Here is a 45,293-nt window from a genome sequence, read left to right on the forward strand (position 1 = left end):
ACCTTTTTGCTTACCTGTACGCTTTTTCTCCAGGCCATCGGCAGATCCGGATTGTGTTTTTGCTTTTTCTTCCTTCTTGGATGTGGCACCATCCATCTTGCGCACCTCGCCTAGTTCCTGTTTCTTCTGGGGTGCTTCCTTTTCTGCAGCCTTACCTACCAGCGTCAGTTCAGGTTTCTTTACCTCCAGATCATAGCGCTTATCCAAACTATGTTGCGGAATCTGTTTTCCCGACTGATCGAAAACCGCAATGGATTTGAACCGGGGATTGGCGGCAACCAAGAGCTGGTCACTTTGCCTATTCTTTTCAAATGTGACTGTTTGCATATTCCCTTTTTGTAAAGACCTGATCAACCCTTCTTTTAACTCCGGGTCGGCGAGCTGCTTAATGGGCAAGGCCTCCAGTTTTTGCTGCAGGTCGAATCCGTACTTCTCATGGTACTGATTGACCTTGTAGTTGCCCGTCGCATCCTTTTCTTTACTATCTAGTTGAAGCCAGGCCTTATAGGTCTGCCCCTCCTTGTCGGTAAGCTCTTTGTGCACGGCACGGCCTTCCAACAAGTTGAAGCCTTCTTTAAGCGTAATGCCATGTCCTTTATTGATGTAGAAGTTTTGGCTTCGCGCAGCCTCATACTCCCCAACCGTCCCGTTCCACTTGTTGAAAAAGTATATATCGCTGGTATCAGACTTACGAAAGGACAGGCTGGCATCAATACGCCGGTCACCAAAAGTAGCGGAATACCCTAACTGGAATTCTTTAGCTCTTTCCTTCAATTTCTCCTCAAGCGATGCATGCAATCCTTCTCCAAACCCGAGGTACTTAAGCGTATCCTTCAGGTAGCTAAAATTCTTCTCGTTCATATGTTTTGGATTTTGATGACAGGATTCAATGTACAGGCAGCAGGATGGCTTTAGCCAACTTACGTGGTGGCACAACCAACCGGAGGTTCCTTCCGCCATCCTGCTCTATAATCTCGATCTGTAAACGTAGGTTGTGGGGTAAGGCTATTTTGGGCAATACAGCAACCATTACCGCAATTCCCAATCGTGGCACTTGTTTATATGCACCTTCCAATGTTTTAATGTGAAGGAGGCGCTGTTGGCTTGCTGTCCGCTTGCCACCTTTTGCATTTGTTACCATAAAACGCAGTGCCGCGATATCATATGTTAGGGTTGTAGTGTTGGAAATCTTCAGATGAAAGAAAAGCATTGAATCCAAAACATAGATACCCTGCACCTGTGCATAGAGCCCGTCTTTGTTATGTACCATACCAACTGCCCTTTGCCCGTTATCAATAATACCTGCCGCATAATTGGAAGCAGAAGCACCTCGTGCTGGTATATTCATTTTATCATTTGCAGGGCTGGGATGATACTTTACCCGGAAGGAAAACACCACATCATCTACAGTAACCACCGTCAGGTTTGTTTCTGCAAACTCCTGTTCCAGCGCCTTTACCAAAACAACTTTACTACCAGGTCCCACAACCCTTGCGTCTATATGCGTATTGCCTAAGTCAACATAGGATACTGATGCAGGAAAGGAAAGACTAACCGTCCTGGCAGTACTAACTTCAACAGCTTGCTGTGCCCGAATCTTCATACCTATAAAGGCAATCAACAACAATAACATTACAGCTTTCATAAACTCTATTTTGATTGTTTGAGTAATACCTGGTAACCGGAGGGCAATACCACCCTTACCTGTCTTGCCTTTTTACCAGCCAGCGATTTAACTGCTTGGATACCCGCAGCAGCAGCCTGGCCGCGCAGAGACGGATCCATAGACAGCATGGAAAGAGATTGAAAGGAATTTTCCACTGACTCATTGATGGTGTTACGCACAAGGGAGCCAGGAATTCGAAGTCCTTCCATACCATCAAGATCATAAACCTTGAACACAGCAGGATAAAGCTTATCCTGGAGCACGATAGAAGTAACAGCAACCTGAAGGCGATCACCTCTTATGGATGCAGTACCATGAACCATAGTACCGGCAGGAACAGCCACACCATTCAGGTAAAAAGTTTGCAACAGTCGAAATTGAACCACCGACCCATCAAGCACTTCCTGCTGGTTGTGAATGATTGCCACCAGACCTGGCTCTTGCTTTTCTAATCCTTGGGCTACTTTAGGAATGTAAAAGTGATCATCTGGTTTATTGAGCGCCTTATTTACGCCGAAATAGGCGATCCGGATATCAGGTTTAGATGACACTGCCTGGGACTTACTATAGTTTGCCGGAGTGTCCACTTGCTGCTGCCTTGCCTTAGCCCGGTCCGGATGCTGGATATCGAGAATCTTGTCCATCATCTGGTTGAGCTCACTCAATTCTTTGTCCGCTTCCGGCTCTGCTTCCTTTGGCGCAAAACGGACTGAAGTGCCCATGCTTGCCTGCACTGGCAGCTCCTTGGCATCAAGTAATTCTTTACTGCTCCGGTCATGTTCCGCCTCACTTACCTGCCGGTTTATGGCACCTAACCTTTGATAAATGAGTCTTTCGGTTGCTGCATGGTTTTGCTCAGAGATGGGTGGAGCCGGATCATAAGCATTATTATCTCCATTGGTAATGGAAACGGGATCTTCACTTAAACCCATACTGTACCGGTCTTGTGTCAGTTTTCTTCGCCATTCCATCGAATCCTGGTCTGCAGCTTCGTAAAAGCGTAGTTTGTCCAATCCCACCTCCTTTTTACCTGTTGTCTGTGGCAGGGATAGATTCATCCCGGCAGCACTGTTCTCATCGGCCTGACTACTACTGGCACCGCCCAATGCCCAAAATCCCAGCGTTATAAATGGAACAACAAGAACAGGCAGCACCAGCAGCGCCTTTCTACGCCGCTGCTCCCATGCAGATAAACTGTTCATAAAACCTTATTTAAATTGTTGATGATAGAGATCTTCCAAGTACAATAGGGTATCGCGCAGGGTCCATACATCACCATGGGTTGGTCTTTTACCAAACTGGCTGGCTACGCCGTTGATACTATCCAATTGCAAGCGCCACTGATGAATGCGATGGTATTCTTCCTTAGAAATAAGCGCTGCGGAAGGAATAGGCTGCGGAAGGGGAACTATCCTGATAGGTGTTACAGTCATACCAGTTTCCCTGGGTTCAACCAAACTACAATAGGATACACCCGCACTGATACCAATGGCTATCGCACAATAGACCATCAGTAACCTTTTTTGCCAGGCAAGGGAAAGGTGCGACATCCTGGCCTGCAGCAAGGTTGCCAACCACTGAACGCCTTTGTGAATCCAACTACCAAAAGCACCACTCTTGATCACACTCTTATCACTCCTTTCCACCACTACCTGTTTTCAGTTTTTAAATCCTTGTTCTCCAGCGTACGCCAGCGCTCAATTAAAAAGCCATGGGGGTTGTGATCTGACCTGGCTACCAGCCGGAGTGCTCCTTCTGTTACCAGCGAACGGGTGATGATGGCTGTAGGCCTGATGATTTCCTGAACACCCCAACAACGAAACTGGAAAGGCTGCTCCTCAAGGTTTACCCACACACTGTCTATACGCACTTTCTGGCTGACATTGCCGGAAATAATGCCCGTATAGTAGTTGTTCTCTTTTAGGCTTTCATATAAGCTTTTGGCTGACCCATCTGCTAGGTATAGTGCTTTGGTGATGGTAGCCTTGATAGCTTCGTCGTCCGGATCGAGCGTAAAGAAGTATTCATGAAAGGTTCTGATATGATCCTTGGCTTCCACCAAAAGATTGTCTCTTTTGTTACTGGCAAAAGCCTCCATAGCCTTACCAGCCGCTAGTATATAAACCTTCGATTCCGTTTGCGCCGCCAGTTGGTAACTGCGATAGGTTACGAAGGCCGCAAACATCAAACAACCTATTACCGATACCAGTGCAAATAGCCGCACCTGCTGGAAAGCTGTTTCCAGGTTTCTTGATTTTCGAAACATCACGATTTCCCTCCCTCGATTTTATCCTTAAAATATTGACTGCTTCCCGCAGCCGATGCCATTCCAGATGAAACCATACCGGCGCCGCTGCCATACACATCTTTCACCATGCTACTGCCACCCTGCACCATGCTACGCATAGAACTGGCCGTTGAAGAAGAAAACAGGCTGCTAACTTTATACAACAGGGCATTGCTGCCACCGGCATGAACAATATAGTTGGCAACTGAAGGCACCGTGAAGTATCCAACGATACCGATGATCATAAAAATGAGATAGGCAGAGTCGGTATTAGAAAAGAAAGTATCCCCACTTGCCCATATTTGCTCCAGGTCCAGCTGAATCATTTTTTCCTGCACCTTGCCGATCATGGAGCCAAACACATTGGCTACGGGCAGCCATAGGAATACATTGATGTAACGAGCCATCCAAACAGTAAGGGTATGGCTAAAACCATCAAAAACGGAAATCCCGAAAACCAGGGGACCAAGAATGGCTAATACCACCAGGTAAAAAGTACGTAGGGTGTTGATGCAAAGTCCGGCAGCCAGGTACAGCAGATGCAGTACTTCGCTCATCCACTCCTTAATTGAGTTGCGGAAGCTGTAAGAGGCTTTGGCCATGGCAAATCGGATATCATTGCCTATCGAATTAAGCCAAGTATCATTGTTTGCGGATGGATCTTCGGGATGTGTGTACTTATACCATTGTTCCCGGTCACCGCCCCCCGTCTCACCCACATACATCTGCCAGAGGTTCGACTTTTTTACCGCTTCCTCCCTTTGCTTGAGTAACAGAACAATAGACTTGTCGCTTGCTTCCACCATGGCGTGGGTGGCACTCACCGTTGGCTTCATCACGCCATTAATCAGGTCAAGTACCGAGGGAAACATGATGACCGCGAACCCAATGACAAAGGGCCGGAATAGAGGGTAAAAATCGATGGGCTCCGACCTTGCGATATGCCCCCATACCCGTGCAGCGATGTACCAGGTGGCTGCAAAGCCGGCAATGCCGCGCCCTACACCCATCAACTGGCTGCACAAAGGCAGCATTTCGTTGTACAATTGGTCCAACACACCCTGCATGCCTTTCAGCTCCTGCTCTACTACCTGGGCTGCCGAAACCTGAGGCAATAGCATTCCCATCACCACAGCTATTGTGGTTTGCACCATTCTTTTCATCACCTTTCTTTTGAAATTATTTGCCTTGAAGCCTGCGGATGGCTCCATTATCCTGCCACTCCTTATGCCGTTGTACCAACAGTATTTTGGTTTCAGCCGTAAAGCTGCGTAAGAAGATCAGTTGCATATTGGTTTCTTCCCATACCCGGTCAACGGCCTTCAACCGCTCTTCATCAGACATCCGCAAGGCACCTGTGGTAAGCACCAGGGCGAGTGCTTCCAACTGCTTCAGGCTGCCTTTCATCAGGTTACCCATAACCTTTGATTGGTAATCCAGCTCACCGGCTAACAACAAATCACCAGCCCTGACCTGCCTGAGCGTCGCCTTGCAAGATTTAACCAAGTCCACCTGCTTGCGTACAATGTCGGTAACCTTGTAGTAGTTACGAACAGCAGGACTTACTTCCAAGAGGCCATCCATAAACACTTTATGTAAATTGTAATTGCCTGCTGAAATATCCTGCACCGCCAGGTAGCCTTTTGCTACCACCTCATACCCTTTCTTAAGCTGCTCCAGTATCTCCTTCATCTGCGCCAGCTTTTCTACGTTAAGCAGCAACTGCTGCGCTTCCTGCTCCTGTGCAAATACTTTTTGTACCGGCATTACTAACAATAGCACACCCAATATCATCCGCCACATATACACCTCCCTTAGTTTCCGTACAATGACCTGATTAGTTTTCCTGAAGCTGTTTCGAGCTTTATGTTATATTCAATCGATTTACTGGAAGAATAGAGTTCGACTGCAAAAGCTTCGTGTCCCTGCATCTGATCGTACAAACGGTCTATCTGTTGGAGGCGGCTGGCATCCTGCAGTGAAAAGGTATTGGAGCCTGTAGAAAGCTGCACTTCGGAGAGGGTACGTGCAAGCCTTGAAAGCAAGCCACTCCAAGCATTGAATAACTGTTGATAATACTGCCGGCTTGCTACTTTAACCTTGGCAAGGGAACCACCACTTTGCAGGTACATCCCAAGAATCCTGTGAGCAGACAAGGTGATTGCGCCAACCTTCCAATAGCCACGTACCGCAGGTTTAACATTCTGCAAACTGTTGAAATAATCCTTATGTAAGGAGAACTCCCCCGTTTTTACATCGCTGATCAACGCGAGCCCACCCTGAACAACACCGTATCCCCTTTCCAGGTGACCGGCATACATCCTCAGGGCAGCAGCCTGCTCTGCCAGGTAGCGCAACTGCGTTTTACGCTGCCTTAACCATTCATCCGCATTTTGTGCACTTCCCACATGCCATCCCAAGATCAGCACCACCACTATCCACTGCATATCCAACTGTTTACAATCCATAAATCTTACGCACTACTGCTATATCCTGCTCATCTTTCGCTCTTCCGATTGATACCTGAATATTACGAGCATTAAACGCCTTCAGGTCCGCATAATTCCGGTTTATATCATCCGCAACCTTCCCAACCAATTCCATTCTTTGCCCATCGGTCATTACCAGGGCAAAGGACTGAATCAGTTTGTGCACCTGCTCTATATTATGAAGGCTTTGCTTTAGTATACCGGTATATGTATTGCCTATGTACACCAGTTCCTGTGTAGTGAAATGTTTGTCCTTCCGAACGCGCGACCAGGCAGTTTTGTAAGCCTGCACTATTTGCATTTGCCTTTGGGCAAGCTCCCGCACCTGTGCATAAAAGGAAACAGCAGCTTTTACCCTCCACAACTGTTCATAATAGTCCTGGTATAAATCTCTTTGTTTGCTTACCCATCCGGCAATCTCCTCCAAGCGGGTTTTGGAAAGCGTATTCTCCAGCGCCTTTTGTGCATTCTGAAACCATAGGGTTTCATTTTGCATCCGCTGAATTTTAAGATCTACCGCCTTGATCACTTTTACAATGCCCCTGCGAATAATTTCCGTAACTGGATCCTGGGCATTCGTTGTTGAAGTACACAAAAAGAAAAGCCATACAGCACAAACCACCTTCTTCATAAAACCTGTGTTTAATCTTTCAATGCCAAATACATCGTACCATTATAAATCAATTTGCCACCTACATCAGGAAAGCTATACCGGTTGCCATTTCGAGGATTAACAACAACTTTGTCTTCTGATTGAAACCGAGCCCTAAACTCCGTATTACTATACTTAACCGGCCCAAATCCGTGATCCAATTTTCTTTTGTAGGTTATCAGGTGGCGAACATAAATCCAATCGTCATGTTCAGGCTTAAGGATCACAGTATCATTTGCAATACTGAATTCACTTTCAGATTGATTTACATAAATCCCTGCTGGAAGTTTGACTTTAGAATTGCGGGCAATACAACCAATCAAAAAGATGGATACTACGACACATAAAAGCAATGGTTTCATATGGGGTAATTTTAAGGGTTAAGCAGATTTATTTTGAGCCTTACCCAACTCCTCTGCTAAGACACTAATCCCTTTCTTCCTGCTGCCCCATTTCGCTGCATATTGCGCTATTTTAACCTTTTCACCTTCTTCTGTTGTATAGGCCAGGTATTCTTCCAGTGATACCTCTGTACGGTACACTTTTGACAACTGCCCACCAAGGGAAATAAATACTTCCTTGTACTTTTTAGCGGGATCGTTTGCCTTGTTTACCGAAAGCACCATTGCCTTCTCCTTCTCTGTTAATCCAAGCAATTCCTGGATTTGGTCAAACTTATTCTGGTACTTGCTTTGGTCCAGCAGGATCTTACAGTCAGAGTTATTGACAATAGCTTGCTTTACCACCGGCGAGGATATAATATCTTCAATATCCTGTGTCACCACAACCGCCTCGCCAAAAAACTTGCGGACTGTTTTAAACAGGTACTTGATGTATTCAGCCATTCCCTCGCGAGCTATTGCTTTCCAGGCCTCTTCAATCAAAATCATCTTGCGTACGCCCTTTAGCTTCCGCATCTTGGAAATAAACACTTCCATGATAATGATGGTAACTACCGGGAACAGGATGGGATGATCTTTGATATTATCCAGTTCAAAAAGAATAAAGCGTTGGTTAAGCAGGTCCAGGTTCTTTTCGGCATTCAACAGGTAGTCGAACTCGCCGCCCTTGTAATAAGGCCTGAGCACGTACAGAAAATTGGCCATGTCGAAATCCTTTTCCTTTACCCGATCTCTACCCAGTGCATCCGAAAAATCTCCTTGCAAAAACTCATAGAAGCTATTGAAACAGGGAAAAACTTTCGGGTGCTGCCCCAGGTAATTGTAGTATGACTGTACTGCATTGGAAAGCGCCACGTATTCGCTCCGGTTGTACTGTTCGTCATCTTTCTTCCATAAGGCAAGCAGCAGGGTTTTGATGCTTTCCTTCTTTTCCGTATCCAGCACTTCACCTAGGGCTATGTAAAACGGGTTAAAACGGATAGGATCCTTTTCATCATAGGTAAAGTAATAACCACCTACCAGCTCGCAGAGACCTACATAAGAATACCCTACATCTACCAGCACCACGTGGGTTCCCTGTTCGTAATAGGAAGGAACCATGTGGTTGGTGAAAAAAGACTTGCCGCTTCCGCTTGGACCCAAGATGAATTTATTGCGGTTGGTACAGATACCCCGCTGCATGGGTTCATCCGATATATCTACATGTACCGGGTAGCCCGTTAGCCGGTCGCCCAGCCGGATACCCACCGGAGACAGGGAAGAACGATACGCGGTTTCCAGGTTTAAAAAGCAACAAGCCTGCTCAGCAAAGGTGTCAAAACACTCATTCGCAGGGAAATCGCCGGCATTACCCGGCAGGCCCGCCCAATGGATTTGTGGCGCTCCATTCACTTCGTGTTTGGGCACAGCATCCATCTGGGAGAAAGCGCTGCCAAGCAGGTTGCGCATTCCCTTCAACTCCAATCTATCCTCTGTCCAAACCAACACATTGAAATGTGCCTTTACCGGCAGGCGTTGTTGCCCAATCGCTTCATTTAGAAACTCATTCACCGCATCTTTTGCCAGCGCATTCTCCCTTGAATAGGCAGCCAGGGACTGTAACCTTAACCGCTTTTCTTCTAGCTTTTTAATTGTAGTATTCGGATCATCCAAAAAGATGAACTGGTTATAGATATGATTGCACCGCAACAGGTGACCCAACGGGGCCGCAAAACCTATTGAAAATTTGGTGCGGTCTGTAGAGTAGCGCTCATAGTTAATCCGCGGCCCACAAAACGGTGGCAGATTTTCGGTATCGGCAAGGGTGTACAGTTGCATCAATTTGCTGCCGACCTTAAAGCTCTCCTTGAATTGCAGGTCGGCCACCATTTTTTCTGCTGGCACTGTCTGCAAAAAGCAATACCGCTCAATCAAGCCTGCCAACAAATCATTACTGGCCAACTCGTCGTCCCTTAACTGCTTCATCTGCACAAACCCACTGTCTTGCATAATCCGCTGAAACTGGCTGCACTGGCTCTGGAATTCCTGGAAGAATTGCGGCTTGCGCAGTTGTGCAGGAAGCAGGTGCGCACTGAGCAGGTTGGAAGCCAGGGATGTGGCACCCCTGCGGCCTGATGCTTTGCGGGTAAGCAAGACATAGCATTGATGATATAGGAAAGGACGCTCGTTGAAATACCGTTCGCTTGCCGCAGATAAAAACCCCTTATCTAAATGGCTACTTTGCAGTTGGTAAGCCGATTCGGTAAACCAATCCTGCTTATGAAATACCGAGCCATCCGGCAATACTTTCAATGCTTTTACCCATGCCTGGTGAAAGGCTTCATACTCCAGGTCGGAAAGTGTAAACAGTTCCGGAAGCTGCACCTCGAAAGCAATGGTAATATCACCCTGCTTGGAGATGATGGCATTGTCTTCTACCGTCATAATGGGAATGATATTTTCCAAAAGCTTTTCCATATACCACACTGCTTTTCCAGTTATAAATAGAACACCTTCCTGTTGCGTACCTTTACCACTTTGGGCACTTTGCCTGCCGCTATTTTCTTCATCATGCCATGCGCACCATAGCGATGACTCAGCCTGCTGATATACAGGAACCAGCCAGTGCCGCCACCCAACACCAATACGGTGCAGAACAAGGGTGGAACGCCACAGATAAACAGGATAGCAAAGAGGACCAGTAAAACCACAACACCGCCTCCCAGGTACCAGATATATTGTGCTTTCAATCCCTTAAAGGTGATTGGCTTATTGATGCCCTTGTTAATGGTATAAACACTGGCTGGCATACCTGTACTTTTTTAAATACCAAAGAAGCTGCGGATAACGGTAGCTACCACTACCAGGAACACGCAGGAGCCAAACCAGGCCGCAGCAACCTTCCCCGTGTCGTGATCGCCGCTGTTCCACTTCTGGTACACTTTCACTGCGCCAATCAAACCCAATATGGCGCCTACCGCGTACATCAGGTTGATGCCTGAATCGAAATAAGATCGCACTCTGGTATTGGCTTCATTGATACCCGCATTGCCATCCTGCGCCATTAACGCTGCCTGTACCGCCAGCATGGCTACTACTACCATTCCACTTCGCAACGTCCTGCAATAGGCCGTCATTCCCTTACGCACCTTTTTCATAACCTGTATTTGTCTGATGAAACAATTCCTACCTGTTGCTCCCTGATGACCCGGCCATTCCGGCCGGGCCAGAGAGCGTTTACCCATCCTGCCCTGCAGTTCTACAACTCACCCTTGCCAAACCCGCTCCATATCCGCATCCGACAGGTCGATAAAACAGAGATGCGCACATTGTGCAACCATAACATTCGATAGCGATACTTGGTACTCCGACCTATTGATGGAGGGGTATTTCGCAACAATGTGCCTTAATGCTGAAATCAGTCCGTCTTTATCCCCCTTATGCTTCCTGGCTTCCTCGAGGAATGCATTTACCTCGTCTACACAGGCGTAAACCGGGTATTCTGCACTTTCTACCGAAGGATATAAAAAATCATCTTGTGCTATCGCATCCGCGCTGGCACTTGCCTGAACTGTGAAATTTTCAGTTTGCTGCTCCTGTTTACGCCAAACTTGCTTAGCCGTTTTCAGAAGTGCCAGCTTGGTCTTAAGTTTATAGATGGCAAACAAAGTGCAGTAGTATAGTACTAAAGTTGTGGCAATAAAGAGCCAGTAGCTGCTCCAGCTTATTTCTTTAAGCATAACGAAAATTTTTTTTGAACCTATGGTTTGAAACTCAACCTAATCTAAAACCTTCCCATGCCTGATATTGATCCATATGCAAACGTTGAATAGAATGAATGTTGCAGCAACAATCCCAGTAAACCAAAAGGTAATAATTGGAACCGTTTGATTGAATGTACCTGAATAATTATAAGATCCACTTTCCTTGAAGAAGTAATAAACAGAAGCAAACAGCAATACAACACCAGTAATATTTCCTAACACTTTTACTGTTGAATGTTTCCTCCAGTTTACAAAATGATGTAAAAACAACAACAATAAAAGACCAAAACTGCAAGACAACTTAGTGATGCTGAACACCGGGGCTGCAATTAAATAGAGAAAATAAAACCCGCCTACATGCTCCCCGCTAATAATCAGGGTTAGAAAACATACAATGACCAGATATGGCGAAGAAAAAAACATTGAAAGCTGCATAACTATCCATTTACCTTACACTATTCAACACTACCTCCGGTTTTGAGTTAAGATGGTATGAAAAAATAATCCATCAACTCTTTTGCTCCTTAATGCTTGAATAAAATTAGATCACTTAAATGCTAGCAACACTTAAATATGGATAAGTTTTTACATGCGTCCTTTAATCTTACTTAGGGTTACTTCGGTGATACCCAGGTAAGAAGCCAGGTGTTTGGCAGGCACCCGAAGTACCAGTTCCGAATGGTGCTCCATCAGGTAATCGTACCGCTCCTGCGAGCGCATCAAGCGGATGGAATAAAGCCGTTGTTCGCTTTGGATATAATAGCGCTCGGTAAGTACCCTGCCGATAAAGTTGAACTCAGGAAAGTGCCGGTAGATATACTGCAACTCTTCGTAGCTGATATAATGTACCGTAGTATCCTCCAGCGCCTGTATCGACTCATAGCTTTCCTTTTGCAGGAAGAAAGACTCTACCGAAATCATTACATCGCCTTCCTTCATAAACCAGGAAGAGATATCATGCCCATCACGCATGTAATAGCAGCGCAGCAGGCCTTTGCTGATAAAATAAATATTGCGGGAGATATGACCGGCTTTAAGTAGATAAGCCTTGCGTGGGAATGCTTTGGTTTTGAGCGTCTCGCCCAAATACGTTTTCAATCCATCACTTAATGGATGAATGCTTTCCAAATATGACAAGAGTGCTTCCATAGCCTACACATTTACAAACATCACTTGCACCAAGGGAGCTTTCAGGCGGGTAGGATAGGCCAGACTCAGGGAAGCAGTTCTTTGGGATCGACGGATAAGTGCCGGGCAACTAATTCCAAAAAGGAAATGGAAAAATTTCTTTCACCCAGTTCCATCCTATTGATCTGGCTATAATCTACGCCACAATCTATAGCCAAGTCCTCTTGCGTTCGGTTCCGCTCCAACCTGATAGCCCTGATACGCTGGCCGACAGCTTTTATAAAGTCTTCGTTTTTGTAGTTCGTTCTGCGGTCAGCTTTATTCACCTGACAAATTGAACAGTATTATACCTAATTCTATAAGGACTATAATCCTTAATTTTTTTTCTTATTCTTTTTCATTGTTTTTGGATAAGACTTTTTAACAAAGCCAGCTACTTGTCAAATCGTTCCTTGCTCCTGCTTCTTTAGCCACTATTTGCAATTAGGTCCCCAAAAAGTCACAAAGACTATCATTATATGATATTGGCTCTCATGCCAGGAAGTTATTTCAGTAAAAAGACATACCATTTCAAAGCCACTCTTAACTAACTTAATGATCAGCAAGACCGGCCTTTCATAACGCGATATCTGTTTCAAGTTTATACCCACCGCATTACAGGCTGCCGATTGGGACTTAGAAACTTAAATCCTTGAGGAAGTATCCTTTACAGCAGGCAAAATCTATGTGAAAGGAAACTCACCGCGTGGGGTTAAACAAAGAGGCGCAGACTAAATCCTGTACTACAATGCTTGATCCTTTTACAGAAACAGGCACCCCACCAAGATCATCCGAAGCTTTGGCAGCCCGGAAAGATATTGGGCAGCCATCACCGACCTGGAGCAGCAGCTGTATCAAACAGGGTAATGCGCCTTTGAGTGGTATTTGAATAACAATTATCCGTCTAGATATGGATGTACAACAAAGTAGTGCAGTCATACCGAACTTGTTTCGGCATCTCCGGCTACTTTCAAACATTTGACAAAAGTGTTGGGAATGGTGACATGAGCAAATATGACAGAACCCCTGAAGGCTGTACTACCTTTATTTGCAGCACTTCCTTAAATATCTGATGACTTAAAACGGTATCCTAATTAACGATGAACCCCGCAGCAAACAATAGTTTATACCACGACAGCAAAACAATCCTGCAGGAAGCCCGGCAATCGGCTTACTGTTCAGTTAACTTTGCCATGGTAGTGGCTTATTGGGAAATAAGCCAACGCATCGTGAAACACGAGCAGGGTTGAAAAGAGAAAGCAGCCTAGGGCGAAGCGCTGCTGAAGCAATTGGCTGCATCGCTGACTGCTGATTTTGGTAAAAGGTTCTCCTATGCAAACGTTAAGAACTTCCGTCAGTTCTACCTCACATTCCCCAGAATCTAATTCGCTACACACTGCGTAGCGAATTAGATTCCGGGAAAAGCCATGCAGCGGGTGTCCAATCAGCTGCACATTTACTACGTCCGGAATTAAGCTGGACCCACTACCACCTGCTGATGCGGGTGGACAACGAAGCCGCCCGCCAGTACTACATGGCCGAAACCATTGCCCAGAACTGGAGTTCCCGTGGCCACCGGCATGCCTTTAACGATACTTACAAACAGGTGCCCCGCGACCTGCAAATAAAGTAGCAATCCTGAAAAATTAAAACATCGGGGGAAAAATTGGAAAGGATTACAATTGAGTATGAACGATTTTACCGCAACGAAATGAACAGGGCAGATATAGCAGATGACCTCAAGCAAAGCTTGTTATAGCTTACCAGTTTTATGCTTTCATAGCAACAGCCACCATCCGCTACTCCACAAACTATCACCACCATGCCAGTTGACCTTTCCAATTGCTTGGTTGTTGGCGTATCTACCGAGGCATTATCAACCTGAAGAGAACCAAAACTTTATAGAACAGGGGATGGTGAGTTACCGAGTTAGGCCTGCAACGCAAAAGTTTAATACGAGGACACTCACCCTATATCCATCAAAGGCGCGTTCTAAAATTTCAACTCATATCCAATCACTTTGCAGGCGCTTCCTTCTTCTCAAAACGCCAGGTGGGGTTTTGCGACAACCCCGGTTGTGCACCGGCAAACAGTTTTCCGGCTTCCTTATCCCCCTTCAGTTGCCATTTGTACCAGGCTGTAGCCACCTTTGCGAATTCACCTCCGTGTGGTTGGCTGTATGTTCCGCCATGGCCTACATCCATATTAGCCATGTAAACGGGTACATGATCAATGCGCCTGTAATCATCCATGCCATTTTTATAAGCAATATCCTTTTCGCCGCCCAGTAAATACAGCGTAGGTGTATGGAGTTTTTGGAGGTGATCTTTTGTCAGGCCTGGCATTCCTGATAACCTGTTGGTGGTATCTGCCAGGATGCCACTATTACAAACTACCACGGTGCTGATGCGTGGGTCGGCAGCCACTTCCAGTGTTTGCAAGCCGCCACACGACATGCCGCTAACAGCAATTTTGGAAACATCAATCTTATTGAAATACGGGCTCTTATTGTCCTTATTCTGCGCGATGGCCCAATCAATAGCATCCGCCAATTGGGAGGAAGAGGATCTTCCCCGGCCCTTTTCCCCTTCCAGTGGCATTGGGCCAATGGCAATTACTAAAAAGCCATGGGAGGCCACCTCCGACAAAAAGTTGATATGCTCCCAGGGCGAATTGGCACAGGCACCATTACCCCAGGCAATCACCGGCAGCTCCTTCTTTTTACCGAAAGCACTAAGGTCACTAGGACGAAATACAGTGTGGGTTGGCAGGGATGCTTCCGAAAGCATAACTGCATTATGGGGTCCCGTACCGCCGTCTTCCACTACCCGCGAGGTTGGACGTACAGATGTTGCCGGTGTCTGTGCTAACAGATTGTTTGTTGCACTGAGGCTCAGGCCCGCGGTAAAAAGGAGAACGAGCATTTTCCTGGTCATAGCATGTATTTATTAACGTGCGTATTGTAACGTTGAGGGAATTGGTCCTGTTCTGAACAACCCTTCAACCAGGATCAAATTATATAAAGTATTTATAATGATCCATAATGATTTTACAAGGGACTGCATTAGCCACTGGCAAAACCAATAATACAGTAATGAGATCGGGCATACCGGCTGCGCAAACCATATCGGTCTTTAGTTGCGACGCTCCGTTCAAGTTTCTCTGCTCTATGGCGCAAAGGCTGAATAAAGTCGTTTTCTAAAGACACCGGACAAAAGCGGCGCGAAGGTAGCAGCCTGCACCCCTGTAGTACTGCAATGCGCAAAAAGACTACGGCATAAAAAGCCACCGCTCGCCCAATCACCACAGCCTGCACCTGCACTACCGGCAAGGCTCATCGTCTCCCTCCCACCCATTTATTCCGTTTCCTTTTTGCCCCCTGCAGGCTGCCTGCCCTCCTGCTTTCTTTTTTCCCGGTTTTTTCTTTTGAAAGCAAGCCTTCACACCCAAACCAGCAAACATGAAAAGGGCAACCTTATCCCGGCTCATGTGCCTGTCCTGGAAGATTCAGCACAAACAGGAGTGCAGCAGGTCCCGCTCCTTCCTTGCAGCCTGGGCCATCCTGCCGATAGCGTTGACACTACCATTTTCTACCTCGTACGCAGGTTCAGCCATTCGCATTATCCCAATAAAGTACGGCTGGCAGACCTCACCCTTTTTGGCGTAGCATAACCCGCATCTTTTCACCCTTAAATACAAATACCATGAACATCATCGGAAGAACAACCAAAGACGCAGTAGTGAACACCCTGAGCGATGGCCGCAAAGTGGTCCTTTTTTCCGTAGCCGTAAATGACCGCTACCGCCATCGGGTCGGCGATGCAGTAAAGACCTCTACCTATTACGACTGCTCCTATTGGCTCTCGGAAAAACTTGCGGAGCACCTGAAGAAGGGCACCCTGGTGAAGGTTAGTGGCCGGGTATATGTTTCGGCATACACATCGGCCGATGGCAGCCCACGGGCATCGCTCAAATGCACCACCCCGCACCCCAGGGTGCGGGGTATAAACAGCTCTGCCATATGTATTGTCTACCTAGCTACAAGTAACTGCTTGGTATTAACCTTTGAACCATCAACAAAGAGGCTATAGGTATATGTTCCGGCTGCAAGTGCTGCGGTATTTAGTTGTACCTGCCTGCTTCCTTTGCCACTAAGGTTTATCTGCCTGATGGTGCTGCCTTTCATATCAGTTACTATAATGTAGGCTTTTCTACTGCCCTCCGGAAGGCTGTAAGATATGGTTGTTAGGTGACCTGCTGGGTTAGGAGTTGCAGCACCTAATTTTGCTTTACTTTCTTCAATGCCGCTTCCTGCACCAACAGGCAGGCTGTTTATTGCAGCTTCAACCCGCTCCAGCCGCCTCAGGAGTTCCTTATTCTCATCCTGCTGTCTTGCTATTGTCTCTTTCTGGTCCTTTATCTGTGTCTGCTGCTCCTGAACTGCCGCTATAAGGAGCGGAATCAGTTCTGTATAGTTCACGGTTTTAAAGGTGATCTCTTCGGCAGGTTGATCAGTTGTAGATTTATCCCTTTTAGCTTTTGTTGGGTGCGGGGTTCTTGCAGTATTAAAAATTGCAGCTTTCACCAGTGTAGGAAGCGCTTCTTCCACATCCTGCGCTATAAGTCCATACCGCTTTCCTTTAGGTAGGTTCATCAAAGCATAGTTACCGTCTTGCCTATATTCATAGCTTTTTGGCTGTAGCTTACCAATTATGCTTAATGCACCGCTAATCTGGCCGATGCCCTTTTTGAGTTTAGCGTCTGAAGGGCCAAAAGTGCCGCTAACATACACATCACCATCGAAATAGCCTGCAAAGGAGCTGCTGGAACCTGTATATCCGTAAACACCAATACTGTTATCACTATAGCCTTCAACGCCATATCCACCTGCAGTACTTCCTGAAACGCCAGTGAAAAGGCCACCTGCCACTAACCCATAAGTACCACCGGTAGCATATACACCAATCCATCCGCTGTTGCCATGCACCCCATAATACCCCTTGCCATATACACCTGCCAAATCATCCTCTTCGTTTTGGGACAAGCCGTAAACACCATAGCCGGTGCTTTTTGCATAAACACCATTACCGGTATCACTCTGCACTGAAATGGTGCCGTTCGTAACTGTCAACCCTGAAGTGAACATACCTTTTCCAACAACATGTAGCTTTTGTGTAGGCGAGGTTGTGCCGATGCCTATATAGCCATTGCTTTTGATGCGCAGACGTTCCGCACGGGTTGTAGAGCCAATTGGCGTTGTTTCAAACGTCAGGTAAGTCGGCCGCGATGTAGACGACCATGCTTCCCCAGCATAGCCTACCATGCCTGCAGCATTGTAGTTGTACTGTGCTCCGCCACGAGAACCTACCTGAAAGTAGCCCAAACGCTGTCCGGAAGCTGTAGGTAGTGCTTTGACATAGCTTATTTGACCCGAGCCAGAAGTGGGCCCCAGAGCAGATGTATTTACGAAAATGGCTTGATTATTTGAGCCTTCTACATGCAGGCGCTGTTGAGGGGCTGTGGTGCCAATACCTACATTGCCTGAAGCAGGGAAGGTATTTTGCGCAGATAGGGAAAAGCTCATGATAAGAGGAGTCAGAGCAAAGATTAGGTGTTGTTTCATGCTTACAGGTGTTTATGGGTTGAAAAATGGCAACCATAGGGCATGTGAAGACAACGAGCTATGAACGAAGGCCAGTGCGTTGTAAGTCCATCAATGAAGTGTAATCATGGGGAAGGGAGCCTGGGTTCGAATGGTGTTAGGGGAGTGAGCATAAATATACTTCAAGGCGCTGCACATATATGGATAATCCTGGTAATAATTATGGTTTTACCCTCTCATAAAGGTAATCGCGGTGCTGGAGGTGGACTTATAAAGGCAAGTAAGCAAAGAAGGGCAACGAATCATCCCCCTATGCAATGATATATGCTCAATTGGATAGGGCCTGAATTTGCTCCACCCATAGAAAGCTACCACAGCTATTTTAAGGCCTCAAATCCGACCACAATAATCAGATATCAGGAACATCCTTTAAAGGAAATTACGGTCTGTATAGGCCTCTTAGCGCTCTGTACGATATACCTGGTGGTTAGCAAAACAACAATGTATTATAACCACCAATACAAGTTTAAGGGCAATAAAATGTTGTATACGCTACTTCCCATTTGATGCTTCATCTATACTAGCGCTTATCTCAAAAAAGGTTTTGAATAGGTAGAGGCTTTGCGGGATGGATGGGAAAAGTGTGTTATGAAAGGTGGTGTTTTGCTGAGTGATGGTGAATGGGCTGCGGTAAGTGATTTGTTACCCAAACAAAAAAGCGAAAAGATGGCAAAGGCAGACCCCGGCGCAACTCCAGGGAAGTGCTGAACGGCATTATTTAAATTGTATTTTCTGGTGCTCCTTGGCATTTGTTGCACCAAGAGTATTCTCCTGACCTGCCACCGTTACTTCAAGCCTGTATTAAGGCTAGGGTATATTGGAAGATGCTAGCGTGGTTAAGGGCCCTGCAGGAACAGGTAAGCCGCATTATGCAGCTTTTATCCTGCACATTTAGATGGCTTTAACCACTAAAAATCTAAGCCCCTACCCCGTATAACTCCCCCTGTAATCCCGCGATATTTACAGGCAGGTACCCGGGCCGCCATTGTTCTTGTTGAGTGGCAACAATTTCCGCTTCCGGAAGTGCTCTGTTTAGTTCATGCGATACGCTAACCCTCTTTTTCGGATACCCGAATATCCATTTTATGGGTGGAGCGCCCTGGGAGGGGTAACCTCCATCGGGTATAAGCTATTGGTGTACCAAATAGCGTACAAGCTACTACCTCCATATGCCCATCTTAAGACGAATACCCTGAACGGTTGGCCACAAGCGACAACTATTTGGGAGCTTAGGGAGTTTGCCTGTATACAGCGCCTGTTGCACCGTACCCACGTTTGACACCTACAGGCTGGTGAGCCGGTTTTCCTTGCGCAGCTCACGAACAATGCCTTCCTTGATCAGCAGAAAATCGAGGCCAGTTTGCCGGTAATGGGCTTTGAGCAGGGCATAGCCCACCACGTTGGTAATGCCACCGCCACTCAGTTCCATGCGGGAAAGCTCGTCCCAGTCGCCCTCGCTCAAGTTTATGGGGTATCCCGGCAGTTCGGCCAGAAGCTTTTGCCAGATAGCGCGGCGTTCATCGCGGTCGGGCAGGGAAAACTCCACCACCACCTGGAAGCGGCGCAGAAAGGCTGCGTCCACGTTATCACGGAAATTGGTAGAGACGATGATGATGCCCGTGTAGTCTTCCATCCGCTGGAGCAGGTAGGCCACCTCCTGGTTGGCATAGCGGTCGTTGGACGAGTTGACGGCCGTGCGTTTGCCAAAGAGCGCATCACCTTCATCGAAGAAAAGAATCCAGCCCCGGCTTTCAGCCGCGTCAAAAATGCGGGAAAGGTTTTTTTCAGTTTCGCCGATGTATTTCGATACCACTTGTGAGAGATCGATGCGATAGACCCGTTTGTTCAATCGGGAGCCCAAGATGGCCACCGTGCCTGTTTTCCCGGTACCGGGCTTACCAAAAAACATCACCTTGAGCCCCTTGTGGAGCCGGCGGCGAAAGGGCAAGTCGCCGGCCGCCGTTTCGGCAAACCGCTGCCAGTGCAGGATCTCTTCCACCCCTTGCAAGACGGACTCGGAAAGCACCAGGTCGGAAAGCTGGAGAGCCGACTCCATAAAGCTACCTAAGGATAGATGACTCAGCCGCTGCTCGAAAATCAGGGCCTGTAGGCTGTGACGCTTGCGGAAGTAAGGGCTGAATATCAGCCTTCCGGCCAGGAAAGGCTCACCCGCTGGCGCGGGCTCCAAACTCAGCAAGGCATTGGTTTGGGAAAGATAGGCGGGGATGCTTTGCACAAAATCGATGCGCCGGGCCGTGTCGTCGCCGCAACAGGCATAGAGCCAGGTTTCGCCGGTGGGCATCACGCCCCGGTGCTGGGTACCGCGGACGCCGCCCACCAGCGGGAAATCACCTTCTGCACCAAAGCGTTCGCGGATGGCACCGTCCAGCAGGTCGGGACGGAGCACAGGCGCCAGCAACAGTGTCAGGCCGATTGCTTCGTAGTCGTTGGCCTCTTCGTATAAGTCAGGAAAAGCCGCCTGCAGTTCCTGCTGAAAAAGGTTCATAAAACCAGAGTCTGTCATGTTGGTAGTGGTGAGGGTTACGTTCGTTTTCCGACTGCTTTCGCCGCTTGCTTCCCGTTGCTTATTCATTTTTTATTATTGCTCCCGCGGCGGTCCCTTCCTAATTGTTAGCCATAATTTCTTACGCATCCTATCCTATACTCGCTAAGCTCCCATCCATCATCTCTTGCCCTTCCCATATCATTCATTACTCCGCTCTTCCTACTTTTTATCTTCCCTAAAAAAAGTCATCATGCTGAATATGGATTGAGCCGCTCTTCACCAGCCCCTGGGCTTTCCATTTCTGCGGGTTGTTGATGTCTTGCGGCTTGGCGGCCGAGGTGCCAGAAAAAGCTAGCTGCTGGAGGCCGTACGACACGCTTACCGGCAGCTTGGCGCCGGCCGGCAGCTTGCGCTGGAGGAGCGACTTGCCGCTGTATTGCTTGTCGTTCGGTGCGCCGTAGTGCATCGTCACTTCCAGCTTGGTGATCTCGTTGGCATGGACCAGGCTTTTGGCTTCCTTTTCAAAATCGCGGAGCATCTGCCCGTTGGCCCGCTTGGGGATGGGGGCCAGGTTTTTGGTGCCCACGCCGGTGCCAAACAGCTCGTGGTTGATGAGGTGCCCGCGGACGAGGTTGTGGTTGTCCTTTTTGGTGAGCACCGTATCGATCACGGCCTGCGAGAGCGGCGAATTGGCGCCGGCCGGCTGGCTGCCCGCTTCGTCGGAGTCGAGCGAAAGCAGGCTGGCGTTGGCATTGATGCCATCAGCCACCCCCTCGAGGTAGGCGATCCTTGTTTTGGGGATGATCTTTTGCTTGCCCGAAAGCGGAAGGGTGCGCAGGATCTCGGCGATGGCCTGGAGGTGGGCCCGCAACTGTTCGCCTTCCGCGGGGGAAAACCCTTTGTCGCGCCCCACGTACCCGCCGCCGCTTTGCCGCACGGTTTCGCCAATGAGATCCACAATCTTTCGGTGGAGGGCAAAGGCCTTGCTCACCGATGCATTGTGCGTCTTGCGTTCGTCGGCATTGGGCAGAGCCCCGATTTCCTTTTTCACTTCCAGCAGGTAGTTGCCTAAGGTTTTACTCACGCTCTCGCGGTAGAGCTCCGTGCCCTTGAAACGGAGGGTGTGGGTTTCGCCGCCCGCATCGGTATAGCGGTTGAACAGGCTGCCCAAAAAGCCCTTGATCTTATTAAGGGTTTCGGTGGCCTTGGCCTTGACCTGGCTTGCTTTGTCCTGCGCCCATTTTTTGCCGCCCTGGATCTTTTCGTCCACCTTGTCGAGGAATTTGAAGATGCCCAGTTTCGTCATCACGGCCTTGAGCTTTTCCATCATTTTGGCAAGGGCCTTGTTCACCGGGTCCTTGATCTTTTTCTGGATGATCTCGTTCAGCTTCTTGCCCACCTTGCCCAGTCCCAGGATAGCAGCTAAAAAGGTGATGGCCATACCCAGGAACTTTGCCAGCACGTTCTCCACCATGCCCGAGACCTTGCCCACGTTGCCGGCCAGGATCTCGCCAAATGTGTCGATGATGCCGGTGATGATGCTGACGATCTGCCGAGCCTTGGCAAAGAGGGTCCGTAAAAAATCAATCAGGGATTTGACGGCCGAAATAAAGCCTGCGCCGGGGATCAACATCGACACCACTTTCACCACGGCCACTTCCACGATGGTGACCACGATAAAGGACCTGGCTTCTTCCATCAGCTTTTCCTTCATGTCGCTGAACTGCTCCTTGATAAATTCCCAGAGGCCCGCCAGCCCGTCCTTTTTCAGGATGGTAAAAACCTGCAGGATCTTGTCGCCGGCTTTTATCCCGAGGTCCGCGCCCTTCTCGAGCATGTCCACGTACTTGGCACCAATCACCTTGCGGGCGATCTCTTTCAGGTTCTGGATGGAGAGGCCCAGCACCTGGAGGATGAGGCTGAGGATGCCGCGGAAGTCGAACTTCTCCGGCAACTGGATGCCCGCTTCGCCCATCTCCCCGGTTACCCATTCAAGGGCGCCCTGCAGGAGGTGTTTGCCGATGTTTTTGACAAAATTGTTGAAGCCTTCTGTGGCGCCTTTGACCAGGTTGTTGAAAAATTTTAGCGGGGCCCTGATGATGCGCTTGCCGTAGTCGGCGGCCCGCTCAAGGGCTTTTTTGAGGTCGGCAAGTAGGGCCAGGATCTCCTTAATTGCATCAATGATGGCATCGAGGGCTTTCTCCAGCCAGCTTTTACGGGCGTCGAGGATTTTTTTGAACTGGTCTTCCAGCGACAGTACGCCATCTGCGTATTTTTTGGCCAGGCTGTTGGTGAGGGCTTCCTGTTTCTGGTTGACTGATGCTTCCAGCGTACCAAACTTTTCAAGAATGGCCGTGGCGCTCTGCACGCCGATATCCGCCAGGGCGGGATCAAGGCCTTCCACAAAGACCAGCACGGCTTTTTTGGCCGCCTGGATCTCCTCGACAATACTGTTGAGCGTAGTGGCAATTTTGTCCGTGAGGGGGTCGAGGGCATCGGAGAGCTCTTTTTGGTAGCGCTCCGATTCCTGGTTGAAGATGCGGGCCACCCGCTGGTTATAGTCATCGCGGTCGAGCTTTTTCGCCGCCCACTCCCATGTAAACTCGTCGTCCATGGCCTTGTTCACATTGTCCTTGAAGTGATCGTTGGCGGTGGTGATGAGGGTGTCAAACTCCTGGTTGACGGTGGTTTCAAGGGCCGCCAGCTTTTCGGTGACTGATTTTTCTGCATCGCCGTAGATCTTTTCAATCTTGTCCGACACTTCCTTGCGCTTGGCTTCGTCGGCGCCCTTGGTGGCGTCCTTGGCGGTGGCAATGGCGCCAAACTCACCCTGGCGCACCGCGTGGATGCCCCCCACACCGGTCTGGATGGTGGCGTAGGCGGTCTTTTTGTCCTTGTCGAGCTGCTTTCCCTCCACGGTGCGGTAGTCCTCTTTCAGGCGGGCGGCTTCGGCCTGGCTGCCCCGCTTTTCTTCCACCGAGGCCACAAAATGATCTTCATTCGAATCGGCCAGTTGTGCTTCATCCACTTCGGCCTCGGCCATTTTCTGGTCGATCTTATCCGAGTCAGCCTGCAGGGTCAGCCGCTCTTCGGCCAGGGGTTTGGCCACGGCCTTGTCGGTGCCGGGGATTTTTGGGGCTGTGCCCGGGTCTTCCGGCACCGGGGCGGTGCTTTCGCGTGTTTCCACGCCGGCTTCGTTCGGTGGCTCGCTGTGGGTGGCTTCCACCGCCCCCACCGATTCGGTCTTTTTGGCCTGAATATCTTCCGTGTTCTTTTTTTTAAGGTCGGCGACCTCCCTTTCCGCTACTTTGGGAATGTCGCCGGTGCTGGCGGCGTCCTTCTTTTTCTCGTCGATCAGCTTTTTAACTTCCTTCAGGATGGCGGCCTTAAGTTCGGCGCCTTTGAAGGTTTTAGGGGGCGGCAGGGCGCCCAGCTTTTGCACCTTCATGGCCTTGGCTTTGCCCAGGCGTTCGTTGGGGGGCGAAAGGGCGCTGCCCTGCGCTTCGGCGGCTTTTTGCCCCGCCGGGGCGTGGGCTTTTTGCGCTGTTGCGTTGTGGGCCAGCGTCTGGTGCAGGGCGCCAAAGGCCGGATCTTTGGCCAGGATGGCCTTCGGGTCCACTTTTGCTTCTTCGGCGTGCGGCGCTTCCTCCTTTTTTACTTGGCCGGCGGGGAGGGCCAGGTTGCCCACGGGCGAAAGGCTGGTATCGTAGGCCTGGGTGCCGGTGGGTGGTGGGGCCAGGGTCGGTGCCGCCGCTGTGGTGGTGGCGGGTTCACCCAGGCTGCCGCGCAGGCGCTCGTCCACCTGGTAGGTCTTTTCATCCTCCAGGGTCACGCCCTTGAAGAAGGGGTTGACATAAAAATCCCAGTACGAATAGGGATCGGTCTTTTCCTGGATCTGTCCGCCCTGGTGGTTGCTGCCGGCGGTGTTGCCGTTGATGGTGACCACCTTCAGGCGCGCAAGGTCCTTCGTGTCGGTAATCTCCGCAGGCTCGGTGCGTACAACCATGGCAAAATGGTTATAACCGTTTTTGATAACGATATCTCCCGCGCGGGGCAGGTAGTCGCCTTTTTTGTAGGCGTCGGCGGGAGTGATGTTGGACTTGCCCAGTTCCCAACGCGGCGGGTGGATACCGGCCTTGTGCAGAGCCCAGAACACAAAAATCCCGCACCAGCTGGGCAGGAGGTCCACGTTGTTTTCGGTCACCACTTCGTGCTTGCCATTGATGAGCCGCACCTTTTGGGCCTTGCCCTTTTTGACGTATTTCACCACGTCTTCGAGCAGCTTGCCAGGCTGGTAGCCGGCCCCGGAGGGAACAAGATACTCGGCGCCGAGCGCCGTACGGAAGTACGCCACCAGGAAGGACCAGCCCACACGGGTTTTGTCGTCGTTCAGCACCCCCGAGTTCACCTTTCCCTTTTCGCCGAGGGCGATGCGCACGGCGCGTTGGAGGGCGGCTTTTTGCGGGGCTGTTTGTTCAGGCGGAGCCGAGAGGGGCTTCAGCTGGACTTCTACCACGCCAGGGCTGGCCCCCTGCTGCACGGTATGAAACAGCTCATGAGCCAGGAGACGGAGGCCCTCAGCAGTACCTGGACGAAAGACGTTCTGATTGAAAAAGATATGGTTGCCGGTGGTAAAGGCGGCCGCGTTCAGGGCCTTGCTAAAGGCGGTGCTTTCCGCATCAGCATGGAGGCGCACTTCGGAGAAATCGTGGCCCACGGCCTCTTCCAGCACATCCAACAATGGAGTTGGCAGCGGGGTACCGGCGGGTGCTTCCCCCGTGGCGGGTGGCCCGGCGGCTTTAGGGGCCTGCGGGGGCGCCCATCGCTGGAACACGGCCTGTACGCCCGGGTGGGCGGCAATAGCCTCGGCAAAAGCATCGGCTTTGCCTTCTTCGCGGTTCACGGGCCGTACGCCTCCCTTGGCCAGGGGGCGGATAAAGGGCTCGCCCTTTTCCTTTTGCACAAAGGACTTTTTCTTTCCGGCGGTCGTGGGTATGGCAACGGCAGTCTTCATCGGCGTCAATACCATTCGGTGATGAGGGTAGCCTGCATCCAGGGAAGCCGGAAGTGCCGGAAACCCCAGGGCAGGCTGTTGAGTAAAATATCCACGCCCGATTCTTCTACCTGCAGGGTATAGGTTTCGGTACATACCGCCAGTTGACCCCTTCGTTGCAAAAACGCTTCGCGCAGGCCCTGTACAGAGGTTTGTTTGAGTGCCACCCAGTGTTCGATCACCGATTGCAAAAGGGCCTCCCCCTCCATTTGGATGTTTTCGGGCAACGACACTTCGGCCAGCACAAAGTCACCGGGCTGTACGCCGCACAGCAGCTTGGGCAGCAGCAGGGCTTCTTCCCCTTCTTCCGCGGTGCCCGCCGTCAGGTAATGCAGGGCCCGCACCGCCGTTGCCTGCATGGCGGCATCTGCAAAACGCTTGTCTTCCACCAGGCCGCAGTGCTCCAGGTAGTGGGCTAAAAACGGCAGCAATAACACCAGGCCGGCGTGGGCGCAGGCCAGGGTGTGGCGGGGCAGCTCCCCGCCTTCCAACGGCAGGTGCGGCGGAGCCGGTTGCTGCGTATGGCCTGCCTCCAGGGGCTCCGGCAGCCGGTTGGCCCCGCCAGGCAGGAAGGCCACCAGGGAAGCCAGGTGTTGTAGATCGCCGAGGCGGGTGGCGGCGGCCTCGCACCAGGCCAGCGCCTTTGCCGGCGCTGTTTGCACGGCCTGCCGGAGCGCCCCGTACAGCGCCGGGGCAGTGGTGAGGGGAAGGCCGAGCCAGCGGTGGAGCCACCACTCCGCCAGCGGCCGATTTGCCTGGAGGATGAGGCGCTGGAGAAAGGCCACCGACAGCGGTGGATGGGGCACCTGCCAGTCGGCAGCTGTAAAAATTTCTTTGTACCGAAGGAGGTAGGCTTCCAGTTCGCGGGTCGATTTTATAAAAGCCGATGTTTGGAAACAGCCATAAGCCAGGTAAAAGAGCCATTGCGACAACAAGCCTTGCTGGCTGTTGCGGGAGGTCCGTTGTGGCTGTACAGCTGCGGCCAGCTTCTCGCGCCATTCGGCTTCGGTAAGCTCCCAGGGCAAGCCTGCAAGGTTCAGCTCGATCCGCTCGATCAGGATCACTTCATCAGTGCCTGTGAGGCTGTCGAGGTGGTGGCTGAGCAGGGGCACCAGGGTATGCTGCACCCAGTGCTTGCCCTCGGTTTGCCGCTGCACCGCCTCGGTGTAGGTAGCGGCGGGCAGCCGTAATCGGATGGTATGTACCGCGTGGCTCGCCACTATCGGAAAATGAGTTTGATGGCGTCAACTTCACTATCGCCCAGCATAAAGGCAAAATACAGTTCGCCGTCAATGCCGGTAGCCCGCAACATCAGCGAAAGCTCGCTACGGAAGGCCATCAGGCCGCGGGCCTGGATGGCCGTGATAGCACGGGTAAAGGAAAAGAAGGAATTGGGTGTGATCCGGTCGGCTTCCTTGAACAATGTGGCATCCATCAGCACGATGGCGGCCCTGGCATTCTGAAAGTTGGGGATATCAACGCTGCCGCCGTTGCGGAACTGCCCGCCGAGCTGCAGCTGGCCATCAGTGGTGATCTCGGCTTCGCCGATGTTGGTATCGGGGTTCATGTTGATCACCGTGCCGTTGAGCGTAACGGACTTTAGCTTTTCCATGCGTTGGTTGGCGGGATAAAATATGCCCACCAGGGTGCGCAGCTTACGGGTGACCTCCAGCGGGGTGGGGTCCACAAACAAACTGTTGGCCTGTCCGGCTACCACGGTTTCGGTGGTTTGGCGTTCGCCATACGAAATCTTGACGGTGGCCTGCTGGCCGAGGTTGAGCCGTTCCTTGGTAACAAACGTACCCTGTGCCAGCCCCGCTTTGTCGAGGTTCATCGCCGGGTCGGTCACCTGGATGTCGCGGAGCAGGGTGGGTACATAGGCCTGGGTTTTGCCCACCAACTGGATCTGCACGACGCTGCGTTCCACCACGTCTACTTTTTGTTCGTTGTCCCCGTCGGCCAGCACCACGTCAAATTCCTGCTCCGCAAAAGCCTCGTCCTGCACCTTTAGCTTGTATACCGTTTTCGGCACGTCGGTCAGGGCCAGCACGCCGGCCTTCGCCACCAGGGCCTTGTTGTCGGAGGTGGTCACCAGCTTGATATCGCCGGTCACCGGCTTGCCGGTTTGGTTAAAGAACTTCAGGGTGGTAGTGGTCTTTTTCGCCGGTAGCGGCCGGAGTTGCACGTCAAAGGTCACCGGCTTGTTGGTGACAGCCACATCCTGCTCAAAGGCTTCGTAGCCTTCCACGCGGCACACCAGTTTTACCGTGGTGTTTTCGCCCACCAGCGCATTGTAAAAGCCCTGCTTATCGGTGAGCACGGTAGCGCCGCCCACCAGCAGGCTTGTTTCTACCGGCTTGCCGGTTACATCCCGTACGGTTCCGCTGAGGGTGAGGGTTTTGTTTTCCACCAGCGTGTACTGAATGGGCCGCAGGTGCGAGGAAAGCAGGTAAGGCAGGTAGAAGTCGGCGGCCACCAGGTTGGCGGCATCGTACACCATGATGTAGGTACCGCCACGCGGCACCCCGCAGCCATGCGAAAGGCCCGGGTGGAGCCTGACAAAACGCTCCAGCAGGTTTTCCACGCCCAGCCCCCCATTGCGTTTTTTGTTCTCAGCATCCAGCTGAATGATCTTCACCCAGTCGTCGTCGAAGCGGATGCGGTCGGCGGCGGCCATCATCTCGGTCTTGCCTACTTCCAGCAGGTATTCGTCTTCCTTAACCGGATCGGTGGTGACCTTTTTCAGGTAATCGGCCAGCGCTGCAGCGGTGCGGAGCAGCTCGTCGTCGAGGTTGGCCCTGTACTTTTCCACGTCCAGTTCCAAAAAGTTTTCGGCCAGGTATTCATCCTGCAGTTTGAGGGAAGCGTAGAGCTGGAGCACCAGCAGGAACAGCGGGGGCTGGCCTTCACGGCCCTTGAGGCCCTTGGCTACCAGCAGCAGGTGGGTATAAAAGCTGGCATCGGTGGTGTTCTTGAACTTGTCGCTGTTGCGGATACCGGTGACCAGGTTGCCCAGGGTATTGAAAAAGAAAACGGTAAAGTCAAACAGAAAAAGGGGCTGGATAAACTGGAAGGCCTGGGCCGTTGTTTTTTGCCCGGTGATGTTGATGCTTTCCATCTTTGCCATGGAGGCCGAAGCCGTTTTCTGGCTAACCATGGCCATTTCCAGTTCCTGGTATTTGGCCTCGGTGGTCACCGCTGCCGCCTTTACATTATTGGTAATGTTGCTGGCCATGATAGCCGTGGGCAGGGCCAGGTCGAGCTTGGCCACCAGGCCCAGATTAAGTCCTTTGATAAAGGTAAAGTACGATTCTTCCAGCGCCCGGGTGAGCAGCGTCTGGATCTGGTTATACTTCTCGCTTTTGATCTGCAGGGCCGCCAGGTAAGCTACGTTCAGGCCCACCTGCTTGAGCGCTTCGGCCCGCACCACCTGGTACATGCTTTCGATGTCTTCGTTGATGGAGAAGTTGAACGAATGGCTGAAGGGGGCTTTTTCGTTGAGCCGGAGCATCAGCACTTCAAAAGGCAACCCGTGTATTTTGCGCAACTGGAACACGCCATTCAGCGCGGTGAGCGCCGCCTGGCCATACACGCCCTCAATGCGGAAAAAGGAATGGTCGCCCTGGAAGGCGGAGGGCAGGCTGGCATACGGTGTTTGCGCGGAAGCCACGCTGCCTTCGGCGGTGGTGCTGTAGGAGGTGACGTATTTACCGAGGCCCGGGTGCAACGACCAGGACCGCCAATGTTTTGCTGCCGAAGCCTTCAGGTAATAAGGGATCGCCTGTTGTGAAAGTGGTCCGTAGAGGCTCCCGCCAGGGGTAATGCGCAGGTCTTTGCTGAGGGTGAGCACAGCGTTTTCAAAGGCCGTTCCCAGCGCCTGGAGGCGGTTGAAAAAGACGGTCAGTTGCCTGCTGAGCTCTGCCTGTTCGGCCCCGGGCAGCCTGGCCTGGAACCCATGGCGGTACACGGAGTAGGCCACCGGCACCGGCTCGTCGAAGTCGGGGTTGTCGGTATCCACAAGGCCTAGCAACACGTGGTTGGGAAAGCCGGCCTCACCGGTGAAACACCGGGCCCGGAGCCCTTGTGCCGTGGCCTGCAGTTCAGTGTAAGCCCGGGTAAAACACCAGAGGTAATCGTACACCACTTCGTAGAGGGCCACCCCGGTGGCCTTGCCCTCGGCCACACCGGTCGCTTTAACCGCTTCCACCAGCGGGGTTACCACGGCTACCTCGGCTGCGCTTCCGCCGCAGTAGGCCCGCAGGTTGCGCAGGGCTGCTTCAAGGGCGGCCTTGTTGGCAAGGAGCACAGTCAGAAAATCCTGGATACAGCGGGTATAGGCCGCAATCAGCAGCTTTTCGTCGAAGGTGGCATTGGCGGCATTGTTGGAAAAAACGGGTTTCAGGATGGTGACGTTGGGCAGGTGCAGCCAGGGAAAGGCCAGTTGGCTCAGGGCGGTTTCGGTGGGAATGGCCAGGCCAAATTCCTTCCCCAACAGCCGGAGGGCATCGTCCTTGCTCACCAGCAGCACCTTGGGACTAAAAACGTATTTTTTGCCGCGCTCCTGGCAGTTATCGCCTTCGCAGTCCTTCAATTCTTTCTGGATGATCTCGGCAAACAGCAGGGCTACTTTTCCCTTGGCCGTGGCGCCATCGAGCGCCGGGGCTTCGTTGGCCGTATCTTCAAACAGTTCCAGCACCTCACCGGTGAAACCGGGAAAATAAAGGGAGGCGCCCGCTACCGATTTGGTATAGTTCTCGTCAACGGCACTTAAATCCGAGAGGTAGTGAAAGGCCAGTTTTTCGGCTGCCTTCTGGCTGTACTTTTTGGCTTTCGTAAAGGTGGTATAGGCAGCGCCTTCCTTTGCCACCGTGAGCAGGTGGCCGGCACTGGTGAGGGCCACGCCATTGCTTACCTGAATGCTGTTACCGGACAACCGCACGGCAAGGCCGCCCACCACGCCGGCACCCACCAGCATCCGCCGCGAGAGGCGGTTCTGCTGATCGAGGTAGGAGGACAGCCAGTTCAGCTCGTCGCTGGTGAGCACCTGCCGCGATTCAAATTCAGGAAGTATGTTCATCATAACGCATGAGTTTAATGGTTATCCTAAAAAGGTTTGGTCTAAGAACACCCGCGTATTGTTTTCCTCCCCTTCGTCTTCGCAGCCGTGCAGGGTGGCGGGGAAGAACTGGCTGCGCTGGGCCTTGAGCACCTGCACCAGCGCATTTTGCTTTTTGAGATAAGCCAGCAGGCTGTTGTTGTAGGTGGCCGCATCGCGCTGCACCAGGGTGTACCGGGCGGCCCACCACTCTCCCACCGCGGTTTCGTAAGCGGTCATACTGTCTTCCGACAGCCAGCAGATCCGGAGCAGCACCCCCACTGGCGTTTCCCTTCGGATCAGGCGTTCGGCAAAATCGCGGTAGTGCACATCGGCGTATACCGGCAGCCAGGCCGGCAGCACCACCGAGGCAATAAACGAATGGGGGTCTTCGCCACCGCAAGCGGTGCAGTCGTCGTCGGTACAGATGCCCAGGAGATCCGCGCTGCTACCGGCCGCTTTCAATTGCGCCAGCACTTCGTTGTTCAGCGTTGGCATCCGCAGGAGGAGGTGCTCCAGCACATGGAAGTAGCCCCGCTCGGCCTTGTCGGTTTTGGCCAGGTCGGCCACGCCCCGGCGGCGGCCACCGGTCACCAGCTCACAGCCCAGGAGGCGGCTCAGCCGGTCTTCGTAGCCCGAAGGCGGCACTTTGCCGTATTCCGGGCCGGCAAGCAGGTTGACTGCCGCACCCCGATTGGCGCTGATGGAGATATAATTGGCCAGAAACCGCTGCTTGAGCGTGATCAGCGAATTGTAATATTCCGTTTCGCTGAGGTTAAGGTTATCGGTGGCGAGGAAAAAATGGTTGTCGATGTCCTGCAGGTTTTCGGCAAAGCGCGACAGCAGGTAGTCGAGGCTGTCGTTCCTTTTTTTGACAAAGGCCTCCGGCGATTCCACTACGGTTTGCCAGCGGCTGTCGCCGGCTGCGCCCAGCAGGTAAGGCCGTCGCCAGCTATTGCCGGCGCTTTGGTAATTGAGGTGCGTTACCGTGGACCACGACAGGCTGTCGCGGAGGTGGTGCAGGTCGGTGAGGAAGTTGGCGATGAGCTGGTCGAACAGGAGCAGGTAGCCTTCGAGTTGCTTGGAGGCGTAGAGCTCCGGCTTGTCAAGAAAGGCATCCGGCAGGTTTTTGCCGATGCGGTAGGTCGCCGGGAATTCATCGGCCAGCGAATAATGCAGTGCCAGTTGCCGGTAGGTCTGGTTGAAGTTAGGGAACGGCACGGCGGCAGTACGGGACTTTTGCGCCGCCGTCTGCAAAAAGCCCAGCTTCAGGATGCTCTCCCGGAAGTTGGGGGTCAGCGGCAGGTTGTTCTTGTAAAACAGCAGCTTGCTCTTGCGTTTGTTGAGCACCGGTTTGAAACCATTGGGCACTGCCACCACCCATTTGTCGTGGGCCACCGTATGGCCGTTGCCGTCGGTGAGAACAAGCGACACGTTTCGGCAGTTCTGCAGGCCGTCGATTTCGTACATCGCATTGATCACATCCGAGAGGTGGATGGTAAACTGCTGAAAGGAGTTCTCGCCCATCTCCGCTTCCAGCACAAAGCCATGCGCCAGCAGGGGGCCTTCCAGCGCTGCTTCCAGCGGGATGCCTTTGGCGGCCAGTTCGTCGATGGTATAAAAGGGGATCGTAGGCGAAATGTATTGCTCCAGGCGGTAAAAGATCTCGGCCTGCACCTGCTCGATGTCGGCGCCGGGGGTCACGTCGATGTCGGCACAAACCCGGAAGTCCATGGTGGGTATGGCCGCGATCTGCGGCAGGTAATCTTCGCACAGGTTGCGGTACCGGTGTAGCGCCTGCCGCACGTCGGCATAGGCCTGTGCCAGGGCCTCGATTTTGTCAAAGACGGCGCTGAAAAACCGGAAGTCGTTTTTTGATAGGAGCACCTTCAGGTCTTTCCCAGAAATGCCTTTGCGGTTTTCGAGGTAAGGTTGGAAGCGTACGTCCTTGAAGGTAAACAGCACGGTGCCGTTCACCAGCACCGGCAGGTCGTAGTACCATTCGGACAACACCCTATCATCCAGCTTGCCGTCGTTGTTGTTGAACTGGTTGCGCGGCGAGGTAACAAACTGCAGCGTCAGGCTGGCCGGGTCGGCATGGTAGGCCGTTGCCAGTTGTTGCAATATCCGCGGGTTGTTGGCTAGGGCCGTCCAGTTGCCGATGTCGTAAAAGATATCGCCAAAAAACTCTTTTTCATACACCCCTTCAAAGCCTTCGCCGCTGTCGATGGCACCCAGCAGGGGCTGGGGCTCAAACTCGATGTGCACGGCGTAGAGGCCGTGCAGGAAAACCGGCTGGCTGCCGAGCAGCGCCGTTTTTTGCGTGGGCGAAAGGGGCAGGCCGGCCACTTCGTGGGCCAGAACCAGGCGGCCACCATCGGTGTACACGTACATCGGCTCGTAGTCGAGTTGGATGCTCGTGTGGCTGGTTGTGACCGGTGTGATCCAGGCGTTTTTCACCAGCGGCAGGTCGATCAGCACCTTCCGGAAATCGTTGATGGTCACCGGGTGGCAGGGCAGGATCTCGGTGGGTGTATAAAAGGCCTCGCGGGGCAGGTTGCCCTTTTCGTCGGTGAGCAGGTCGGCCACCGGGAAGTTCATCCGGTAGCCTACGTCGGAAAGGGCATAACACAGGGCCTCCAGGATGGTGATGCCCGGGTCGTGGATGTTGTGGTCCGTCCAGGTGGCGGCGGTCGTTTGCTGGATATAATTGAGGGCCCGTTCGCGTAGCAACGCAAAATTCTCCAACAGTGGCGGCAGGGCCTTCGCGTCGATATGTTCCGGATTATTGGCCATTGGCAAAAACCGTCAGCGTATGCTCGGCAGCAGTGGTTAACAAATGAATTTGGCTCGAGGTGAGGATTTCGTCGGCCACCTCCTGGCCGTTCCGGAACACCCGCAGCCCCTTGATGTGGTGCACGTAGGGCAGCTCGTCGATATAGTCGACCAGGGTGGCCAGAAAAATACGGGTTTGCAGGGGCGGCGTGTCTGTGCGGGTAAAAGCCCAGGGCGAAAAAAACCATTGCAGATCGGTATTGAGCTGCTGCCGGTAGTAGAGCAGGTCCTGCACGTCGGGGGCCAACACGGCATCAAGCTGCACCGAAACCACGTCCCAAAATGCATTCACCACCTGGAACTGAAGAAAGGGCGAGCTTTTTTGCCGCAGCCAGTCTTCGATGGCCTTTAATTTGGAAAGGGTGATGGCCGGCTGAAAATTGGGGCTTTGCTCGTTGACCACGTAAAACGGGATGACGGAGATCACCGTATGGGCGGGCCGCGCCAGCAGCGTGGTGCTTTCTTCGTCGTAAAACGCATGGTTCAGGCACCGCACCTTGTACATCGCCGGAAATTTCTCCAGCACGAGCTGCTCCAGGTCCCACTGGTTGATGCCGCGCCGCTTGTGCCGCAAGCGCTGGCTGCTCCGCCAGAAGTAATGGGCTTCGGTTTCTTTTTCCCGCCCATTGAACGAAGGGGTTTCCTGCGTAACGGTTTTTACCGCCGCGGTTTTGGGGAACAACTGCTCCACGGTGCCGGGCGCTACGCTGGCTTTTGTTTCGGTATTGCTTTCATCCAGCACCCGCTCCACGGCCACGCCGTTGGTGTACACGCCGCGGATGTTGGCTACTACGTCGTAGTGTTTGTCGCAGCGGGCCACCAGCCAGTAGAGGCCCTCCCCTTCCACCAGGGTATTGTTGGTGGTGGCGGTGTCGGGGAGCATCACCTGCACCAAGCCCGATTGCAAAAAGTTCTGGGTGGTATCAATCACCCGCGACGGGTCGAGTGCTTCAAAGCTGTTGTCGGCGATGGTATACCACTTAATGGTGGCGTCGTCCCCCGATTGGGCGGCGGTTTCTTCGGCCATGTTGAAGAGGAGGCTGACTGTTTGCCCGGGCTGGATGCCACGCAGGCCGATATAAAAATCGGCAACAAAATCGGCGTAGCCCAGCACGGCGTAATCGGGCAGCAAGGTGAGCCCAGTTGCTTTGTTTACGGCCCGCTCGCCAAAGGGATAGAGGTGCGCCGTGCGGTTGTTGCGGTGGATCACCGGGATGCGGATGCGGTATTGCTGGTGCCGTTGGTGGAGCTCGATCTTTTGCTGTGCCTTACTGGCGGTGGCCAGGTACAGGGAGCGCACAATCCTCGGCCGCTGGAGCAACTCTTCGGTAAACTGTGGGGCACCGCTGTTTTCTTTTTCGTAGGCCACTTCCTGCAGGTCGGCGGTGAGTGACACTTCCTTTACCAGCAGCACCCGCGGCAGCATGGTTTCTACGGTAGTGTTACCACCGGTGCTGCTGTGGGTAGCGGTGACGGTGTAGGTTTGATCGGCTTCCAGCTCCACTTTTACGCTGGAGCGGCTTCCGTTGGCCACATCGTTGAGGGTGCTGGTGGCTGAGTTTGCCGGCAGGGTTCGGGCAACATCCTGCACCGACACCGCCACCGAAGCCTTGAGCTTTTCGGCCCACTGGATGGTGAGGTCGATGGTGGCCGCATAGCGGATAAAGGGGTGGTATAACCGGAACGAAGTGCCGGCAAGCGACTGCGTGCCAAAGGCAGGGAACGAGGCACTGCCAGGGAGGAGCCCCGCCGATGTGCGGACGCCGGTAGGGTTAAAGGTTTGCTGCGGTAATTCAATGGCGATCCTTGCCAGCTCGGCTTGGAGCAGGAAGCCGTAAAACAGCACATAGGGATTGTTGGCAGCGGCGTCGCGCTGGGGCGATACCCACCGGACCCGCACATTGAGGCCGGTGCGCACTTTTTCTTTCAGGTCTTTAGAAAGCGTGGCGGTGATTTTGAGATCGGTTTCCGAAAGGGTCACCGCACTGACGGTGAGAGCTTCTTCGGTGCCCGTTTCAAGCACAAGCGCCACCCTTGCGCTTTCGGCCAGACCCGTGGTAGCCGGCGGGGCACTGCCAAAACGAAAAATGAGGGCGATACTTGTGTCTTTTTTCTCCACGGCGGCCAGCAGCTTGCTTTCGATGGCCATCCCGGTATAGGATTCGGCCAGGTCGTTAAAGGGCATCCACGCATTGTTCACCTGCCATTCAGGACTAGCCGCATCCCCGGTCGCGGCTACCGAAAACAGGCCGTTGCCCTGCCGCAGCAAAACGGTGGAGCGGAACGCGGCAATGGTGGCGCCGTTGAGCACCACGTCATTTACCGCCCGGTAGTACAGGGGCTTGTTCTCGCTGTTTTTGCCGGCCTTGAAGCGGGTATCCCGCGCCAGGAAGTACTGGCTCACGTTCTTGGCCAGTTCCAGGTGCACATAGGCCGTATCGGGCCGCTCCGGCTCTTCCTTTAACTGGAGCACGTAGCGAAATACAAAATCGGTATGGGCCGGGATCAGCTGGTTAAACCGGGCATCGTACAGCCGCAACAGACGGGCAAAGGCCAGCAGCAGGCCCACGTGGGGCTGGTGCGTGGGGGTGCTTTCGCTCAGGTCGCGCAGCTTGCCCAAGGCCCATTGCGTAAAGGTCTGGAGTACCCGCAGCAGGCCGCGGAACAGGGTGTAGGCATATTCGTTGGCCGCTTTCAGCTGGTCGTAGGCATTGCTGTACACCGCCAGCACCGGGGTGCCGGCCAGGTTGGTGGGATTGTAATAGTTGTTGAGCGCACCAGTAGTGTCGTCTTCCACAGGCTCAAACCGGAGATCGGCCAGTGGCGCCACGGCTTTGCGGCTGGCCGGGGCTACCAGCGGGGAGCCCCCGGCCAGGCATTCGGTGAGCAGCGCCCGGTAGGCGACAAACAACTGCCCAACGGCATTGCTTCTGAGCATGGCCAGCACCGCCGGCCGGCTTTCTTCTTCCACCGCCGTAGGCAGGTCGCGGAAAAAACTTAAGAGGAACTGCAGGAGCTGCAACCGCTGGTAGGCCAGGGTGGCGTATTCCTCTTCGGAAAGCATGGTATCGTCCGTAAAGCGGTTGGTAATGGGCAGGCTTTTAAAAAACCGGTCAAGCTCACCGGCGGGCACTGTTACCACTCTCGCCAGTTGAAACACCGCATCCTTCGCCAGCAGGTCGTTCCAGGTGTGGGTGGCCTCGCCCAGTTCGTTGAAAAAGCGGATGTCTTTGCTGAACTCGAACACCGTTTTGAGATAGTCGTTCAGGGCGGCCGTGCGCAGGGCAAAACCCTGCCCCAACAGCAAGGGGTTGCCATACGGCACCGATCCGTCGGACAGGGGATAATTGTGAATATTGGCGATGGGTTTTCCCACGGGCTTAGGTATTCAGGTAAAAAGGAAAAACAAAATTGTTTCGCCGGCGGGTGGACAGTACCACGTAATCGAGCAGCATCAGGTAACGGCCTTCCACCACCTCGTCGGGTGCAAACTCAATCGACAAGGGCTGTATGCGGGCTTCGTACAGGGCAATGCTGCGCACCAGCACCATCCGCATATAAGCTTTGAAGTGTTCGTCCACGCTTTCAAAAACCATCCGCTTGAGGGCGCTGCCGTAATCCGGCTGCATCACCCGTTCGCCCAGTTCGGTGGTGAACAGGATGTACAGGCTTTGGTTGATATCGTCAACGCCGTTGGCCATCACCGTTTGGTTGCGGTCGGCGTTAAAGCGGGGTGGGAAGGCCCAGCCGGCTCCGATGATTTCTTGTTCGCTTGCCATAGTTATCCAATTTGTACCATGGGAAACCCCACGGGAATGGAAGATCCGTTCAGGGCAGTATCGCCGGCCCGCAGCACCGGGCGCCCGCCAACCAGCACCGTAACGCTGCCCACGGCAAATGCCATGGGTACATTGCCCGAAGCGGGCGTGCTGATGTCGCCCGCCACGGCCGCAGGCAGTCCGCCAATCAGTACCGTGGCCACCCCGGGACCGGTGATCATACCATCAACGGTGAGGTCGGAAATGCGGGCAGCAGAAGGCATGGTTTGTTGTTTTTGTTGTGAACAAAGGAGCGCGGTTGTCTTTGCCGGTAAGGCAGCAGACGCCGCTGCCCATCCGTTTTAGTTAATGAGCACCATCGCGCCTTTGAGCGTGAGGTTGCCCGATGCGTTGACATCGATCATGGCGCCCTCCAACTTCAGGTTGGTGGCGGCCTTGATGGTAACGTCCTTGCTCCCGGTGACAGTGATGGCGCTGCGCGTCAGCTCCACCTTATTGCCGTTTTCGTCGGCCACCGACACGGTGTGCTGGTCTTCGGACAACAGGATTTTATTACCGGCCGGGGTGGAAATTTCGTGTTCGCCTTTTTCGTCATTCCAGGCCCACTTCATGCCTTTTTTGGTCACCAGTACTTTAGGGTAGTTATCATCGGTAAACGGCGTGTGCGGCGGCAGCTTGGGGCTGAAGGACGAACCCAGAACCAGGGGCACATCGTAATCGGTGCCGGTAAAGGCAACCAGCACTTCATCGCCGATTTCGGGAAGCAGCACCAGGCCATAACCATCGCCGGCATAGGGCGTCAGCAGCCGGGCCCAGAGGGGTTCCTGTGCATGGGCCCAACCGGCGATCTTTACCTGTACGCGGTAAAGGTTATCGGGGTCGCCTTCAAGGGCGGTTACCAACGCGTTGAGCACCAGGGGCCGGGCCGCCGCGGGGGCCAGGCCAAACCGGGTGGCATACCCCTCGTGGTTAAGGCCAAATTGTACAAAGGTGCTAAAGCCGCCGTCGCCATAATCGTGCATCACCGAGGTGATCACGTAACGGCCGTCGGCAATTTCGTTAAAGCCTTCCACGGCCAGCGTGTACCCGGGCTTTGCCTCGAACTGCGCTCTGATGTGGGCCAGGCCGTTGTGTTTCGACAGGGTTTTGAGCTGCGTGGCCGCGGCCACCCGGTCGCGGGCTTCGGCCTGGTGAAAGGTGCGGTAATCCACGATTGACTGTTTGCCTTTGACGGTTGTGGCATCGGTGGTAGGCGGCTCGGTTTCGTCAGCAGTTTCGGTTTCAAAGGTGGCGGGGTTGAAGCTGATCAACTCGTCTTCCAGCCGGTACTTGCGCTCGTCCTGCTCCACTTCCAGCTCAAACACGTTATCGCCGTAACGGGCCGTGAGCACCTTCAGCGGGTCCACCTGCTCGCGAGGCTTTTCCAGCACCACGGCCTCACCTTCGGTGTACAAAAAGCAACCGTTGGCTTCGGCGCGCAGGTTGATGAAATCCCAGTTGCTCAACCCGTTTTTTACCAGTTGCGTATGCTTGACCATAAATGGTGGCAGCGGGGCCGTGGGACTGAGCCGGCAGCCCCCTCCCCTCACAATGGTCTCAATCACCTCCTTATCAGTTTGCCCCGCAAACACTTCCGTGTTGGAGGTAAGGGACAGGTTCACCGCTTTTGTTTTGGCGGTGAGCTGCAGGCGGCTGCCGCCGGCCGAATGCTTGAACTTGTGCCGTACGATGGTGCCTTCAAAAAGGATGAGGGTATCGGCATCGTGTTTGGCCTGGATGGTGAGCGGCTGGCCGGAGAGCGGCAGGGTGCCTCCGGAAAGGACGGGCAAGGGCGTGCCGCCCAGGTCGAGGCTTTGCTTCAGCAGGAGCTGGGCCGAGGTAATGTGCTGGTAGGCCTGCCGCACCTGTACCGAGATAAGCTGAAACACTTCGGGCAGGGGCTGGCCATTCACCAGCACGGTGCAGGCATACTGGGTAAAATTCACATCGGTAAGCAAGGCTGTCAGCGGCATATCAGCGGTTGAAGGTTGAGCGTATGCTGTTGAGATTTTCTTCACGGGCCATTTCCACCGCCCGCACCACGTTGTTGGTGGCCGAGAAGGCCGTGCTCAAAAAGCTGGCGGCATTGCCGATGGTCTCCACAACTTCAGCGTTGGCCAGGCGGTCGAGCAGGGGCACCCGGGGCTTGGGCTCCACTTCGTTGAACGAGGCATTAATGGTGGCGCGGAGCGGGATGCCCAGTTGGTTGAATAAGGTATAGTTGACCGAAAAAGCTTCGATCTCGCAGGGAAATACAAAGGTGCCCCAGAGCAGCAGCAACTGCGGCAGCTTCAGGTGGGCATTGCCGGTGGCGCTATTGAACGAAAGCAGGTCTTTTTTCCCAGGCATCACCACCGATTCAAACTTTTTGGTTTCCTGGAGCACCACCCGCTGGTCGCCGTTGGCGCCGGTACCGTCGACCAGGAAGTCGAAACTCATTTTCTTCAGGCTCACGGCTGTTACAGGGGTGCTTTGGGCCGCATCGCCGGTGGCTTCTTTTTTGTCCTTTGTCAGGTTGAACTCCACCTTGTAGCTGGCCGGGTTGAACATGGCCATAAACACCCGGGGATTGAGCAGGTCGGCAGGCTTCTCAAAGCTTTTGAACGACAGGATGGTCATTTTCAGGAGCGTCATAGAAACTCAGCGTTGTTTTTTTTCGTCCAGGATCTCGAGCACTTTTTCCACGGCTTCCTTTACCACGGCTTCCACCGACACATTTCCGGTGCCGGGTGCTGCGCCGCTGCCCGAGGACCCGTTTTGGTCCACCGTTGCGGTGATCACAATCTCATTGATTACAACAGGCATATCAGGTATTGATGATTTTGAAATACTGGTAATACAGTTCCAGCGATTCGATGACCAGCGAACTGGTTTCGGCGTTGAAGTTGGACACGCTCCACTTGAGCGGGTAGGCATTTAAAAAACGGTAGGCCACCAGCGGCTCTTTTTGCTCGTTCAGCAGGGCCACCAGCACGGAGGTGGGCCGGATGTCGAGGTTTTCGATGGCATCGCGGCACCAGGCCGTCAGGGGCGAAGAAACGGCCAGCGCCCGCTTGAGCACCAGCGGCGTGTAGGCCGCCCGGGTGGGGAGCTTTTGGGTAAAGCGGTTTTCGCCGCCTTCCACCACATCCTCGGTTTGCAACTCCATCGCAATGCCGGCCACGTCCTGGAAGGCCACGTCCACCTGGGCATTGCTGATCTCAAAACTCACCCAAAACGAAAATCCAACGGGAGGATACCGGTTCATCTAACAGATTTTTAAAGGGCTTCAATCACCAGGCCTTCGTGCGCCAGCTCGATGGTTTCCACAGCCACTTCGTTGGCATCGCTTTTCAGGTCGGGGGCCGTCACCTTGGTGGGAAAGGCGTTCTTCACCCGCCAGATGTACACCGGCTCGTGGTTTTCGTTGAGCAGGGAGATGGTTACATCACGGCGCTCGATCTTGCTGAGCGAAACAGTGTTCAGCCACTGGAAGAACTCGTTGTCGCCGTTGAACATACCGCGCTTGAGCGTTATGTTTCCATACTTCTGCAGGCCGGGCATTTTGATCTTGTGGTATTCAGGGCTGGCCCCATCCCGGTATTCAATCAGTTCGTTTTCGATATTGAGGCCGGTCACTTCGGTAAAGCCCACCTTGGAGCCGCCCCATTCAACGCGGAAATGAAATTTCGGAAGCGGATAGTTTGCCATAAATGCGCAGGTTTAAAAATTAAGAAACAGCAAGTTTGTGCGAAAAGCGCAGGATGATAAATTCGGCCGGCCGCACCACCGCCAGGCCAATCTCCACGATCATCAGCCCGTTGAGCATGTCGTCCTGGGTCATGGTTTGGTTCAGCCCCACGGCGGTATAAAACGCGTGTTCGGGTTTGGCGCCCTGCAGGGCCCCGGCCCGCCACAGGTTGGTGAGATAGTTGTCGATCATGCCTTTCACGCGTACCCAGGTGTTGGCGTCGTTGGGCTCAAATACAAATTGCCGGGTGGCGTTCTGGCAGCTTTCCTCCACCATGCTGAAAAAGCGGCGCACGTTGACGTATTTCCATTCGTTGTTGTTGCCGGCGAGGGTGCGGGCGCCCCATACCAGGTTGCCGCGGCCGGTAAACTGGCGGATGCAGTTGATCGACTTGCCGTTTTCGGCGTCAACGTTAAAGTCCTGTTGTTCCAGGTCGCTGAGGGGAACTTCCGGCTTTTTTACCGCATTGAGCGATACGTTGGCAGGCGCCTTCCACACCCCGCGGCTGCGGTCCACCGCCGCATATACCCCGGCAATGGCCGGTGAGGACGGCAGCAGCAGCGGAATGCTTAGAAACGCCTCCTTGAGCCTTGCCTCAAAAACGGAGTTGAAAAACGAAGGAATTTTTGACAGGAAGGTGGTGTTGAGCGTGGCAAAGGAGGTGGCGTCCACGCCTTTTGTGCCCAGGTCGGTTTTGAGGGCGCCATCGAGGGCCGCGAAGGTATCGGTGATTTTTTTCTGGAGCTGCGTCTGCAGGTGCTCCCATTCCTTGGCACCGGTATCCACGTAGTCGAACTTTGTTTTGGCGGCAGCGATGGCGGCATCGGCCTGCACTTTCAACTGGTCGGTTAAAGCCTTGGTGTTATCGAGTAAAGCCTGCTGCTCGGCCGCGGTAAACAGCGGCAGCAACCCGTTGCGCTTGCTGTTGATATCGCTGATGGTACCGGTATAAGTTTCAGTGGGAATGTTCTTAAAATAATCATCGCTCAAAAACTGCAATACCGTTTGGATGGTGAAAATGGTCTTCGCCGTTTTGTAATTGAAGTTGTTGAGCAGCTTGGCCGATTCGTTGGCAGCGATGACATCCTCGGAAAAGGTCATCTTGATATCGGCCGTGGCAAAGTCGTAGCTGTAAGTCGTTTCCAGATGCGGAAAATAGGCCGCGCCATACTTGATCACGTCGCCGTTGTTGGAGATGCGGTTGCGGAACGCCGTCTTGGAAGCTTCCGCCGATACCTTACCGCCGGCTTTTTCGGGCAGCACATCCACCACCACAAATTTATCCTGCAGGGCTGCCGCTTTCAGCAGTGCGATATTGTACACGTCGTACACCTTGTCTTTATCGGCCATGCCTGCCAGGTCAGGCAGCACCAGCAAGGTAACCTCGTCGTCGAGGTCCAGCTTGGCGAGGGCGTTTTTGTAGGTATCGGCATCCACCCCAGTGCGGTCCAGGTCGCCAATGGAATGAACATAACAAGGCCCTCCGCCATTATCAAAATAATGTTTTACCGCATAATACAGGTTGTTGACGTAAGCCGAGGAAAGGCTGGCCTCTGCCGCCATGTTCAACCGAACCAGCACGCTGGCTTTAGCCACATCGGGCGTGCCGTAATACAATTCAAAATCGGCCAGCGAATAGATCTTTTTGGACAAGCCGGTAAGGTCGTCGTCTTTGAGTTCCACGGCTTTCTTTGTGACCCCAAAAAAACAGGGAATTGCCGTTTCCACCGATGCCACCGATGGGGGCAGCTTTACGATCTCTTCGAGGTAAACACCCGGTGTTTTATAACTGAAAGCCATGTTCTTTGATTTTGAGTTTAAAAATTTTATGTGGTAATGAAGAGGGTTGCCGTATTGGTTGTGGGATCGTAGCGGTTCAGCGGGGCTACCGGCACAGTGGTTTTATGGCTTCCGTTTTGCACCACCACCTGCCGGCGTTGTTGCAGGTAGGGCGTGTAGCCATTGACGGTGGCGGTCACCTGTTTGTAGCCGGGTAGCTGCGGGTGCGGCTGCACGGTGGGACCGGCCACCTCGGCTTCGTTGAAAAACAACCGGGCGCCGGCATCAAAGCGGCTCGCAGCGAGGGTGAGATTGACCGTTGCCTGCAGGGCCGGCAGGTGAACGATAAACTGGTTGAGCAACGCGTACTTTTCGGCATCGGTTTCGGTGGTTAAGAGCGAAGCCCGCGGAATGTTCACAATCCCCAGGGTACCGGGCGGCAGCACGCCTTCGGTTACCCATACCCGGGGAAAGGTTTTGAGCAGGGCATTAGTGCTGGCCCGGTGTACCGACAGGCTGATCACCGCGTCCGTCTTTTGCAGCAGGAGCGACTGCAGGCTCGCCCAATCCTGTTCCCGCTCGATCACCACCACGGTGGCATCCACCGTTACTTTCAGGTCCAGCGCTTGGGTATCGGTACCCAGCGACTGTCCCACAGCCTTGGCCAGCGCATCACGGGTCATCCGCGCCGGTAAAGGCTCGGCCAAATCGGGCACGCCGGCTACCTTGCCGGTGCTGCAGGGGCGACAGCGGACGGTGCGCTGTTGAAAGGTATAGTCCACCCCGTCGGCCGAAGGCGCCAGCCACAATCGCCGGCGGTCGAAAAACAGGCCGCTGGGGAGCAGCGCCCCGGGATGGGTAGGCTGTAGGTAAAACCGGAGCACGGGCGGCAGCAGGGTCAGGGCTTGTGCCGGCGGTGTCTTGGTAAAGTCGAAGGGTAGGTACAGCCGGGTATAAGCACCCGCTTCTTCGCAAAGCCCCTGGAGCGCCCGGAGGCGTTGGAGCAGCAAAGGCGAGGGCACCGCCCGCAACAGGGGCTGCTCCGCCGTAGCGATGACCATACCGGTTTTATTCCGTTCGTCAATAAAATTGGCCGTATGATAAAGGGTTAGTATTGGGGTTTGCTGGGCCAAGGGTCAGGTTGCTTTGTGGAGGGCCGACACCTGTGTATTCAGGATGGGCGGACCGCCCGGTGTGATGTCGGCATTATCTACCGGCACGGTTTTTAATTTATAGATCACCGAGGGATGATACCGCCCTCCGAACAAGCCCCAGAGGTAGTTGGTTTGTTCGTAGTTGAGCGATACAAACTCGGCGCGGATTTCTTCGAGGCCTGCAGGAAAGTTGGCGGGCACCACGGCGTTGGTTTTCTCTACCCGCGGCTTTGTTTGAAAGTATTGCACTACGTTCTCCAGCAGGTCGAGCCCTGTAAAATCATCGATGCTTTTAGAATAGAAGGTAAAAAGGCAAACCAGGTTAAGCCAGACGGGCGGCTTCCGGTAGGTGATTTCGCTATTGACGCGGGTGTAAGGGTCCGGCGTCTTCAGCATTTTCTCCTCTTCAATGTTCACGATGGTGATGATGATCTTACTAAGATTGGCCTCGCCTTTTTCGAGAATATTATTGAGGTTGGCAGCAACCACAAACGGACCATTCGCCCCGATCTTTTGGGCAATAAAGGCATTAAGATCGTCTTTCAAAAAATTGATCAACTGCAGAAACATAATTGCGCAAAACAAATAAGCAGCCGGTGAAATAAAAGCCCGCAGGCTTATGATAGGAATGTCCTCACATGGCAACGGAAGCACCTGCCCTTGAAAGAAGGACAACTTCTTTCAAGGGCAGGTGAAAGAATCTTCATTTGCAGGGATTAAAAAAACTGGGGGTATGATGGGTGATGAGATAAGTTGATCAAACATCAGGGTGTATGGAAATACAAAGCTCATTTTGTTAAGTGTATGTCCTGCACATTGGACTATCTAACTAACCTGTTATGTGATTCATCACCCACCCCTATAAGGCTAATATATATATTAAATTTACTATTCCCAATGCCGGTCGAAAATAAATATACGCTTAGCGCTTACCTCAAAAATGGTTTTGAATAGGTAAGGGCTTTGCGGGATGGATTGGAAAAGTGTGTTATGGAAGGTGGTGTTTTGCTGAGTGACAGCGAATGGGCTGCGGTAAGTGATTTGCTGACAAAGTAAAAAAGGCGAAAAGATGGCAAATGCAGACCCCGGCGCAACTCCAGGGAAGTGCTGAACGGCATTATCTATATTCCCATTTCCGGGGCACCCGAGAGTGTTACATAAAGTGTGTCAGTTGGGGTTTTCGTAACTTCAAAATAGACACAGTTATATGGAAAAGCAAACCTTTGACTTTGAAGCTTTCAAGAAGGAAGCAGCAA

The 45,293-nt window shown here is 52.9% G+C and carries 39 protein-coding genes; 4 read left to right on the forward strand and 35 right to left on the reverse strand.

Features of this window, described 5'->3' with window-relative positions; translation table 11 throughout:
* The 17 genes from BUE76_RS21760 to BUE76_RS25495 all read right to left on the reverse strand — a co-directional run.
* On the reverse strand, window positions 1–861 hold an 861-nt coding region (locus BUE76_RS21760; protein ID WP_158070019.1), incomplete at its 3' end, for a hypothetical protein.
* Between the two features lie 25 nt (window positions 862–886).
* Window positions 887–1,645, reverse strand: a complete 759-nt coding sequence (locus tag BUE76_RS21765) for a DUF4138 domain-containing protein (protein WP_073041994.1) — start codon at window positions 1,643–1,645, stop codon at window positions 887–889.
* Between the two features lie 5 nt (window positions 1,646–1,650).
* Window positions 1,651–2,868, reverse strand: a complete 1,218-nt coding sequence (gene traM / locus BUE76_RS21770; protein WP_073041992.1) for a conjugative transposon protein TraM — start codon at window positions 2,866–2,868, stop codon at window positions 1,651–1,653.
* 6 nt (window positions 2,869–2,874) lie between these two features.
* Window positions 2,875–3,216, reverse strand: coding sequence for a hypothetical protein (locus BUE76_RS21775; RefSeq protein WP_143157263.1), 342 nt, complete (start codon window positions 3,214–3,216; stop codon window positions 2,875–2,877).
* 98 nt (window positions 3,217–3,314) lie between these two features.
* A complete protein-coding gene (gene traK, locus BUE76_RS21780; RefSeq protein WP_073041988.1) occupies window positions 3,315–3,932 on the reverse strand; it encodes a conjugative transposon protein TraK in 618 nt (205 codons plus the stop codon).
* Complete coding sequence (traJ, locus tag BUE76_RS21785; protein ID WP_073041987.1) at window positions 3,932–5,116, reverse strand: conjugative transposon protein TraJ; 1,185 nt, start codon at window positions 5,114–5,116, stop codon at window positions 3,932–3,934. Before traJ ends, traK begins: the two co-directional genes overlap by 1 nt.
* Window positions 5,117–5,132: 16 nt before the next feature.
* Window positions 5,133–5,720 carry a TerB family tellurite resistance protein gene (locus BUE76_RS21790; RefSeq protein ID WP_143157262.1) on the reverse strand — a complete coding sequence of 196 codons (588 nt, stop codon included), beginning with the start codon at window positions 5,718–5,720 and terminating at the stop codon, window positions 5,133–5,135.
* A 47-nt stretch (window positions 5,721–5,767) separates the two neighbouring features.
* On the reverse strand, window positions 5,768–6,388 hold the full coding sequence (locus tag BUE76_RS21795; protein ID WP_143157261.1) for a hypothetical protein: 621 nt from the start codon (window positions 6,386–6,388) through the stop codon (window positions 5,768–5,770).
* A 22-nt stretch (window positions 6,389–6,410) separates the two neighbouring features.
* Window positions 6,411–7,073, reverse strand: coding sequence for a conjugal transfer protein TraI (locus BUE76_RS21800; RefSeq protein WP_073041982.1), 663 nt, complete (start codon window positions 7,071–7,073; stop codon window positions 6,411–6,413).
* A gap of 11 nt (window positions 7,074–7,084) precedes the next feature.
* Window positions 7,085–7,456, reverse strand: a complete 372-nt coding sequence (locus BUE76_RS21805) for a hypothetical protein (protein ID WP_073041980.1) — start codon at window positions 7,454–7,456, stop codon at window positions 7,085–7,087.
* Window positions 7,457–7,474: 18 nt separating this feature from the next.
* On the reverse strand, window positions 7,475–9,952 hold the full coding sequence (locus tag BUE76_RS21810; protein ID WP_073041979.1) for a TraG family conjugative transposon ATPase: 2,478 nt from the start codon (window positions 9,950–9,952) through the stop codon (window positions 7,475–7,477).
* A 20-nt stretch (window positions 9,953–9,972) separates the two neighbouring features.
* Window positions 9,973–10,284 (reverse strand): DUF4133 domain-containing protein, encoded by a 312-nt coding sequence (locus BUE76_RS21815; protein ID WP_073041977.1) that lies wholly within the window; start codon window positions 10,282–10,284, stop codon window positions 9,973–9,975.
* Window positions 10,285–10,296: 12 nt separating this feature from the next.
* Window positions 10,297–10,632 (reverse strand): DUF4134 domain-containing protein, encoded by a 336-nt coding sequence (locus BUE76_RS21820; protein WP_073041975.1) that lies wholly within the window; start codon window positions 10,630–10,632, stop codon window positions 10,297–10,299.
* Between the two features lie 108 nt (window positions 10,633–10,740).
* Window positions 10,741–11,214 carry a hypothetical protein gene (locus BUE76_RS21825; protein WP_073041973.1) on the reverse strand — a complete coding sequence of 158 codons (474 nt, stop codon included), beginning with the start codon at window positions 11,212–11,214 and terminating at the stop codon, window positions 10,741–10,743.
* A gap of 39 nt (window positions 11,215–11,253) precedes the next feature.
* Window positions 11,254–11,673 carry a hypothetical protein gene (locus tag BUE76_RS24325; protein ID WP_143157260.1) on the reverse strand — a complete coding sequence of 140 codons (420 nt, stop codon included), beginning with the start codon at window positions 11,671–11,673 and terminating at the stop codon, window positions 11,254–11,256.
* A gap of 150 nt (window positions 11,674–11,823) precedes the next feature.
* Window positions 11,824–12,387, reverse strand: a complete 564-nt coding sequence (locus tag BUE76_RS21830; protein ID WP_073041971.1) for a Crp/Fnr family transcriptional regulator — start codon at window positions 12,385–12,387, stop codon at window positions 11,824–11,826.
* 65 nt (window positions 12,388–12,452) lie between these two features.
* On the reverse strand, window positions 12,453–12,692 hold the full coding sequence (locus tag BUE76_RS25495; RefSeq protein ID WP_216820700.1) for a helix-turn-helix domain-containing protein: 240 nt from the start codon (window positions 12,690–12,692) through the stop codon (window positions 12,453–12,455).
* Between the two features lie 813 nt (window positions 12,693–13,505).
* Between BUE76_RS25495 and BUE76_RS24330 the strand changes: the two genes are divergently transcribed.
* A complete protein-coding gene (locus BUE76_RS24330) occupies window positions 13,506–13,655 on the forward strand; it encodes a DUF1016 N-terminal domain-containing protein (protein ID WP_143157259.1) in 150 nt (49 codons plus the stop codon).
* Window positions 13,656–13,801: 146 nt separating this feature from the next.
* Window positions 13,802–14,038, forward strand: a complete 237-nt coding sequence (locus tag BUE76_RS25315; protein WP_143157258.1) for a DUF1016 N-terminal domain-containing protein — start codon at window positions 13,802–13,804, stop codon at window positions 14,036–14,038.
* Between the two features lie 382 nt (window positions 14,039–14,420).
* Here the strand turns inward: BUE76_RS25315 and BUE76_RS21845 are convergent, their stop codons facing one another.
* Window positions 14,421–15,341 (reverse strand): alpha/beta hydrolase family protein, encoded by a 921-nt coding sequence (locus BUE76_RS21845; protein ID WP_073041969.1) that lies wholly within the window; start codon window positions 15,339–15,341, stop codon window positions 14,421–14,423.
* Window positions 15,342–15,831: 490 nt separating this feature from the next.
* Between BUE76_RS21845 and BUE76_RS21850 the strand changes: the two genes are divergently transcribed.
* Window positions 15,832–16,077, forward strand: coding sequence for a hypothetical protein (locus BUE76_RS21850; RefSeq protein ID WP_143157257.1), 246 nt, complete (start codon window positions 15,832–15,834; stop codon window positions 16,075–16,077).
* Between the two features lie 32 nt (window positions 16,078–16,109).
* Window positions 16,110–16,496 (forward strand): single-stranded DNA-binding protein, encoded by a 387-nt coding sequence (locus tag BUE76_RS21855; RefSeq protein ID WP_073041965.1) that lies wholly within the window; start codon window positions 16,110–16,112, stop codon window positions 16,494–16,496.
* On the opposite strand, the gene BUE76_RS21860 is transcribed toward BUE76_RS21855, so the two are convergent.
* The 17 genes from BUE76_RS21860 to BUE76_RS21950 all read right to left on the reverse strand — a co-directional run bounded on the left by BUE76_RS21860 (window position 16,436) and on the right by BUE76_RS21950 (window position 44,607).
* The gene (locus BUE76_RS21860; protein WP_083596447.1) at window positions 16,436–18,028 is read right to left on the reverse strand and encodes a tail fiber domain-containing protein; all 1,593 of its coding nucleotides are present in this window, start codon (window positions 18,026–18,028) and stop codon (window positions 16,436–16,438) included. The genes BUE76_RS21855 and BUE76_RS21860 overlap by 61 nt on opposite strands.
* Window positions 18,029–19,349: 1,321 nt before the next feature.
* The gene (locus BUE76_RS21880) at window positions 19,350–20,660 is read right to left on the reverse strand and encodes an ATP-binding protein (RefSeq protein ID WP_073041955.1); all 1,311 of its coding nucleotides are present in this window, start codon (window positions 20,658–20,660) and stop codon (window positions 19,350–19,352) included.
* Between the two features lie 148 nt (window positions 20,661–20,808).
* On the reverse strand, window positions 20,809–25,587 hold the full coding sequence (locus BUE76_RS21885; protein ID WP_073041953.1) for an eCIS core domain-containing protein: 4,779 nt from the start codon (window positions 25,585–25,587) through the stop codon (window positions 20,809–20,811).
* A 5-nt stretch (window positions 25,588–25,592) separates the two neighbouring features.
* On the reverse strand, window positions 25,593–26,846 hold the full coding sequence (locus BUE76_RS24855; RefSeq protein WP_073041951.1) for a contractile injection system tape measure protein: 1,254 nt from the start codon (window positions 26,844–26,846) through the stop codon (window positions 25,593–25,595).
* Complete coding sequence (locus tag BUE76_RS21895) at window positions 26,846–30,706, reverse strand: carboxypeptidase-like regulatory domain-containing protein (protein WP_073041949.1); 3,861 nt, start codon at window positions 30,704–30,706, stop codon at window positions 26,846–26,848. The genes BUE76_RS24855 and BUE76_RS21895 overlap by 1 nt, the downstream gene beginning before the upstream one ends.
* An 18-nt stretch (window positions 30,707–30,724) precedes the next feature.
* Window positions 30,725–33,517, reverse strand: a complete 2,793-nt coding sequence (locus BUE76_RS21900; protein ID WP_073041947.1) for a hypothetical protein — start codon at window positions 33,515–33,517, stop codon at window positions 30,725–30,727.
* Window positions 33,507–36,932 carry a baseplate J/gp47 family protein gene (locus tag BUE76_RS21905; RefSeq protein WP_073041945.1) on the reverse strand — a complete coding sequence of 1,142 codons (3,426 nt, stop codon included), beginning with the start codon at window positions 36,930–36,932 and terminating at the stop codon, window positions 33,507–33,509. The genes BUE76_RS21900 and BUE76_RS21905 overlap by 11 nt, the downstream gene beginning before the upstream one ends.
* Before the next feature lie 4 nt (window positions 36,933–36,936).
* On the reverse strand, window positions 36,937–37,335 hold the full coding sequence (locus tag BUE76_RS21910; protein WP_073041943.1) for a GPW/gp25 family protein: 399 nt from the start codon (window positions 37,333–37,335) through the stop codon (window positions 36,937–36,939).
* A gap of 2 nt (window positions 37,336–37,337) precedes the next feature.
* Window positions 37,338–37,598, reverse strand: coding sequence for a PAAR domain-containing protein (locus BUE76_RS21915; protein WP_073041941.1), 261 nt, complete (start codon window positions 37,596–37,598; stop codon window positions 37,338–37,340).
* A gap of 78 nt (window positions 37,599–37,676) precedes the next feature.
* A complete protein-coding gene (locus BUE76_RS21920; protein WP_073041939.1) occupies window positions 37,677–39,347 on the reverse strand; it encodes a phage baseplate assembly protein V in 1,671 nt (556 codons plus the stop codon).
* Between the two features lies 1 nt (window position 39,348).
* A complete protein-coding gene (locus tag BUE76_RS21925) occupies window positions 39,349–40,008 on the reverse strand; it encodes a CIS tube protein (protein WP_073041937.1) in 660 nt (219 codons plus the stop codon).
* A gap of 6 nt (window positions 40,009–40,014) precedes the next feature.
* Window positions 40,015–40,179 carry a DUF5908 family protein gene (locus BUE76_RS24595; RefSeq protein WP_158070021.1) on the reverse strand — a complete coding sequence of 55 codons (165 nt, stop codon included), beginning with the start codon at window positions 40,177–40,179 and terminating at the stop codon, window positions 40,015–40,017.
* A 1-nt stretch (window position 40,180) separates the two neighbouring features.
* Window positions 40,181–40,621: a phage tail protein gene (locus BUE76_RS21930; protein ID WP_073041935.1), complete on the reverse strand. Its 441-nt coding sequence runs from the start codon at window positions 40,619–40,621 to the stop codon at window positions 40,181–40,183.
* An 11-nt stretch (window positions 40,622–40,632) separates the two neighbouring features.
* Window positions 40,633–41,064: a phage tail protein gene (locus BUE76_RS21935; RefSeq protein ID WP_073041933.1), complete on the reverse strand. Its 432-nt coding sequence runs from the start codon at window positions 41,062–41,064 to the stop codon at window positions 40,633–40,635.
* A 19-nt stretch (window positions 41,065–41,083) separates the two neighbouring features.
* Window positions 41,084–42,904 carry a phage tail sheath family protein gene (locus BUE76_RS21940; RefSeq protein WP_073041931.1) on the reverse strand — a complete coding sequence of 607 codons (1,821 nt, stop codon included), beginning with the start codon at window positions 42,902–42,904 and terminating at the stop codon, window positions 41,084–41,086.
* Window positions 42,905–42,930: 26 nt separating this feature from the next.
* Window positions 42,931–44,016 carry a hypothetical protein gene (locus BUE76_RS21945; protein WP_073041929.1) on the reverse strand — a complete coding sequence of 362 codons (1,086 nt, stop codon included), beginning with the start codon at window positions 44,014–44,016 and terminating at the stop codon, window positions 42,931–42,933.
* A 3-nt stretch (window positions 44,017–44,019) separates the two neighbouring features.
* The gene (locus tag BUE76_RS21950; RefSeq protein WP_143157256.1) at window positions 44,020–44,607 is read right to left on the reverse strand and encodes a DUF4255 domain-containing protein; all 588 of its coding nucleotides are present in this window, start codon (window positions 44,605–44,607) and stop codon (window positions 44,020–44,022) included.
* Between the last annotated feature and the right edge of the window lie 686 nt (window positions 44,608–45,293).

This window comes from Cnuella takakiae, assembly GCF_001953305.1.
In the GTDB taxonomy this organism is placed as follows: Bacteria; Bacteroidota; Bacteroidia; order Chitinophagales; family Chitinophagaceae; genus Flavisolibacter; species Flavisolibacter takakiae.

Coding starts and splice junctions, on each gene's coding strand:
- BUE76_RS21765 (WP_073041994.1), bottom strand. CDS start 1,645: ATGAAAGCTGTAATGTTATTGTTGTTGATTGCCTTTATAGGTATGAAG.
- traM (WP_073041992.1), bottom strand. CDS start 2,868: ATGAACAGTTTATCTGCATGGGAGCAGCGGCGTAGAAAGGCGCTGCTG.
- BUE76_RS21775 (WP_143157263.1), bottom strand. CDS start 3,216: ATGTCGCACCTTTCCCTTGCCTGGCAAAAAAGGTTACTGATGGTCTAT.
- traK (WP_073041988.1), bottom strand. CDS start 3,932: ATGTTTCGAAAATCAAGAAACCTGGAAACAGCTTTCCAGCAGGTGCGG.
- traJ (WP_073041987.1), bottom strand. CDS start 5,116: ATGAAAAGAATGGTGCAAACCACAATAGCTGTGGTGATGGGAATGCTA.
- BUE76_RS21790 (WP_143157262.1), bottom strand. CDS start 5,720: ATGCCGGTACAAAAAGTATTTGCACAGGAGCAGGAAGCGCAGCAGTTG.
- BUE76_RS21800 (WP_073041982.1), bottom strand. CDS start 7,073: ATGAAGAAGGTGGTTTGTGCTGTATGGCTTTTCTTTTTGTGTACTTCA.
- BUE76_RS21805 (WP_073041980.1), bottom strand. CDS start 7,456: ATGAAACCATTGCTTTTATGTGTCGTAGTATCCATCTTTTTGATTGGT.
- BUE76_RS21810 (WP_073041979.1), bottom strand. CDS start 9,952: ATGGAAAAGCTTTTGGAAAATATCATTCCCATTATGACGGTAGAAGAC.
- BUE76_RS21815 (WP_073041977.1), bottom strand. CDS start 10,284: ATGCCAGCCAGTGTTTATACCATTAACAAGGGCATCAATAAGCCAATC.
- BUE76_RS21820 (WP_073041975.1), bottom strand. CDS start 10,632: ATGAAAAAGGTGCGTAAGGGAATGACGGCCTATTGCAGGACGTTGCGA.
- BUE76_RS21825 (WP_073041973.1), bottom strand. CDS start 11,214: ATGCTTAAAGAAATAAGCTGGAGCAGCTACTGGCTCTTTATTGCCACA.
- BUE76_RS24325 (WP_143157260.1), bottom strand. CDS start 11,673: ATGCAGCTTTCAATGTTTTTTTCTTCGCCATATCTGGTCATTGTATGT.
- BUE76_RS21830 (WP_073041971.1), bottom strand. CDS start 12,387: ATGGAAGCACTCTTGTCATATTTGGAAAGCATTCATCCATTAAGTGAT.
- BUE76_RS24330 (WP_143157259.1), top strand. CDS start 13,506: ATGAACCCCGCAGCAAACAATAGTTTATACCACGACAGCAAAACAATC.
- BUE76_RS21845 (WP_073041969.1), bottom strand. CDS start 15,341: ATGACCAGGAAAATGCTCGTTCTCCTTTTTACCGCGGGCCTGAGCCTC.
- BUE76_RS21855 (WP_073041965.1), top strand. CDS start 16,110: ATGAACATCATCGGAAGAACAACCAAAGACGCAGTAGTGAACACCCTG.
- BUE76_RS21860 (WP_083596447.1), bottom strand. CDS start 18,028: ATGAAACAACACCTAATCTTTGCTCTGACTCCTCTTATCATGAGCTTT.
- BUE76_RS21880 (WP_073041955.1), bottom strand. CDS start 20,660: ATGAATAAGCAACGGGAAGCAAGCGGCGAAAGCAGTCGGAAAACGAAC.
- BUE76_RS21885 (WP_073041953.1), bottom strand. CDS start 25,587: ATGAAGACTGCCGTTGCCATACCCACGACCGCCGGAAAGAAAAAGTCC.
- BUE76_RS21895 (WP_073041949.1), bottom strand. CDS start 30,706: ATGATGAACATACTTCCTGAATTTGAATCGCGGCAGGTGCTCACCAGC.
- BUE76_RS21900 (WP_073041947.1), bottom strand. CDS start 33,517: ATGGCCAATAATCCGGAACATATCGACGCGAAGGCCCTGCCGCCACTG.
- BUE76_RS21910 (WP_073041943.1), bottom strand. CDS start 37,335: ATGGCAAGCGAACAAGAAATCATCGGAGCCGGCTGGGCCTTCCCACCC.
- BUE76_RS21915 (WP_073041941.1), bottom strand. CDS start 37,598: ATGCCTTCTGCTGCCCGCATTTCCGACCTCACCGTTGATGGTATGATC.
- BUE76_RS21920 (WP_073041939.1), bottom strand. CDS start 39,347: ATGCCGCTGACAGCCTTGCTTACCGATGTGAATTTTACCCAGTATGCC.
- BUE76_RS21925 (WP_073041937.1), bottom strand. CDS start 40,008: ATGACGCTCCTGAAAATGACCATCCTGTCGTTCAAAAGCTTTGAGAAG.
- BUE76_RS24595 (WP_158070021.1), bottom strand. CDS start 40,179: ATGCCTGTTGTAATCAATGAGATTGTGATCACCGCAACGGTGGACCAA.
- BUE76_RS21930 (WP_073041935.1), bottom strand. CDS start 40,621: ATGAACCGGTATCCTCCCGTTGGATTTTCGTTTTGGGTGAGTTTTGAG.
- BUE76_RS21935 (WP_073041933.1), bottom strand. CDS start 41,064: ATGGCAAACTATCCGCTTCCGAAATTTCATTTCCGCGTTGAATGGGGC.
- BUE76_RS21940 (WP_073041931.1), bottom strand. CDS start 42,904: ATGGCTTTCAGTTATAAAACACCGGGTGTTTACCTCGAAGAGATCGTA.
- BUE76_RS21950 (WP_143157256.1), bottom strand. CDS start 44,607: ATGTTTCTGCAGTTGATCAATTTTTTGAAAGACGATCTTAATGCCTTT.